Here is a 41,583-nt window from a genome sequence, read left to right on the forward strand (position 1 = left end):
ACAGGCCGGTTCCCAGAATGCCCCGCCGGAGGTGAGGCGGTCGCTCCGCGGGTACCGGATGTGGTCTGGGACTCCTGGACGGCGAGCAGACGGCGGCCGGGGACAGGGGGTTCTCTCGGCGGGGCAGGACACGGACTGGCACTCCGGCGCGCCTGGTAGGGCTCGAACCTACGACCAACCGCTTAGAAGGCGGGCGCTCTATCCACTGAGCTACAGGCGCAACGAGGGAAGGTTACAGCCTGAGAGTAAGGGGAAGAAACCGGTCTGGTCGGCTGATTGCTGAAGGGGCAAATCGCCGGATAGGTTCGGCCAGTGCAGGTGACCCACACCACATTTCTTCCCCTGATCCGGCCCCGGGACGGCGAGCCAGGGGACATCGTCACGGACGACTTCGCGGCAGGGCTGACCCTCGCGTACACCTTCGGGCCGCCATACGGGGAACGCCTGGTCACGACGGCGGACCTCTCCACGCTCGGCCTCGGCCGCTGCATGCTGCGCGAACAGGCCACCAGCAACCTGGCTGCCCAGCTGGGGCGGGTGCGGCTGCACGGCGGGCCGCACGCGTTCATGCTGTCCTTCGACGGGATGGAATCCAGCCTGCTGGCGGCCGGGGACGCGCTGTGGGAACAGCTGGGTGCGTCGGTTTCGGGTGAATTGATCGTGGGTGTACCCGCTAGGGATGTTGTTGTCGTGACGGGCAGCGCGTCGGCCGCAGGGCTGGACAAGGCGCGGCGGACCGTGGACCGGGTCTTCTTCGCCGGCGACGAGAACCTGCTGAGTGACGCGCTGCTGGTGTGGAGAGAAGGCTGCTGGCAGCAGTTCTGATTCGGCGTGCGGGCTTGTGTCGGTGCACGTTGGGTGTGTTTCCGCAGGTCCGTGAGTTGCGGGTTATCCACAGGTGTCGGGGTTTTCCACACACTCACTCACTACTAGATCTAGTGATGATCTAGAACATCCGCACTAGATGTAGTGTGAGGTGAGTGAGTGTCCAACTGAATAGTGAAGCGGGGGCCAGCATGGCGCGGGAGTACATCACCCGGAGGGCAGTGCCCATGATCTACTCCATCCCCCTCGCCGAGGCCATCACCGAGTACCAGGCTTCGAGCCTGTTCTCTCGGCTCGCCAAGTCGACGCAGCGCCAGCGCCGCACCACCCTCGCGCGGCTGCTGGCCGTCGCGGCGAACATCAGCTCGACCGACCTGTCGGTGAGGCACATTGACTTGTGCTTGCAGGATCTCGAACACGGCGACACGCACCTCGGCGGGCGGCGTAAGGGCAAGACGCAGCGCAGCCTGAACAACGACCGGGCGCACCTCGCCGGGTTCCTGGAGTGGATGCGGTCGTCTCGGTCGTACATCTCGCCGAGCTTCAACCCGGTCGCCGAACTCAAGTACTCCAAGAAGACGCCTAGCCGGAAGATGCTCCAGATTCCGGCGGTCCGCTTCGGCGAGATGCTCGACGCCGCCGGGGCGCGTCACCCGGTTGAGCGGATGGCTTGCGCGATCGGGGCTTACCTGGGGTGCCGCCCCGTTGAGGCCGCGATGCTCACGGTCGACAGCGTTGATTTCGCGCGGCTTGAGATCGACCTGCTTGTAGAGAAGACCCACCAGCGGCTCACGATGCCGATGTGCCTTGAGCTGCGTGACGAGCTGGTCGCCTACTTCCAGTGGTACAAGAAGGTGACGGGCCGGACGAAGCTGCTGCCGGGCTGGTACCTGCTCCCGGCGCGGCTGGTGATGGGATCGCCTGGGCTGCGCCGTGGGCTGCGCGCAGCGCCGGGGGCTATCCGGATGGTGCCTGACTGGCCGATCGACCCGGAGCAGCCGTTTGGGCGGGCGGGAATCGGTAAGGCGGTCAAGCACGCGGCGGAAGCTGTGGGCTACTCCGGTCCTGAGCTGGATTGGGTCGGCGGGCACACCATGCGCCGGTCGGCGGCCCGTGCGCTGTACGAGAAGCTGCGCGACAGCGGGCGCGACGATGCGCTCGTGATGGTTCAGCACCTGCTTGGGCACAAGCAGATCACTACGACGATGGCGTACATCGGGATCGACACCCACCGCGACAAGCTGCGGGGGCTGCTTGCCGGTCAGCGGATGTACGACGCGCCGGGCGTGGCGGGTCAGGGCGCCGATGTGGTCGAGCTGGACACCCGGCGGCCCGGGGCCGAGTCCCGGCGGCGCGCGGCGTAGTCAGTCCTGAATGGAGAAGGCCCCGGATGAGTCTCAGTCACCCGGGGCCGATTCATGTTAGGACACGTGGCACCACGTGGCCGAGGCGAGTTCTAACCGGGTCCGGAGTAGCAGGACGCGGCCCCCGCGGTCGCGCCTGCATTCCGTGGTGAGCTGTTCGAAGTGGCGCCGCTCGCGGGTGCCGAGCGTGTCCAGCCGTACGACGAGCATGTCGCGTTCAACGCCGAGCAGGAACGCCGCGCCCTCGACTCCGCCGTCAGCGGCGACCATCGCGGCGGCGAGATCCTCAAGGGCGATCAGCCGCGCCGAGGCGGCCCGCTCCGGGCACCGCGCCCCGAGGGCGCCCGCGCTGCCGGAGTGCTCGGCGCGTGCGTCCGCGATAGCCAGCGACGAGCGCAGCCCGGCCGTGTTCACGGTGTCGGGCACCAGGTAGCCGCCGTGCTGGGGGCTGTACCGGGCCGACCGCCATGACGGCATTCCGGGCACGAAGATGATGGGCCGCAGCCGGATCGCGTTAGCGGCTACTGGGTCGTAGGTGTTGGTGAACAGCTCCATTCCGGTTCTTCCTCCACTCCCGGGGCAGCGCGAGCACACACCGCCCCGGCCCCGTACTGCTCGAACAGGCGTTCGAGAGGAGCCCCGATCATACGAGACTCAAGCCCAGCCTCTCCGATCCCGCCGTGTGAGATAGACCCTGGAAACGTGACGAGTCAACTTGTGACCGAAGAGACGATGGCGGTACATGATCACACAGGGTGAACCCGGGCGCACTTGTTATTTCCGGCGTTTGCCCACTATGGAAATAATGTTGTCGGTTTGGGGTGGCGCCTCGGTGGCGTAGATGATCGCCAGTGCCGCGCGCACCGCTGAGTGGATCGCTTCTTTGCTGGGCTCGGGCAGCTCGTCAGCCTCGGGCGGTATCCGGTGGGCGAAGAAGGACAGCGCCGCCGCCCCGTCCATCCGGAACCCGAGCCCCGCCGCGGTGGCGAGCACGACTTCGCCGGGTGTGACGCCGAGGGCGCGGGCGAGACCGTGGATCGTGGCGACGCGCGGAAACTCTGAGTTTTCCCCCTTCGCCAGTCTTTGCACGGTGGTGGGTGACTTGACCCCCACGTCGCGCGCCAGCTCGGCGAGGGACCGCTCGCCCCGGTGCGCCCCGATCAGTCCCGCGAGGGTCGGGCCGGTCAGGGTGGCGGGGGCTGGCTGAGGGGGTACCTCGTAGCGCTGCACGCCGAGCGCCAGGTCGACGAGCCCCCATGTCAGATCGAGGATGGTGTCGAGCAGCGGGCCGGGTATCTCGTCGGTCTCCGGCGGGAGGTCGGCGGCGAATGTGCGCCGGGGCGTCTCGCTGAGGCCCATGTCGATGCCGAGGCCCTGCGCCGCAGCCTGGACCGCGCCGAGCTGGGTGACCCCGAGCGCGGCGGCGAGTTCGCGCAGTGTCGCCGGAAACGGAAACTCCGTGTTCACGCCGTCGCGGAGCTTGCGCAGCCCGCCCGCATCGAGCCCGACCGCCGCCGCTAGCGCCTCGTGTGTGATGCGCCCGTGCTGCTCCGTGATCAGCCCGGCCAGCGTTAGCACGTGTTTTCCCAGGTCAGCATTGCTGTTCAGTGTCCTTCCGTGACACACGGGTCGCTCTCCCGCGCACATGTCTTTCTACAGGGTTGTTGCATCAACACAGTGACCCGCATCTCGAACAGCCGCACTAAGCCTTTCAGTCTGAGTCCGGGCGGACTTGATCTTAAAGTGTTGACGCTGCCCCGGGTCGCACATAGGTTCGAGGTGTGCCGCAAGGGCGCTTGACCTTTGAGAACTCCATCAGTGCAAGCACTACCAGCCCGCCTCGCCAGCGGGCCGCCCCCGCCTGACTCCTGGTCGGCAGCCCGCTCACGCCGGGCCGGGGTGCGCGCAACGCGGCGGAACCCCGCCGCGCGCCCCGTGTAGTCACTTTGAGTACGCGATAACTGAATACTGAGATTGGAGGCACTGTGATCGAGGTGCTTACCGACACCCGCCGGGAGGTGCTCGCCAGCATCGCCGGGTACACCCGTGAGCACGGGTACCCGCCCAGCCTGCGAGAGATCGCCTCGGCGACCGGGCTGAGCGCGACGACCGCCGATTACCACCTCCGGCGCCTGGCGAACAGCGGCTACCTGCGCCGCGCCTACGGCCGGTCCCGGTCGCTGGTCCTCACCGACCTCGGAACGGCGGTGACCCTGTGACCACCGAACCGGTTGCCCTCGACGACCTCGCGGGCACGATCGACGCCTACCGGCGGTTCCGGGCCGAGGCCGATCGGTGGACGAGTGCTGCCGCTGAGCTGCGCCGCGTGATCGAGGCACGGCTCGCCGACGCCGATGTCGGGACTATCGCCGGGCGCCCGGTCGTGCGGCACACCAGCTACACCGAGCGCCGGGTCGACATGCAGAAGCTACGGCTTCTGAGCCCGGCGAATCTGGTCGAGCAGTGCACCGCGACGACCACCCGCCGCCGGTTCTCGCTCGTCGAGGGCGAGGCGATCGAGTGAGCTTGTTCTCTGCGCCCGCCGGGGCCGATCCGCTCGGCACGGCGATCAAGGGGGTTGTGCGTGCCGCCTCCGCCGGGGCACCCCGGTCGCGGCAGCGCACCATAGGGCCGAGCAGCGCGGGACACCCGTGCGCCCGGCGCGTCGGGTACGAGCTGGCGGGCACCGAGCACGTGAACGCCAGCTCGGACCCCTGGCCCGCGATCGTCGGCACGGCGGTACACGCCTGGCTCGCTGATGCTTTCGCCCAGCACAACCGGCGCGAGGGCCGCGACCGGTGGCTCGTCGAGCAGCGCGTCGCGGTCACGCCGACCATGAGCGGCACCGCCGACCTGTTCGACACCGCCTCGGGCACCGTGATTGATCACAAGGTGCTCGGCGCCGACAGCCTCAAGAGCATCAAGCGCGACGGGCCGGGGCAGCAGTACAGGACGCAGATCCACTTGTACGGCTACGGTCTCGCGCGCGCCGGGCACGACGTGCGCCGCGTGGCTCTGGCCTGCTACCCCCGGTCGGGGTTCCTCGACGGGCTGCACGTGTGGTCTGAGGACTACGACGACGCGCTCGCCGCCGACGCTCTCGCCCGCCTCGCCGGAGTCGCCGAGCTGTCCCGGCTGCTCGACCCGGCGGCGCTGCCCGCCGAGCCCGGCGCGGGCTGCACCTGGTGCCCGTTCTGGCGCCCTGGTGGTCCCGCCGATGCGGCCGGATGCCCCGGAGCGGCAACGGCATAGCCGGGTTCCGCAGCACGCACGACCGGCCACTGTGGCCGGACAACTCCACAACAACTGAACAGAGGAACCACTCATGACTTTCGCAGCACCCGCCGCCAGCGGCGGTGACAAGCTCGCCGAGCGCGATGTACTCGGCCACCTGCTGATCGTGCGTCCGAGCGAGTACGTCGAGCAGATCACCACCGCGTTCGGGGACAAGGACGCCGTAAGGGTCAGCGTGGTTGACCTCGACGCCGCCGACCCGAACACCGGGCAGCCGGGCAGCCAGTACGACGACGTGCTGTGGTTCGGCGGGCGCCTGGTTGGCAGCCTCAAGCGCCAGGTGGGCGAGACGATCCTCGCGCGCATGGCTCAGGGCAGCCTCAAGCCCGGCGCCACTGGCAAGCCCCCGTACGAGCTGCACGACGCCACGAGCGACCCGGCCGCGGTCGCTCGGGCCGAGGCGTGGATCGCCGCGCACCCGAGGTTCACCGCCCCGGCCGCGAGCGCCAGCCCGGCCCCGGTGGCGACGCCCGCCCCGGCACCGGCCGCCGTGCCTGCCGCGCTGCTCGACCAGCTCGGCCCGGAACAGCGGGCGCTGTACGAGAAGCTCGCCGCTCAGGGCTAGCCGTGGCGCTGCATCACGTGAGCCTGTTCGCGGGCGTCGGCGGGTTCGATCTCGCCGCCGCCCGCGCCGGGTGCGCCCCTGGCGCCGCCGTCGAGATCGACGAAGCCGCGCGGGGCGTGCTGTCTGACCGCTTCCCCGAGCTGCCTGTGCTCGGCGACATCCGCGAGGTAACTGCACATGATCTCCGGGCAGCTCTCCCTGCCGGGGCTGACGACCTGCTCGTCACCGCCGGTTGGCCCTGCCAAGACCTCTCCACCGCCGGTAACCGCGCCGGGCTCGACGGCGCCCGAAGCGGGTTGTTCTTCGAGTTCGCCCGGCTCGTCGACGAGCTGCGCCCCGCCTGGCTGCTCGCCGAGAACGTCGTCGGGCTGCTCACATCCGGCGGCGGGCGCGACATGGGCGCCGTCCTCGGGACGCTGGCCGACCTCGGGTATCGCGTGTGCTGGCGGGTACTCGACGCTCAGTTCTTCGGAGTACCCCAGCGACGCCGCCGCGTCTTCCTTCTCGGCCATCGCGGCGACGGAGATCCCGCCGCAGTACTACTTGAGCCCGAAAGCAGCTCAGGGCATCCTGCGCCGCATCGACCGCCGGGGCCGCCGACTGCCGCCGGACCTTCGCGCGGCGCTGGCCCTGCTCGCAGCGACCGAGAGCCCGTAGTCGTCGGCCCGCTCCAGACCAGCCGCAGCCCGCGCGGGCACGGCACGGCGGGCGTGAACGATCAATACGTCTTGGCTGGTCACATCCGCACCGCCGGTCCGTCCGCCGTCCGCCGCCTGGTCCCGCTGGAGTACGAGCGGCTACAGGGCTTCCCGGACGGCTGGACCTCCACATCGCACGGCCGTCCCCAGGGGGATGTGCCCCGGATCTCGCAGCTCGGTAACGCGGTCGCCGTGCCGGTCGCCGAGTGGATCACCCGCCGGGTGGTCACACACCACAACTCCATCAGTGAAAGGAGCACCCGCCTTGTTCGACCGCGAAGAGGTTGAGAACTGGCTCGCGCTGCTACATGGCGACTCACCGGGGCGGGTAGCGATCTCCGGCACCGACGCATGGGCCGGACGATCCTTCGCCGTCGACCAGCTCGACCAGGCCGCCGCCTACGCGCAACAGCTCGACGCCGAAGGCCGCGCCGGGGTGTACGTCCGGATGACCACCATCACCCGAGCCCCCGCCCGGGGCGAACGGGGAGGGGCGAACCTGTCCGCCGCGCTCCCGGCGCTGTGGGCAGACCTCGACATCGACGGCCCCGGCCACAAGATGCCGCCCGGCTCGCTGCCGCTCCCGCCGACCGAGGCCGCCGCCCGCTCGATCATCACCACGTCGGGACTCCCTGACCCTTCACTGTGGATTCACAGCGGGGGCGGGCTCTACCCGATCTGGTACCTCACTACCCCGCACGTCATCGACGGCGACCTCGACCAGCTCGCGGCGCTGTCGGCGAAGTGGCAACACATCATCGGGGCGAGCGCGACCCGGCTCGGCTGGCATTACGGCACCGGCGTCGGTGACCTGGCGAGGGTGCTGCGCTTGCCGGGCTCGGTCAACCGCAAGACGAGCGACCCCCGCCCGTGCCGGATCATCGAGGCGGAAGGCGCCTCGTTCACGCTCGGCGAGCTGCTCGACGCCGCCGCCGCGATCGAGCTGCCCACGGCAACGCCGCCTGTGGCCGCTCCGGCCGCACCCCGGTCGCGGGATGTCGCCTCCCGGTTCAAGTCGCCCGGAGGGTCCGGCCCGTTCGACGCGCTCGCCGAGCACGCCACGTGGGCCGACATTCTCGCCCCCGAGGGCTGGACCCTGGTAGCTCACGAGCGCACCGGGGCCGAGCTGTGGAAGCGGCCCGGCGACTCGTCCTCGGCGTACTCGGCGCGGGCAAACATCAACGGAGTACCCAGCCTGGTTGTGCACTCCGACGCCGCCGGGCTCCCCTCCGGCCCGGGGCAGCGCCTCACGATGGGCCGAGTCTGGGCTCACCTGCACCACCACGGCGACGAGCAGGCCGCAGCCCGCGACCTCGCCGCCGCCGCCGCTGGTACCGCCGGGGCATCCCGCGCCGCGCTCGCGCTGCCGGGCACGGTGCTCGCCGCGATCCGGGGCACCCGGGGTGTCCGTGTCCCGGCGCCCCGCGCCAGCCCCGAGAACCCGCCGCCGAGGGCGGCCCCCTCGACCGAAGCGGCGTCGGCCGCGCCGGTCGAGCGACGCCTCGCCCTGGTCGACGGCACCGCCGCCCGTGCTCTCCCCGATCCTGAGCCGGACCCCGGACCGGCGGCGGCGCTGCCCGTGTCCTACAGCGACGACGGTAACGCCGTGCTGCTGGTCGACGCGATCGGCGACCGGGTGCGCTACGTCCCCGAGCGCGGGCTCTGGCTCACGTGGGACGGGGCGCGCTGGGTATGGGACACCGCCGGGACGGTGATCGAGCACGCCCGGCGGATCGTGCGGGCTATGCCTGCCGACGACGATGCGGCCCGCAAGCACCGTTCCCGGTCGCTGGGCCGCTCGGCCCTTGAGGCGATGGTCGCCCTCGCCCGCACCGACCGCCGTGTCGTCGCCCCGGCCGCGCTGCTCGACGGTGACCCGTTCGCGCTGTGCACCCCGGGCGGCACGGTCGACCTTCGTACCGGAGCGCTCCGGCCGTCTGACCCGGGCGAGCTGCACACCCGGTCCGCGCTCGTCACCCCCGACCCCGGGCACCCAGTCGAGCGCTGGTCGCGGTTCCTCGCCGACACGTTCGGCGGCGACCCGGCGCTCGCCGGGTACGTGCAACGCCTGGTCGGGTACTCGGCGACGGGCCGCGTGACTCACCATGTGCTGCCGTTCCTGCACGGGTCCGGCGGCAACGGCAAGAGCGTGTTCATGGATGTCGTCAAGCGGCTACTTGGGACATACGCGGGTACCGCCCCCGCCGGGTTCCTCATGTCCGGGCGCGAGCAGCACGAGACCGAAGTCGCCCGCCTCGACGGCATGAGGTTCGTCATCTGTAGCGAGGTCAACCAGGCCGACCGGTTCGACGAGGCCAAGATCAAGCTTTTGACGGGTGGCGATGAGCTGACCGCGAGGTTCCTGCACAAGAACCACTTCGAGTTCGTGCCGTCCCACACGCTGTGGCTGATGGGCAATCACCAGCCCAGCGTCAAGGCGGGCGGGGTGTCGTTCTGGCGGCGTCTGCGCCTGGTGCCGTTCACCCGCACCGTGCCCGAAGAGCAGCGCGAGGAAGGTCTCGCCGACCGATTGGTCGAGCAGGAGGGGCCGGGCATCCTCGCGTGGATCATCGCGGGCGCTATCGACGCGCTCGCTCACGGGCTGCGTGACCCCGACAGCGTGCGTGCGGCGACCGCCGACTACGCCGCCGAAGAGGATCACCTCGCGAGGTTCGCAGACGACCGGCTGCACATCGGGGGCGGCGCGCTGGTGCGCGCCAGCGTCGGGGACGTGCGGGCCGCCTACGAATCCTGGTGTGCCGAGGAAGGCGAGCGCCCGATCTCGTCGCAGATGTTCGGGCGCGAGCTGCGCACCCGGTACGACGTTCAGCCGCACCGCAGCAACGGGCGCCGGTTCTACCTCGGCGTGACCCTGCTGGAAGCGGCACCCGAAAGCGGCACGGAAAGCGGCACTGCGTCCCGTCACTGGGCCGACCGCTAGCCCGGCAGTGCCGCTTACGGCCCTGTCAGTGCCGCTGAGGTGCCGCATTTCCTAACCGAAGCGGCACGGGTGTTTTCCCAGCTCAACCCTTCTCCGTGCCGGATAGTGCCGGAGATTCCTAGAGGTTGGTTCTCACACAGGAACAGAAGAGAAACAACCTCCGGAACGATCGGCACTGTCTGGCACGGCCCTCCCCGAGAGGCTCACCGTGTCCGATCACCTCATCACCACCCAGGTACTACCCGGCCCGTGCCCGCGCTGCCGCGAGCTGGTGCTCACCGGCATCGCCGAAGGCGTCCCCGTGCACGCGACCACGCAGCCCCTCGGCCGCGACGGGATACTCGCCGCCCTCGTCGCCGGGCGCTCGACGTACGTGCTCCAGCGCGGCGAGCTGGTGCGGCTCGACGCGACCCGAACCGCGCTCGGCGGCCCGGTCGTCGCCGATCACCGTTGCGGCGAGGCGCTTCCGGCCGCCCCGCCCGTGCCGCCACCCCGGGCAGCCCCGGCCGCGGTCCCGTACATCTCCCGGAACGCGAGCAGGGTCCGCGAGCATCTGCTCGCCCACGGCCCGGACCTCACCACCGGGGTAGCCGTGCGCCTCGGGCTGTCGATCGAGACGGCCGAAAACCTGCTCCGCCGCCTGGTCGCCGCCGGGCAGGCCGAGCGCATCGCGGGCGTGATCCCCGCCCCTTGGCGCGCTGTCGCCGCCGACCAGATCCCGCCCTACTGAACAGGAGGCAAACCCCTTGTCCGAACTCATTGCCTCGATTTACGCCTTCGGTGACCCGGCTCCACAAGGGAGCCTCAAGCACGTTGGGGGCGGCAGGCTCGTCGACTCGTCCCGGCGTCTCCGGCCGTGGCGGCAGCTCGTCACCGCCGCCGCCCGCGACGCCCTCGCCGAGCAGGGCCGCACCGAGCCGTTCCTCGGCCCCGTACAGGTCCTCGCCGTGCTCACGGTGCCGAAACCCAAGTCGGCCCCCAAGCGCATCCAGACGTGGCCGAGCAAGCGGCCCGATGTCGACAAGCTCGCCCGCGCGATTCTCGACGCCCTCACCGATGCCGGGGTGTGGCACGACGACGCGCAGGTCATCGAACTGACCGCGTGCAAGACGTACCCCGACGAACACCCTCTCGCGCTCCCGACCACCGGGGCGTACATCCAGATTTGGAGCGTGACCGAGTGAAGATCCCCACGATGGTGTACTGCGTCTCGCCGCGCTGCCAGCGCACCGACGACAAAGTCGACCTCAACCCGCGACCGGCCGCCCCGGGGTTCCTGCTGTGCTGGGTGTGCCGCGACCGGGCGGGAGAGTTCCTCACCAGCCTCGCCGCGCTGTATCTCGACTGCGAGGCCGCGCTCGCCCGCTCGACCGGGCTGCACGACAAGGTGAGCGGCACGTCGTCACCCAGCCTGCCTATCGCGCTCCCGGCTGTTGAGGCCCGTGCCGCGATCGTCGGGGTACTCGCGGAGTGGGCCGGGCTGTGCGTCGATGAGCGGGGGGTCGACGCACCGGAACGCGCCGCCGGGCCGCTGGTCGGCTTCCTGCTCGGACAGCTCAACTGGCTGGCGGCGCACGCGGCGGGCGGCGACTTCTGTGACGAGCTGGCCGACCTGGTGCACCAAGCCGACCGCGCCGCCTACCCGTGCCCGCCGCGCCGGACCCAGCTCGGAAGGGGATGCCCGCTCCCCGGGTGCTCAGGGCTGCTGGTCGGGGTGGTGCACGTCGACCGCCCGGAGCGATCCCGGATCGAGTGTGACCTCGACCCCGAGGCGCACAGGTGGGGCCGCGACCAGTGGTTCGCGGTCCGCCGCTCGGCCCCTCTCGTCTCCCCGGCGCGGGCGGCGGCGTGATGCCCCGGGTTGCGGCGCTCACCGCCGCCGACATCTCCGCCTTGACCGGCCGCCCGCTCGGCACGGTGCACCGTCTCGCGTCCGAGCAGCGCTGGCGCCGCTACCGCGAGGGGCGGGTCGTCTTCTACGCCCTGGAAGACGTAGAACACCTGCTCGCGACGCCTCTCACAGCCAAGATCCATTGACCTTCTGACCTGGACCGAAGAGGATAGATATCACGTTGGTGTACTGCACCCGAGAGAGCCCCGGACCCTTTGCGGCCCGGGGTTTTTTCGTGCCCTCGCCCCGCCCGGCCGCACCGGGCAACACACACAGCAACCGCTTTCGAGGCCGTCAGAGACGGCGGGAGGCGGGGCGAGTTGGCGATCATCCGCAGCATCAGCCGCACACCTACCGGCGAGCCCGCCCACCCAGTCAGCGTGGTCGCCGAGCTGGTCACCGCCGCCCCGGACCTCGCGGGCTACCTTCCCGATGGGGCGATCGTGCACCGCGCCCAGGTCGACGCAGACCCGGCGGGCCGCTGGTCCCTCGACCTCGCCCCGAATGCTTCCCTGATCCCGGCGGGCACGCACTACCTGATCACGGAGTTCACCACACACGGCACCTACCGGCACACGGTGGTGTTGCCCGCTGGTGGCCCGTTCGAGCTGCGTGACGTGCTCGCCGTGCCCCCGCCCCCGCCAGCGGCCCTCGTGCCCATCGGCGGGGGCGGGGCAGTGTCCAGCGTGGACAACCGAACCGGTGCCGTGTCGCTGGCCGACCGGTACGCGCCGCTCGCGCACACGCACCCATACGCCCCGGCGGATCACGCCCACGATGACCGGTACTCGCCGCTCGGGCACGCCCATCCCGGCTACGCCGATGCGGCGCACACCCACGATGGCCGCTACGCGCTCACCGAGCACACCCACCCCGGGTACGCCGCGACCGGGCACGATCACGACACCCGGTATGACACGCGGTACGCGCCGATCGCCCACACCCACACCGGGTTCGCCGCCGCCGGGCACACGCACGACGAGCGGTATGCGCTGCTCGACCACACGCACCCGCCCGGCGCGCACACCCACGACGCCGCCGCCCTGGTGTCCGGCGTGCTCGACCCGGCGCGAGTGCCGCTGGTCAGCCTCGCTCAGCGCCCGATCCCGGGCCGCTGGTCGATCGTCCCGCCGGTCGGGCCCGTGCTGTCCTCCGTCACGGTCACGCTCGGCGAGCTGCTGCTCGTGCCGTTCCTGGTGCACCCCGGCAGCGTCGCCGACGCCTTCTCGGTGGACGTGAGCCCCTCAGCCGTGGGCGCCTCGCTCCGCTTCCTGATCTACGGCGCCACCCCTTCCGGGCAGCCCGCCGCCCAGCTCGCCGACCTCGGGCTACAGGACGCCAGCAGCACCGGGGCGAAGCTGTGGACCCCCACGGGCGGGCTGTTCACGTTCACCAGCCCCGTCTACTGGTTCGGGCTACTCGCCCAGGGCGCCGCCCCGGGTGTGCGTGCCGCGAACACCTGGCATCCGCTGGTGGCGACCGACGTGCCGCCATCCGGTACCGGCACCGCGAGCGGCTATGGACAGACCGGAGTCGGCACCTCGCCCCCGGCCAACTTCACGGGCACCGCCCCGCGGTCGGCCCCGCGCGTCGCCGTCAGGTGGGCGCCGTGAGCGGCGGATGGGCTGGCTCGGCCCGCGCCCAGCAGCTACCCCCCGACTGGCCGCGCCGCCGCGCCCGGGTCCTCGCCCGCGACGGGTACCGATGCCGCGCGATCACCGAGTACGACGAGCGCTGTACCGAGCCCGCCGACGAGGTTGACCACATCCGGCGCGGCGGCGACCACCGGCTCAGCAACCTGCAAAGCCTGTGCGCCTGGCACCACGGCAAGAAGTCAGCCCGCGAGGGTGCGCACGCCGCCCGCCTCGCTCGCCCATCCCGCTACCGGCCACGAGAGCCGCACCCCGGAGAGATCACCCCATCATGAGCGAGACCGTCACCGTCAAGATCCTTCGCGATATCGCCCAGCACAAGCGCGGCGCCCTGGTCGACTACGACCGCCCGTCCGCCGAGTTCCTTGTCGAGCGCGATGTCGCCGAGCTGGTCGACGAGCAGCCCGCCCGCGCCAAGCGCCAGCCCAGCCGGGCACTCGGCGCGAGCACCCCGTCGACCGTCACGGACAGCGACGACCCTGGGGAGTGACCCCCTCACCCGGGAAAAGCCCTATCGGACAGTCATAGCTTTCCTGGGGCTGTACGGGTTTCAGGGTCGTGAACCCGCACCGAAAGTGACCGCACGCCGTCACGGGGAGGTGCGCCCGTGGCCGGAATCCGAGCCGTCGCCTACGGCGGCGGCGTGCAGTCAACCGCCCTGCTCGTCCTAGCCGCTACCGCTCGCATCGACTTCCCCGCCTTCCTGTTCGCCAACGTCGGCGACGACAGCGAGGAACCGGCGAGCCTGACCTACGTCCGTGACGTGGCGGCCCCCTACGCCGCCGCGCACGGCATCGCGCTACACCAGCTCGACCGGGTGCGCCGCGACGGCCAGGTCGAGACGCTGCTCGGCAGGCTCACCCGGCCCGGGTCGCGGTCCCTGCCGATCCCGGTGAGGATGAGCAACGGCTCGCCCGGCACGCGCTCGTGCACCGCCGATTTCAAGATCAAGACCATCGGGCGGTGGCTGCGCGCGAATGGGGCCAGCGCCGAGAATCCGGCGACGGTCGCTGTGGGCATCTCCCTCGACGAGATGCACCGCGCGCACAACCGCCGGGCCAACCCGTACGAGCGCGTCGCGTATCCGCTGCTTGACCTGCGCCTGAACCGGGCCGACTGCATGAACGTGATCCGCTCCGCCGGGCTGCCCGTGCCGGGCAAGTCCTCGTGCTGGTTCTGCCCGCTGCACACCCGCGCGCACTGGTCGACGATGCGCCGCGACCGGCCCGCCCAGTTCGCCGCGACCTGCGACCTTGAGTCGCTGCTCAACTCCCGCCGCGCCGAGCTGGGCCGCGACCGCGTGTTCTTCCTCCGCAGCGCGCGACCCCTCGCCGAGGACATCGCCCCGGCGCAAGACGAGATTCCCGGGCTCGACCCCGAAGACGACGCCGCTTGCGACAACGGGGCGTGCTGGACCTGAGCGGGGGTGAGCATGGCCGCGACCCGAGGCCCCATCCCGAAGCGCAGCGACCAGCGGCGCCGCCGCAACCAAGACGAGCCGATCACCACCATCACCCCGGGCGACGGGCCGGTCGACGCCCCGCCGCTGGGGTTCCCGGCGCACGCGCTCGCCGCCGACTGGTACGCCGCGCTCGCCGAGTCCGGCCAGGCGCTCTACTTCGAGCCCAGCGATTGGGCCGCCGCGCGCATCCTCGCCTACGACCTGACCCGGCACCTCAACTCCGGTCGGGTGTCCGCGCAGATGCTCGCCGCCGTCTGGTCCGGCATGGCCGACTTGCTGACCACTGAGGCCGCCCGCCGCCGGGTGCGCATGGAAATCGAGCGCGCCGCAGACGACGGCCCTGATGCCGGGGTGGTGGCTCTTGACGACTATCGCCGTGCCCTCGGGGCCGGGTGAGCTGACGCTCGCCCCGGTGCGGATTGGCCCGCTCGGGCTGCCCGCGCACTCGCTCGGCTGGGATCTGCTCGCGTGGACGGCCCGCTACCTGGTGCAGCCGGACGGCCCGGACGCTGGGGCGCCGTGGCGGTTCACGGCCGAGCAAGCGCGGTTCGTCGTGTGGTTCTACGCCATCGACGAGCGCGGCCGGTTCGTCTACCGGTACGCGGTGCTGCGCCGCATGAAGGGCTGGGGCAAAGACCCTGTTGCCTCGGCGCTCGCCGCCGCCGAGTTCGTCGGCCCGTGCCGCTTCGGCGGGTGGCGGGCAGACGGCACCCCGATCGTGATCTCGCATCCGGCCGCGTGGGTGCAGTGCGCCGCCGTCAACTTGTCGCAGACCAAGAACACCATGTCGCTGTTCCCGAACCTCTTCTCGGCGCGGGCGATCGACGAGTACGGCATCGACCTCGGCAAGGAGATCATTCACTCGCGCCGGGGCGGGCGCATCGAGGCTGTCACCAGCTCGCCCCGGGCGCTGGAAGGTAACCGCGCCTCCCTGGTGATCAAGAACGAGAATCACCACTGGATCGCCAGCAACAACGGCGACGAGATGAGCGAGGTCATCGCCCGTAACCTCGCCAAGTCGCGCGACGGCGCGCGGGCGCTGGCGATCACCAACGCACACCAGCCAGGCGAGGACAGCGACGCCGAACGTGACTGGGACGCCTGGCTACAGATCGCCGCCGGGAACTCCCGCGCTACCGGCATCCTGTACGACTCGGTTGAGGCACCGCCCGATGTGGACCTCGCCGACCCTGAGTCGCTGCGTGCCGGGATCATCGCCGCCCGGGGTGACGCCGACTGGCTCGACGTTGACCGGCTGATCGCCGAGATCTACGACCCGCGTACCCCGCCGAGCATGGCCCGCCGGTTCTACCTCAACCAGGTGACCACGGCCGCCGATGGCTGGGCGAGCGCCCAGGAGTGGGACACCGCCGCCGACCACGAGCACCAGGTCGAGCCCGACGAGACCATCGTCATGTTCTTCGACGGCTCGAAATCCGGGGACGCCTCCGGGCTGGTGGGCTGCGAGGTCTCCACCGGTCACGTGTTCGTCATCGACTGCTGGGAGAAACCCGCCGGACCGGCGGGCGACGGCTGGGAAGTCAACCGCGACGCGGTAAACCTCGCCGTCCGCCGAGCGTTCGACACGTACGACGTGGCGGCTTTCTGGGCCGACGTAAGGGAGTTCGAGCAGTCCGTCGACCTGTGGGGCGACACCTACGGCGACCGGCTGCTCATCCCCGCGACCACCGGCCGCGCCCCGCACCCGGTCGCGTGGGACATGCGTACCAAGACCAAGGAGTTCACGGCCGGGGCCGAGCGGTTCCTCATCGACCTCGCCGACGCCGCACTCACCCACGACGGCGACCCGAGGCTACGGCGCCACGTCCTCAATGCCCGCCGCCGCACGAACCGGTGGGGCGTCTCGCTGGGCAAAGAGAACCGGTCGAGCGACCGGCGCGTCGATCTGGCTGTCTGCGCTGTCGGCGCCCGCCTGTGCCGCCGCGAGCTGCTCGCCTCCGGCGCCCTCGACAAGCGCAAAAGCAACCGCACCGGCCGTGTCTGGGCCTTCTGACCAGCGAAAGGGGGTGGCGGTTGCTCACCCCTGCCGCCGCGGTTTCTGCCGCCGCCGACATCCTGCCCGCCTACCGGGCCGAGTCCGATCGCCTCGACCGCATTGACCGGTACATGAAGGGCGATCACCCCGGCCCGTACACCCCGCGTAGCGCGTCGCGTGAGTACAAGCTGCTCGCCGAGCGTTCGATCACGAACCTGCTGCCGTTGGTCGTGTCCGGGGTGGCACAGGCGTTGTACGTCACCTCGTACACGCTGCGCGATGGCAAGCCGGGCCGGGGCTGGCAGCACTGGCAGTCCAACCGCATGGACGCCCGCCAGACCGCGATTCACCGCGCCGCGCTGACCTACGGCACGGCGTACGTAACGGTGCTCCCCGGTATCGACCCGCTCACCAAGACGCCGATGCCCGTCATCCGGGGCGTGTCCCCGCGCCGCATGATCGCCGCGTGGGACGACCCGGCGGGCGACGACTGGCCCGCGATGGCGCTGCGCGTCGACCCGATACGCGACGGCCGCTGGAACTTGAGGCTGTACGACGCGACGCACATCTACTACCTGACGTGCGCCAAGGGCGGCGACGGCATCACCTACGTCCGCAGCGACGAGCACGGCGCCGGGGTGTGCCCGGTCGTGGCGTTCCGCGCGCTGCCGGACCTTGAGGGCCGGGTGACCGGTGAGGTTGAGCCGCTGATCCCCGCACAGGACCGGCTGAGCCAAACCATTTTCGACCTGCTCGTCGCCCAAAGCTTCGGCAGCTTCAACGTGCGTTTTGCTACCGGCATGGCGCCGGAGCTGGACGCCAACGGCCAGCCGGTACCCCTCGCCGTGGACGCGCGCCGGTTCCTGATGGCCGAGGACCCCGACACCCGGTTCGGTCAGCTCGACGGCACCCCGCTCGGGCCGCTGCTCGACTCCGCCGACGCCTCGATGCGGCACATGGCCGTCATGTCCCAGACCCCCGCGAGCGACCTGCTCGGCCAGCTCGCCAACCTCAGCGCCGAGGCCCTCGCGGCAGCACGCGACGGGCAGACCCGCCGCCGGGTCGAGTACGAGGTCGGGTTCGGCGAGAACTGGGAACAGGTCTTGCAGCTCTCCGCCGCGCTCGCCGGGGACGCCGAAGGGGCCGCCGAAACGGCCGCCGAGGTCCGCTGGCGGGACATGGAAGCCCGCAGCCTCAGCCAGATCGTTGACGCGCTCGGCAAGGCGGCGACCATGCTCGGTATCCCGCCGGAGGCCCTCTGGTCGCGCATCCCTGGTGTCACACAGACCGAAGTGGACGAGTGGAAGCAGCTCCGCCGCGACTCTGACCCGCTCGCGTCCCTCGCCGACCAGTTCGACCGGCAGGCCCGGCCGACCGTACCGGCGGGGGTAACCGATGGCAGCGAGCCAGGCTGAGCGAACCCGGCTGATCGAGGCGCACCGCCGCGCCCAGCTCGGCGTACGCGCCCGGTTCGCCGCCGGGTTCCTCGACACCTGGCGCGTGCTCGACCCGTTCCGGATCGCCGACACCGCGCCCCGCTGGCTTCGGGCGGCGGTTCCGCTCGTGCAAACCCACCGCGCCGAGTCCGCGCGCCTGTCCGCCCGCTACTTCGGCGAGTACCGGCGACTTTCCGTTCCTCCGAACTCCGGTTCGGCCCCGGTTCCGGCCCCGGTTCCGGCCGATCCGGAAGCGGTCCGGACCTCGCTGCTCGTCACCGGCCCGGCCACCATCCGCCGCCTGTCCCGCGACGGCCGCCCCGTCGCCGAGGCAGCCCGCGCCGCATCCGTCCGGGCGCTGGGCGCGGCCTCCCGGCACGTCCTCGACGGCGGGCGCGACCTGGTGCACAACGCCGTCAAACGCGACCGTCTCGCGCTGGGCTGGGCACGGGTCTCTGACGGCTCACCCTGCGCTTTCTGCGCGATGCTGCTGAGCAGGGGACCGGTTTACAAGACGGAGTACGCCGCCAAGTACGGCGACGACGGCGAGGACTATCACGACGGATGCGCCTGCCAGCCCGTCGCCGTCTACAGCCGTAGCGACCCTTGGCCGGGAAACGGGCGCCTGTACGAGCAGATTTGGAAGGACCACGCCCACGGCGACCGCGACCCGCTGAACGCTTTCCGCCGGGCACTGAACGCGCAGCGCCAGACCCCGAACAGCACCGAACCGGCACCCGAACCAGCAGCCCAGGCACCCGAACCGGCCGAGCAGCTGCTCGACGGAACCGACCCGGAACCCGACCAGACGCCGGGCGAACCCGACGCGGACGACCCGGGTACCGCCCAGCTCGACGACGACGCCCTCGCCGCACTGTCCGATGAGGATCTCGCCGACGAGTTCGGCCGGTGGAGCGCCACGCCCGACCCGGATGAGGCGTACCTCGAACGGCTGCTCGGCGAGATGGACCGCCGCGAAGCAGACCCCGAACCCGAGCCCGGCCCGCTCGACGGCATCGCGCTCGACCGGCTGCTCGACTCCGAGTTGTTCGACCTGTACGGCGAGCACTCCGGCAACCCGGGCGCCGTCGAGCGCATCGGCGCCGAGCTTGCCCGCCGCGACGCCGACCGTGAAGCGGCAAACCCGTGGGAGGACTACGACACGGGCGACCCCGAGCAGGTGCTCGACGCGCTGCTCGCCCGGGGCTGGGACTACCGCGAGGCGTACGCCGAGGCGTACCAGCTCGACCCGGCCGACCTCGACCGGCAGGAACGTAACGCCGCTGTGGATGCCCAGCGCATCGCGGGCGAGACGCGCGAGCAGACCGTCAGGCGCCTGTACGACGAGTGGGTCGCGTTGCAGTACGTCGAGGCCGAGAACTTCACCCGGGGGCACCTGCTGTCCCGGGCGGGTGAGGCCGCGAACGTCGACCCGCTGAGCCTGTTCTCAGGCACGACAGCGCGAGCCCGCAAGTACGCTTCGGAAGACCTGTTGAGGTTCTGGGCCGAGGTGTCGCAGCGCCAGACCTACACCGAGTTCAAGGCGGCATTGTTGAACCGCGACGCCGATGTCGCCGCCGCCCGCGTGACCCGGGGACAGTCAAACGGAAGGGACTTCCTGTGAGCCCTGATCCGGTACCGACCGGGCCGAGCCGCTTCGAGCTGCTCGCAGCGATGCGGGCCGCGCGGTTCGCCGCCCGGCGCGGGCTGCCCCTGACCGTGTGCCCGTACGACCCGGCAGGCAGCCCCCGTGACCGGGTGCTCGCCCGCCGCTGGGTCGCCGCCTACCTGGCTGAGCAGCCCCACACCCCGGGCAGCGTCGACTACACAGCCTGACCCTTCCCGTTCATCTCTCGCCCCGGTGCCAGTGGCCCGGGGCTTTCCCCTGTCCGCACACGCCCCAGGAGGGCACCCCTTGTCTGATGACCCGACCACCCCCGAGCCGACCACCCCGGCCGACCCGGTACCCGCGACCGGTACCCCGCCGTGGGAACGCGACGGCACCACCTTCGACCCGGCCCGAGCCTGGTCGCTGATCGAGGGACTCCGCGCCGACCTCGCCAAGGCCAAGACACCCCCCGCACCAGCCGCCCCCGCTCCGGCCCCGGCTGCTGCGCCGATCGGTTCGGCTGAGGTGGCCGAGCTGCGCGCCGAGCTGGCGCGCGAGCGCGTCGCCCGCCGGTACCAGCTCGACGACGACCTCGCCGCGCTGCTCGGCTCGGGCAGCGCCGACGAGATCGAGGCACGGGCAAAGCTGCTCTCTGAGCGTCTCGGAGCGGCGGCCCCCTCCGCTCCGCCGGTTGCCCGCCGCCCGGTCGAGCAGGTCCGCGCCGGTTCGGACCCGACCAGTCCGCCGGACGAGACGGACCCGGCGAAGCTCGCCGCGATGGTCCAGGCGCGGATGCCGTTCTAGCTGCACCACCACAACTGAAAACACAACTGAATAGGAACCGCCGTGGCTCATACCTTCATCAAGCCGACCGTGATCGCTGCGGCGGCGCTCGGCCTGCTCCAGCGAGAGATCGTCCTGCCGAACCTCGTGTGGCGTGATGCCGCCTCGGATTTCGCGGGCGCCATGAACGACACTGTGGACATTCACGTACCGGCCCGCGCGAAGGCCCGGCGCATGGCGCTCCGCGACCGTAGTGCGCAGATCGTGACTGACGACCTGACCGAGACGAAGGTCAGCGTGTCGCTGCGCACGCACGTGTACCACGCGACCAGCGTGACCGACGAAGAGCTGACGCTTGACATTTCCGATTTCGGGGCTCAGATCCTCGCGCCGCAGATCAGGGCGATTGCCGAGGATGTCGAGGATCAGGTCGCTACCGAGATGGTCGGCGCCGCGTACCCGACCACGATTACCGTTCCGGCGACCGACCCCGAGGACGCGCTCACCGACGCCGCGACCGCCCTCGACAAGGCGAACGTTGACCTGACGCAGCGGTACGCGGTGCTCGGCGCCGACGTGTACAACAAGCTGCTCAAGTCCAAGGTTCTCAAGCAGGTCGACACGTCCGGCTCTGACGGGGTTCTGCGCCGCGCCCAGGTCGGCAACCTGGCTGGGTTCGAGATCTACAAGACCAACGCCATCCCCGCCAACGTGGGATTTTGCTTCCACCGAACCGCCTACACTCTGGCGCTGCGTGCCCCGGCCGTCCCGGATGGCGCCACCTTCGGCCAGTCCGAGTCGTACGCCGGGCTCGCCGTGCGCTGGCTGCGCGACTACGACGCCGCGTTCCTGCGCGACCGTAGCGTCGTGTCGATCTTCACCGGTACGGGCATCGTCGCCGACGGGCCGGACGGCGCCGACGCGGGCACCGCGCCCGACTTCGTGCGCGCCGTCAAGCTCACCCTGTAGGGGCCGCTGATGCTGCCCCCGCTGGCCGAGCTGCCCGCCGTCGAGGCCCGCCTCGCCCGCACCCTGGCCGGGCCGCAGCGCGCCCGCGCCCTGGCGCTGCTCGACGACGTGTCCACCGAGGTACGCCACACCACCGGGCGGGCGTGGGTCGGCCCCGACGGGCAGCTCGACCCCGGCCGTCCCGAGGTGCTCGCCGTCGTCACCGCCGCCGCGACCGTCCGCGCGCTGCGGAACCCGCAAGGCTTGTCGGCCGAGACGGTCGGGGACTACACCCGCCGTTGGGGCCGCGACGAGCAGGGCGGCGGCGTGTACCTCACCGAGCCTGAGCGCCGGATGCTGCGTGCCGCCGTCACCCCGACCGGCGGCATTGTCTCCGTGCCTGTGGTTCGCGACGACGTGCTCACCGACACGACCCGTTGGAAGGGCGACGGGTACGGCGGCGACCTGCTGCCGTGGGAGAGCTGGGCCGACTGGTGATCCTCCCGCACACCCTCACCCTGTTCTACTCCGTCCAAGCCGACGACCCGGACGGCAACCCGGTACGCCGACCCGGCGAGCACGGCGTCGAGGTGGCCGGGTTCGTGCAGCCCTTCCGCGCCCGCGAGACCGGCGACGGTACCGATGAGCTGTTCGCCGTCTACTTCGACGGTGAGGCCGCCCCGCCGGACGCGTGGTCGGCCGCGGTTTATGGCGGCACCCGCTTCGAGGTGTCCGGGCCGCCGCAGCGCTACGCCGACCCTGAGCAGACCGTCGCCTACTGGCGGGTGCTCCTGCGCCGGGCGAGGTGAGGGAGATGCCCAAGCCCAAGCGCGGGATAGAACGGCGCCTCGCCCGCCTGCCCGCCGTCAAAGCCGAGGTCCGCGCCGTCGCCGAGCAGGTACTCGACGCCGCTAGGACCCGCGCCCAGGCGCACAGCGACGACGGCACGTTCGCCGCCTCGCTGTACATCGGCAAAGGCAAGACCGACTTGCGCGTCGAGAGCGACGACCCGGGCGCCCAGGCGAAAGAGTTCGGGCACCTCGATCGCAAGTCGCGCCGCCCGGTACCCGGGATGCACGCCCTCGGTGGTGCTGCCGCAGACGTGGCCGGGGGTGCCTGATGCTCCCCGACGCCGAACGGCTCACCCTCGCCTACCTGCGCGCCCGCCCCGCCCTGACCGGCATCCGGTTCGGCACCGAGCGCCCGGCAGACCTATCCGGCCGCGTGCCCCTGGTCGTCATCGAGCGCATCGGCGGCACCGCCAGCGCGCCGAGCTGGCGCGGCGGGCTGCTCGTCGACCGGCCCGCGATGCACCTACAGGCATGGCACGGACCCAGCCGGGCCGACGCCCGGACCCTGCTGCTCCGGGCGCTGCATGAGCTGGCCCTCGCCCGCGCGGTCGTGCTCCCCGAGGGCGTGATCGTCCGTGCCGTAGTACTCGCCGGGCCGACCAGCGTGCCCGACCCGGGCGCACCCGAGCACCTGCACCGGCACACCGCAACCGTGCAGCTCACCACCCGATGACTTGACCCGTTCCCGCGCCGCCTGGCGCTCCCCTTCCCGAGGAGGTGAGCGCCCCCGATGGCGCTTTCTGACGACACCCTGATCATTCCCGGCGTCGGGTTCATCTACGACGCGCCGACCGGGACCGCCAAGCCCGCCAACCCGACTAGCCCCGCGAGCCCGTGGAACGACAACGGCCACACCTCCACCGATGGCCTGTCGATCACCTTCGAGATCAGCAAGACCGTCCGCCGCACGTGGCGGGCGCGTGCTGGTGTCCGGGTCTCCGTCGACGAGATCTCGCTCAAGCTGGGTTGGACGGCGCTCCAGTTCGACAACTCCAACCTTGCCCACTACTTCGGGGGCGGCGACATCAGCTCGCCAGGGACGTTCGGCGTGGTCAAGAACCCCGCGCCCGTTGAGCGAGCCCTATGGATTCGGCTAGTCGACGGGAGCAAGGAGATCGACTTTCACGTCGCCAAAGCGGCGATCGGCCCAGCGGGCGAGATGGGCGCCAACCCCGAGGACTTCGCCGCGATGCCCCTTGAGGCCGAGGTACTCGACCACGCCGCCGCCGCTCACCTCATGTCCCTGCTCGCCCCGAACCTCGGCACCCCCGCCGGGGGCTAGCCGCTGAATCACCCCGGGACGGGCGCACGCAGACCCGCCCGCCCCGGGGCTCTCCCTGGTCTGCCCACAACTTCATAGAGGACAGGTCTGCCATGACTGATCAGCTCGACGCCCTCGCCGCTGAGGCGAACCGCAAGCCCGGCGACCCGGTGCTCATCCACAAGGCGCACGGCCGCACGTGGGTGTTCGGCGAGATCGACGCCCGCCCCTCGCGGCTGCGCCGGTACGCCGCCCTCGCCGACCGCATGACCGGGCGCGGCGACCTCGACGCCGCCGAGGCAATCGAGGTCAGCGCGGTCGCCGAGGACATGCTCAGGTCCGCGCTCCCCGCCGCCGACCGCGACCGGTTCGACGACGCCCCGTTCAGCGGCTCAGACATCGCCCGCCTGATTGCCGACTACTTCGGTGCGCTGGGGGTGGGGCCGGGGGAATCTGTGGCCTCGCGCGGCTCGTCGCGGAACACCCGGGGCCGATCGAGGCAGACCTCGCGCCGCACACGCGGCTAGGCGACCTGTTCACCGGCCGCCTGTCGTGGCGGCGCCTGCTCGCCCTGGTGCGCGAGCTGCCTCCGACCTCCCGCCTCGCCGTCGCCCTGCGAGGCCCCGAGCACGACGGGTGGGGGGTGCCCGAGCACCTGCTCGCCGCGCTCATCGACGCCGTGCAAGCCAACACCCACGCCGTCGTACAGGTCAACAGCCGCAAGCGCGTCCGGCCGCCGAAACCCTTGCCGCGCCCCGGATCGAGCCCAGCGCGCCGCGTGGTGCGGGTGGCCGATCTCCCCGGAGCGCGCACCATCTGACCCGGCCCCGTGGCCCTGAACCCGGAAAGGGGGAGGGGTGGCGGACAAGAAGGCCCCCGGTGGTGTCGAAGCCAGCCGGGTCTACGTGCGGGTGCTCCCCAACGTCAGCGACTTCGCCAAGGCCCTCGACCGGTACCTCAAGCGCATCGAGGCCCGCACCGTTCTCAAGATCGGCACGGCCGTCGACCCGGTGCAGCTCGCCCGCGAGGTAGACCGCGCGGTGAAGCTGGCGAGCACCGGCCCCCGGGTCAACATCCGCACCACGTTCGACGTGGACGCCGGGCCGGTCGCCGCCGAGGCCAAGGCCGCCGCGACGGTCGCCGAGAAGGCGGGCCGGATCAAGCTTCCGGTCAGCCTCGACACGGCCAAGCTCAAGGCCGCCGTGACCAAGGCCGCCGCCCTGTTCGCCTCGGCAGCAAAGGCGGGCATTGCCGTGTCGGCGCTGGCCGGGATGGTGTCGCACGCCGCCGCCCTCGGCCCGGCCCTGGCTCCGGCGCTGGGCGCCCTGGCCGCACTGCCCGCCCTGGCCGCCGTCGCGGTCGCCGCTATCGCCCCCCTCAAGATCGCTTTCTCGGGTGTGGGGGACGCGCTCAAGGGCGACCCCGAGGCGTTGTCGAAACTCGCCCCGCCCGCCCGCGCGTTCGTCGGCGAGCTGCTCAAGGCCCGACCCGCCCTCGACGCCATCAAAGCGCGCGTCCAAAGTGGAGTGTTCGGGCCGATCTCTGAGGAAGTGCAGGGGCTCGTCAAGACCTGGCTTCCCCTGCTGTCGCGGTACCTGGCCGGGCTGGGCGACGAGTGGGGCATCGTCCTCGGCAACGCCGCGATCGGCGCGCAGTCGAGCGAGTTCATCGCCGGGATCACGGCCGCGCTGGAGGCCGCCCGCGAGTCGGTGCACGCCTGGGGCGCCGCCGCTATCCCGATCTTCAAGGCCGCCGGGCAGGTCATCGGTGCTTTCGCGCCCGCGATCGGCGGCGCCGGAATCGGGCTCGCTGATGCCGCCCGCCGGTTCGCCGAGTTCGTCAACGCCGCCGCCGAGAGCGGCAAGCTCGTCGAGTTCGTCTCGCGGGTCGGCGATACGCTGCGCTCGATCGGCGGCATCCTGCTCCAGCTCGGCGGGATCGTCGGCGCTGTCTTCTCCGCCGCCCAGTCCTCCGGCGGCGGGCTGCTCGGCACCCTGCAAACCGTCCTCACTGCCGTCAACGCGTTCTTGTCGGCGGGCGAGGGCAAGCAAGCCCTTCAAGACTTTTTCGCCTCCACGTCGGCGGTAGCGTCCGCGCTGCTGCCGGTGGTGCAGACCCTCGCCGCCGGGGTCGGCTCGGTGCTCGCGCCAGCCCTCGCCAGCGTGGCCCGGCTGCTCGGCCCGGGGCTGCAAGCCGCCGCGACAGCGATCGTCGGCATCGTCAAGTCCATTGTGGACTCCGGGGCGCTCGACGCCCTCGCGACCGGGCTGACCCAGGGGCTACAGGCCCTCGGCCCGAGCCTCCCGCCGATCGCCGCCGCCCTCGGCAAGATCGTCGTTGCCGCCGCGCCCCTGCTGCCCCTGATCGGCAAACTCGGAGCGGTGCTGGCCGGGGTGCTCTCGACGGCCCTCGTCGCCCTCGAACCTCTGCTCACCGCCCTCGTCGGGGCGATCACTTCATCGGGGCTCATCGATGTCATCTCGGAGATCGGCGCCGAGCTGGGGCCGGTCGTCTCCGAACTGGTCGCGGCGGTCATGCCGACCGTGCGGGCGCTGCTCCCGCTGCTCGGCCCGCTGGTCGCCGCCCTCGGCAAGATCCTCGTTATGGTGCTGGCGTTCCTGAAGCCAGTGCTACAGCTCGTCGGAATCTGGAACACCTTCGCCGCCGCCAAGATCCTTACCCCGATCGTCGAGGCCCTCGCGAAGGCGCTGGGCTGGATCGCGGAGAAGGCGGACGGGGCGGCGAAGGGCTTCCGGCTGCTCGGCCAGTGGATCGCCTCCCTCAACTTCGCCGCCGCCGCCGAGAAGTTCGACCAGCTCATCGGCAAGGTTCTGTCCTGGCTGGGCGGGCTGCCCGAGCGGGCGGTCGCGGCCATGTCGGGGCTCAATGCCCGGGTGCAAGCGTGGCTGCTCGGCGTGTTCGTCTCTTTCGGACAGTGGGTCTCAGACGGCGTGACCGGAGTCCTTTCGTGGTTCTGGTCGCTGCCGGGCCGCGCTATCGCCGCGCTGCTGTCGCTGCAAGAGCGCGGGCGGCAGTTCTTCGCTGAGACCTGGCTCAAGATCAACACGGCGGTTGCCGCTGGGGTCGAGCAGGCCGTCGCGTGGGTCCGGTCGCTGCCGGGCCGCGCCGTCGATGCACTGTCGTCGCTGGGCGAGAAGGTGCTCGGCGTGTTCCGGGGTGCTGGCTCCTGGCTGGTCAACGCCGGGCGCGACATCATCCAAGGCTTGATCAACGGCATTCAGCAGCAGGTCAGCAAGCTCAAGGCGAAGCTTGGCGAGATCACCGATCTGTTGCCGAGCTGGAAGGGGCCGCCCGCCGTAGACGCGCGCATCCTGGCGCCGTCCGGGCGGCTGATCATGCGTGGCCTGATCGACGGCATCACGGGCCAGGTGCCCGCGCTGCGCGCCGAGCTGCAAGGCGTCACGCGCGGGATCGAGCGCGAGTTCGCCCTCGGCGTGTCCCGCGCCGCCCCGGCCGCCGTCCCCCCGGTCACTCCGGGTGCGTACGGGCTGGGTGCTGCTGGGCCGGTTGAGCCGCTCGCCCCGGTCGTCAACCTCACGGCCGAGGTGCGCATCGGCGACGGGCCGGTCATCGACGCCGTAGAAACCGCCATCCGCCGCGACCCGGCGCGCGTGGCTCGTCACGTCCGCGCGGGTGAGCGCGACTTGAGCCGGAGGGGGTGAGCCCGTGCCGTTGTATGTGGGCCGCTGGGGCGGCGAGCTGATCGCCATGCCCGACCCGCTGCCCGGGGTGTCGGCGACGATGGAACGCCGTCACGGCGAGCACCAGCTCTTAGGCGGCGGGCGGGTGGTCGAGTTCGCCGGGGCCGGGCGCCGGTCGTACACGTTCCGGTGGGAGCGCCTCACCGATGACGAGTACGCCGCGCTGGAGCACTTCCACGCGGGCACGCACGGCCCCGGCCCCCTCGCCCTGGTCTCCACCGACACGGGCTGGAACTACCTCCCGGCGAACGTCGCGTCGGGCACGGACGCGCGCGGCGACACGACCGGGTGGTTCCCCCTGGGCGCGGGCGAAACTGTCGCGTCTGACCCGGCGCCGGACACGATCGCGGGCCGCCGGGTGCTCGCCTGGTCGCTGCCCGCCAACCCCGCCGGGCCGGACGCCGCGACGCTGGCGACCGCCGCCTCGGCGATCCCCGGCGGCACCCGGTACACGCTGACCGCGCACGCCCGCGCGTCGCGCCCGGTGACCCTCAGCCTCGGCGGTGACTGGGTGGGGAACATGGGGGCGGTGCTCGGCTCGTTCGCCGCCCCCGCGGTCGCCATCGGCGCCGCTGGCTGGACTCAGCTCACCGTCACCGCGACCGCCCCGGCGGGCACGCTCATCCGCGCTATGCCTCTCCTGCGCGCCACCCCCTCGACGGTTACCGCGCCGACGACGGTGTACCTCGACGCGCTGTCGGCGACGTACGACGGGCGCCCGGCTCCGGCGCTGTGGCGCCCCGGGCGCGGCGTGCCAATGGTCTCGCTCACCGAACTCACCGACGACTACCCCTGGTCAGACGTGCACGACTGCACAGCGACGTTCGTGGAGGTGGGCTGATGCTTCCCGCGAGCTATGAGCTTGCTTCCGCGATCGAGGCGCCGGAGCGGCAGCCCGTCGCCCGGGTCTCGATCGACTGGGACGGCGACGGGCACGACCAGGGCGACGACGTGTCGGCGCTGTGCGAGTCGATCAGCATCGAGCGTGTGCTCGCCGGGGAGCTGCCCGACGAGGTGCGGATCGTGGAGGGAACCGCCGCCGCGAGCCTGACCGTCGACCTCGGCGGCGGCGACCCGCTCGACGAGACCAAGCACGCCGCGTGGCTTTTCTCGTCCGCCTCGCCTGAGTCCCCGCTCGCAGGGCGTGAGCGCCTCGCCCGCCCGCTCGTCGCCGACATCGGCATGATGACCAGCACCGGCCCCGAAATGATCCGCCGGTTCACCGGCCTCACCCGTTCCCTGTCCGTTGACTCCGGCCGCCGGGCCGCCAGCGTGAGCGGGCTCGATTACCGCGAGCTGTTCAGGTTCAGCACGGCGCCGCTGGTGGTGTCCGAGCGCGCCGGGCCGAACGGGACGTGGATCATCGGCCGCACCGCTTATGAGGCGCGCACGGTGCGGGGCGGCAAGACGTACACGTTCGACGCCTCGCCTCGCCCCGTCGCGCCGGACGTGTTCATTCCTTGTTGGGGCTCGCTGGAACCGTTCACTCGCTCTGCCTTCGCGCTGTTGGTGTCAGCGCAACTGTCCGCCCCGGGGGCTCCGCAGCTTCCGGCCGCGACCTTCGTGCCGGGCCGCTACGTCCTGGCCGCCGACGCCCGCCCGGGGCCGGACTTCCGCGCGGTCGGCTGGACGCTGGGCATCGACGAGGGCGGCGGCCCTCGGGGCACGGTCACCTGGACCGGAGTCACGATCGGATTCTGGGCACGCCGTGTGCCGGGCGACCCGCCTTCGGCCATGACCGCCCGTGCCGGACATCAAAGCTTCGTGACCAACGGCGTCGACACTATGCCCCGGGGCACGGTGACACTTGGCGTCGGCCTCGACCACCGGCTCATGTTCAGCTACGCCTACAACCCGAACGGGTTCCCCGGCGACCCCGGCACCGTCACCACAGAGCGATTCGGGCCGACCCTGCCGGACGACGGAGCCTGGCACTACGTCGGGGTGCGCCTCGACAAGACGGCCGGAACAGTCGGCTTCAACCTCGACGGCGCGACCAGCTCGGCGACCTTCACGCCGGACGGACGGCCGATGCGCGCGGCCTCGGCGCTCATGTCGTACATGCCGATCAGCGACATCGCGCTGTGGCACCGAGGCGACGCACCCTGGCACCACGACCCGGCATTCACGCCGACCGCCCGCATCGACCCGTCCACATTGGATCTGGTGGGCATCCTCGACGGCACCCCGCGCGAGGCGTGGAAGCTGATACAGGAGATCGCTGCCGCCGAGCAAGCCTCGGCCTACTTCGACGAAGACGGCAAGTTCGTCTACCGCACCCGCCCCACCAGTGCCACGACGAGCACAGCCCGGACGCTGACCGCCGCCGACTCGCTGCTATCGCTCGCGGAGTCCGCCGACATCGACCGGGTACGCAACATCATCACCACCCGCTACCGCCCGGTGCGCCGCGACCCGGCTGAGGTGTACATCCTGCAAGCCCGCGACGTGATCACCGTCCCGGCGAACAGCTCTGTAGACGTGTGGTTCGCCTTCGACAAGCCCGTCTACACCACATTCAGCACGATCAACATGCGCACCCCGCCGCAGCCCGGCGACATCTGGTCCTACATCACGTGGAACACCGCCGCCAACGGCACCGGCACAGCGATCGACGACGACGCGCTACGCGCTCAAGTCCAGTGGGAGCCGACACGCTGCCGTATCCGGTTCATCAACGGCACCGCGACGACGCTGTACACGGCGAACAACACCAACGGCCCGACCATCGTGGTAGAGGGCAAGGTACTCGCGATCGGCCCCGAGGTCGAGGTCACCGTCAGCGACCCGGCATCCATCGCCGTGTACGGGCCGCAGCCCCTCACGATCGAGGCGACCCCGTGGACGCAGAGCGAGACCGTCGCCGCCCGCCTCGCTGCCGCTGTCCTCGGGGACCTGGCGTACCCGTCTCCAGTCCTCGCCGATTTCGAGATCGTCGGCGACCCGAGGCTCGCCCTCGGCGACCGGGTGCGCATCCAAGACCGCGACGGGCTCGCGCTGGACGGCTGGTACTGGATCGTCGGCATCCGCGACCGGTTCACCGCAACCGCCTACTCGCAGACCATCACCGCCCGCCAGGACGCCCCCGCCTTGTCGTGGGATGTCGCCGGGTGGGACAGCACAGCATGGGGGGACTGACCATCGCCACCTTCGAGCAACAGCAGCCCAGCGGCAGGGCACGCGCGAGTTTCATCAACGCCGTCACCGCCGAGGTAACCCGCCTCGGCAACGTCCACGAGGCGCCGTGGACGGCGTTCACGCCGGTACTGGTCGCTGCCCCCACCGCGCCGACCCTCGGCACTGGGGCGACCGTCACCGGCCGCTACCGCCAGGCCGGGAGCATCCTGCACGCCGAGATTCACATCGTGTTCGGCAGCTCTGGCGTCAACGCCGGATCGGGCTCGTACGTCCTGCTGCTGCCCCGGCCCGTCGCCGCCGGGGTGCGCGCGGTCGGAAGCCTCTTCCTGTCCCGTTCCGGCGGCGGCACCGTGCAGGCCGGAGTGTGCCGCGTGTCCGCCGGGCAGCTCGAACTGATCGCCGCGACGGCCAGGGTCACCCATGCCGTGCCGTGGGCGTGGGCAGCGGGCGACACGATCGCCGCGACCATCGCCTACCAGCCCGCTTAGCCCGGCAAAGAAAAGGTCCGGCACCCACGGGGGAAGGCGCCGGACACCTCCCGACCGTACCGCGCCCCGGCCATCCCGTCGCGTGCGCTTGCTCACCCCGTACGACAACTGAATACACAACTGAATAGGAGCATCACCCTTGGCTACCGTTGCCACTCCAGCCATGCTCGCGTTCGCCCGGAACTGGGAGAACGCCATCGCCTCGGCCGAGTTCTCCGGCATCGTCGGCGACCGCGCTCACGCCCGCACGGGCGGCTACCACATCTCCCGGGAAGACCAGCCGGGATGGAACTACAGCGTGCAGCTTCCCGAGGACAAGCGCGGCGCCTCGAACTGGGCGAGCGCCGTGGACATGTCGATGAACGCCGCCGACATGCGGCTCGTCACGTCCCGCCTGCTCGCCTCGGCGAAGGACCCGCACGACCCGCGCCTCGACCCGGTGCGCGAGTTCTTCGGCACGCTCGACGGCCGCACCGTCACCGGCTGGGACTGCTACCACGGCCGACCGTCCAGCTCGGACACCTCGCACCTGTGGCACGTCCACGTGAGTTTCCTGCGCCAGCACGCCGACAACGCCGCAGCGCTCGCCGCCGTCCTCGACGTGATCCTCGGCAAGCCCGCCACCGGCGCCCCGCCGACCCCGACGCCGCAGCCTCAGCCGAGCTACCCGGCGTGGCCGGGGCGGCACCTGTCCTACACCCCGGGCCGCGCCACGATGAACGGCCAGGATGTCCGCACCTGGCAGCAGCGCATGAGTGCCCGGGGCTGGTCGATCGGCGTAGACGGCTGGTATGGGCCGCAGTCGGCGAGCGTGTGCCGGGCGTTCCAGAGCGAGAAGTCGCTCGGCGTTGACGGCATCGTTGGCCCGATCACATGGGCAGCCGCGTGGACTGCCCCGGTGACCTGAGCACGCTAGCCCGGCGGGGGACACTGCTTGCCACCCTCGCCGGGGCTCTGGCCTCAGCCGCCCTGATCGCGGTCACCGTGACCCTTCCGGCACCGGCCGAACCGCCGGTCGCCTCGCTGCTGCTGTACCCGCCCACGGCGACCCCCTCGACCACGCCGCCCCCGTCGCCGCCCTGCATCGCCGAGGGCTGGGGGTGTGAGTGGTCGCCGCGGTTTCGTGCCGTCGCCGAGCTGGCCGCCCGCAGCCCCGGCACTCTCGGCCTGGTGCTCGTCGACCGGGTGACGGGGGCGACCTGGCAGACAGGGGCAACGGGCGAGCAGGTCTGGACCGGCAGCACGATCAAGCTCGCGCTCGTCGTGTACGCGCTCGGCGAGCACCGTGCCGGACGCCAGCAGCTCACCCCCGAGGCACGCGCCGACCTCGCCGCGATGCTCCACACCTCAGACGACGCCGCCGCCTCCCGCACCTGGCGCCGCTACGGCACAACCGCGATGCTGCCGACCTTCCGCAGCGCGTACGGGATGGCCGGGCTCACCATGTCCGGCAGTAACGGCGACTGGGGCGCACTCACCACGCGCACGACGGATCTCGCCGCGCTCATGGCCTACACCCTCGACCGCACGCACCCCGGCGACCGTGACTGGATCGCCGGGCAGATGCGCGCGGCCGGGGATGTGCAGCACTGGGGCGCGTGGTCTGCCGGGCCGGGCGCGGGAGTCAAAAACGGGTGGCTGGAAAACCGGTACGGCGGCACGTCGCACTGGTGTGTGTCCACTGTGGGGTTCTTCGGGGATGGCGCGCGGTACGTGATCGCGGCCATGTACCAGATGCCCGCCCCGGGCAGCCTCGACCACGGTGCCCGCGTGCTGTCGGACCTCGCCGCGCTGCTCGCCGGGCAGCCGACCCCGGCACCTGTCACCCCTCGACCCACCTAGGAGGAACCCGCACGTGCGCGCCGTCGACCTGGTGCTCACCCTGCTCGGCACCGGCACCGTCTCGACCCTGCTCGGCGCGCTCATCGGCCGCCGCGCCCGCTCCGCCGAGGTGACCCGGCTACTCGCCGAGGTCTCCCGCCTCTACGCCGAGCGCGACGCGCTGCGAGCCCAGGCAGCACAAGCCATCGCATCCGCCGCCGCCGTCGTCGCCGACGAGCTGCGAACCGAGCTGGCCCGCCTCAGTGACGAACTCGCCGACGCCCGAGCAGAGATCGCCCGGCTCCGGGCCGAAATCCACACCCTCACCAGCAAGGAGAACCGACCCTCATGAACCCGACCACCAACCCCGCCGGGCTCGGCGCCGCCGTGTCCCTCACCGTCAAGGCCGTCTTGATCGCGCTCGCCGCGCTCGGCGCCGTCCCGCTGTCCGAGGCGCAGGTCGCCGCCGTCGTGCTCGCCGTCGCGGCGGTTGCCGATCTCGCGGTGTACCTCGGCCTGATCCGGCCGCGCGTCACCCCGGTCGCTGACCCGAAGGACCGCGACGGCACGCCGCTTGTCCGGGCCGAGTGACGCACATCATCCACAAAGGACGCCCCGTCTCGCTGACCTGTATCAGGGTCGGCGGGGCGGGGCGCTTTTTCGTGCCTGGGGAACGGGTCGCGGGGCGGGAATCCACGCCGCCCCTTCCATTCACTTTGAGTCTGGTCTAGCCTGCACTCAGAAAGAACGGCCCCGGGTGGTGCGCTAACACCAGCCCGGAGCCTGACACCCGGAACCTCTGGAGTCCCGCATGTCTGCCGAGAAGGCTACCCCCCTCGCCGCGGTTTCTGTCCTGCGCTGGGTCTCGATGCTGGCGACCGCCGCGCTCGCCGCGAAAGGCGAGTTTGACCTCGCGCTCGTGATCGGGCTGCCCGTCGTCGCCGCCGTGCTGTTCCCGCTGGGCCTTGACGCCTACATGTGGGCCGCGATCATGCGGGGCCGCTCCCGCGACGTGGCCTGGGCGCTCGGGCTGGCGATCGTCGCCCAGGTCGCCGCCCACCTGGTGCACGCCGACTGGTCGCGGCCCGGCATGGTCGCGCTCACTGTTGTCGTGTCCGCCGTGCCGCCGCTGGTGTGCTGGCGCGTTCACCAGCTCGCCGAGCCCGAGCCGCAGCCCGAACCGGAACCCGAGCCCGTGCGCGAGCCGACGTTCGAGGAAGCCGTCGCCGAGCTGCTCGCCGAGCTGCCCCCGAAGGGCAAGCGAACCGCCGGGCAGACCTCGCGGTTCATGGCGAAGGTCGAGGCTCTCGCTCCCGGCATCAGTAACGCCCGGCTCGGCGAGCTGCTCGGAGTCAGCGCCGAGTACGTCGGCCGCATCGCCCGCACCGCCTAACCTCAGCCACCTCAGCCCGAAGGATCAACCATGAACGCCAAGCACACCGCCGCCGCCCCCGGCCGCATCCGGGTCAAGGTCTCCTACACGATCGAGGTCGACGCCGCAGACTGGGCGAAGACGTTCGGGCAGTACACCGACACCGGCCGCCCCGACCGCGCCGCGATCCGCGCCGACGTGCGCGAGTACTTCACCAACCTCGGGCGCGGCGCCGCGATCCACGACGAGGTGTCGGGCGAGATGATCGGCTGACCGGACGCAGAGACGCAGAAGGGCGGCCCCGCTACCGGGAGCCGCCCCGCGTTGTGGGTTGGGCGTTTCCGCCTACAGGGTGTCGAACTCGCCATCCTGTACGCCGAGCTTGAACGCGCTCCACTCGGCGGGGGTGTACCACTTCGGCTCACCCGCCGAGCCTTCCTTGGAGTCGCGCATTCCGATCATGCCGGTTTCAGGGTCGCGGGTGATGCATACGCAGTCCCCGCCGTTGTCGGCGCTGCGGCGAGGCTTGTGCCAGACCCGCCCGTCACCGAACTCTACGATGGTGTTGCTCATCTGACGTCCCTTGCTCGCTGGTTGATCATGTCGAGGGATTGCTCGTCCGACAGGGCGACCTTGATCAAGTGTCGGTACGCACGGTGATACGGGTCAACCTCTGTAGGGACATCCAAGTAGAGACTACCGTTCAGATAGTCCATGTACACCACGGAGAACGCCGGGGCGATCTCGAACGACAGGATGCTAAACGCCGTGTTCATCGACACGTGAGCGCCCGCCGCATCCGGCAAGATCTGGATGGTGACGTTCGGCCGCTGGGCAAGCTCCGCGATGTGTTCGAGCTGCTCGCGCATCACGTCCGTGCCGCCGACCATCACGCGGAGTGCCGATTCGCAGAGCACGAGCCAGTAGTCGACCGGCCGCTCGGCGCTCAGCAGGTCCGCGCGAGACATCCTGGCGGCGACCTGGCCGTCGAGGTCAGCCCGGTTCAACCCAGCGCTGAGGACAGCGCGGGCGTAGCGCTCCGTCTGTAGGTAGCCGGGTATGACACGTTGGGCGACCTGCTGGATCGTTGAGGCATCGCGCTCAAGAGCGACAAGATCCTCGAACCAGTTCGGGATGATCCCCCGAAACCCTGACTTGCTGGGCCGTCGCCGGGAGGCACGCACCAGTTCGAGGAGTTGGCCGCGCCGGGGCTCACTGACCTTGTACACGGCGAACAGGCTTCCGGCGACCGGTACCTGCATCGCGTTGGTGCCGTTCTCGTACCGGGTGAGTGAGGTCTCGGGCAGCCCGGCAGCTTCCTCGGCCTCAACCTGCGTGAGGCCAGCCTCGCCGCGCAGGCGGCGCAGCTCGCTCGCAAGGATGCGCCGGTACACGTTTGGGCTACCGAGAGCGGTCATGTGACCAGTGTCAGGTATGGGGAGGCAGCCGCCAAACGACATTGACAAACTTTATCTCTCAACTTGAGTTTTTAAGTTTGAGCGCTAGTCTGGGTGTGTGGCTCCCGTCACACCTTGTGATCTTGATTTGCGCACGAACGCCCAAAAAGGGCAGCTCAACGGCAAGCACCCGGGGCGGGTGAACGGTTGGCGCCAGTGCCCCGCCCCGGGCCGAACCGAAAGGCGATCTGATGGATCGAAGCCCAATCGACTCGCGCCCAGTGTTCCACGCTCCGCCGCCCTCGGCTACGGCCGCGGTCGCCAAGGGGCGCGTGTACTCCGTCCCTGCTCAGCGTCGCGCCACGCTGCGCGAGCACATCAAGAACTTCAGCGGCGCTTGCATCATCTGCAACGTTCCCGGCCCGTGCCCGGCGGCGATCGAGGCCACTGAGTACTTGGACGGTGCCGGGCTTCCGCGCGTGGAGCCCCCGCCGGTCGCCCCGCCACTGCTGACCCGCGCGGCGGCGTGGCTGCCCGGGTGGGGGCAGCACCGCGCGCCGGAGCCTCCCGCGTTCAACTCGCGCGGCTGGGTGTCGGCATGAAGCCGCCCGCACTGAGCCCCCCGGTTCCGAGACCGAAGCCGGGCGACGTGCTGCGCCTTACCCGCGCGTCGAGCCCTCAGTTTGCGAAGGGGCTGCTTCTGCGCGTTACCAAGCTCAGCGACCGCCGGTCGAGCGTTTCGGGCTGGGCGTGGGTCGAGGGATACCAGCTCAACAGCGCGGGTGACGCCGTGCTCAAACGCGAGGTGTTCATCAACCTTGCGTCGCTGCCCTAACCGGACCGTTACGGGAAGTGCAGGGGCTCGCCCAGCTCAACCAGGGGCGAGCCCTCAGGCCACCCGCAGAGGGAGGAAACTTGATCAAGGCTGTTGGCCTTTCGGACTGGCACCGTGGCCGCACCGACTACCCGGCATCGTTCGCTGACCTCATCCGCCGAGGCGAGGACAACGGAGCAGATCTCTGGGTACTGCCCGGCGACCTGTCGCAGGGGGGCACGCCTAAGCAGATGCGCCAGGTTGCCGCTGACCTGTCGGTGACCTCGTTGCCGAAGCTCGCAGTGTGGGGGAACCACGACACGTACCAGCGGACGCGCGCTGAGATCGCCGAGAACGCCGCGATCCTGGCTGATGCTGGCGTGACGCTGCTTGACTACTCCGGCGCTGTGGTCACGGTCCGGGGCATTACCGTCGCTGTTGCGGGCGGGATCGGTTTCGGGGGCGGCTGGTCGTCGACAGTCGATGCCGAGAACGCTGCCGGTGCGATGCGGGTCGCCGCGTGGCTAGCCGGGTGCGGCGCGCAAGTGAAGCTGCTCATGTGGCACTACGCTCCCGCGATCGGCATCACGATCGGTGAGAAGGCCGCGCCGTGGAAGCTCGGTAGCTGGCTGCTGGGTGAGGTCGCCGACATCGCCGGGGCCGACCATGTGTTCTGTGGTCACGTCCACTGGGGATCGCCGCGCGCTGCCACGCCGGGCGGTATCACCGTCGATAACTGTGCCTGGGCGCTGCGCCAGGACTACACAGATGTGCAGGTGCCCGTACGCGCGCTCGCCGCCGCGTAGGTGCCTGCCTGTAAGGAAACCGAGGATCTCGAAGGAGGAAGAGACATGCACCCCCTGCACTCCCGTGACACCCGGATTGACCCCCTGGTTCCCGGCGGGTCGCTGCTGCCGCTCAGCGAGCGCGGCGGCGTGACCTACCCGATTGCCCACACGCCCGGGACGCTGCGCCCGTTCGCCGCGACCCTGGCGCTCCCGATGCCGCCCGCGAGCAAGAAGCACGACACCGCGACCACGAGCGGCACCCGCAAGGACCCGACCACGACGTCTGACGACGGCAACGTTAAGAGCGACACGATCACCGTCACCACGACCGACTCCTAGGAACCGGGTGCCTCGATGATCGCGAATACGATTCTTGTGCTGACCGCCGATGATGACTCGACGGCCGACGCTGTGGTCTATGCGCTGCGTAAGCGTGACGCGCGTGTCGTGCGCATGGACACCGGGGACTTCCCCCGGCACCTGCACCTTGCGGCGTCCACGGGCGAGGGTGGCTGGCAGGGTGTGCTGCACGGTGACGGCTTTTCCGTGAACCTCGGCGAGGTCGGGAGCGTGTACTACCGGCGGCCGACCCGGTTCGTTCTCCCCGAGGGGTTGTCGGACGGCGACACGGTGTTCGCGACCGTCGAGGCCCGTCTCGGGTTCGGGGGCGTGCTCGCGTCCCTCGATGCTCTGTGGGTCAACCATCCGCACCGGGTCGCCGCCGCCGAGTACAAGCCTCTCGGGCTGCGCGCGGCGATCCGGTGCGGGCTCGACGTTCCCCGGACCCTGATCACCAACAACCACGCCCAGCTCACCGAATGGGCGGCAGCACTCGGCAGCCCCATCGTGTGCAAGACCCTCTCATCGACCGTGCTGACCGAGGGCGCTGAGCCCCTCATGACCTACACGACCAAAGTCGACCCTGCCGCCATCAACCCCGAACAGCTCGCCGTCACCGCCCATCAGTTCCAAGCCTGGGTACCGAAAAGCTACGAGGTCCGGGTCACGATGGTCGGCGCGACTGCGCTGTCTGTCGCGATCTACGCCGACAGCGACCGGGCTCACGTGGACTGGCGCTCGGACTTCGGCGCGCTGCGCTACGCACCCATTGACACGCCGCGACAGATCGTCAGCCAGCTCACCGCCTACATGGGCACCTTCGGCCTGACCTACTGCGCGTTTGACTTCGTGGTCAGCCCTGACGGCACATGGTGGTTCCTTGAGGGCAACCCGATGGGCCAATGGGGCTGGCTGGAAGACGAAACGGGGGCGCCGATCGCGGCGACCCTCGCCGCACTACTGAACGGGGAAAACGTATGACCACCTGGCAGGACCGCGCCCGGACCCTCACTGACCAGCTCGCCGCCGAGGGGGTACTCGCGCCCGGCTGGCGAGAGGCTTTCGAGAGCACGCCACGCCATGTGTTCGTTCCCGAGTTCTACCGGCGCGACGACGGTGCCCTCATCTCCGGGGCCGATCGCGCCCAGCGCGACGAGTGGCTCGCCGCCGTGTACTCCGACGACTCGCTCACCACCCAGCGCGCGACGGTCCCCGGCATCGACATCGCCTGGCCGACCAGCTCGTCAACCATGCCAAGCCTCATGGCCCGGATGCTCACCCTGCTCGACGTGCAGGACGGGCAGCGCGTCATGGAGATCGGAACCGGCACCGGCTATAACGCCGCCCTGTTGTGCTACCGGCTCGGCGCGGCGAACGTCACGAGCATCGATATCGACCCGGCGCTCGTTGACGCCGCCCGCGACCGGCTCGCCGAGCTGGGCTACCGGCCACACCTGACAGCGGGCGACGGTGCGCTCGGCATTCCGGCTCTCGCCCCGTACGACAGGATCATCGCCACCTGTGCCGTGCCCGAGGTCCCGCCCGCGTGGATCACGCAACTCCGGATCGGGGGCAGCATCGTCGCCGACGTGCGCGGCGAACTGGCGAGCAGCCTCGTCGTGCTGCACAAGGCAAACGCCGATACCGCAGTCGGCGCGTTCCTCGACGTGCCGGGCCACTTCATGTGGCTACGCGCCGAGGCAGGCAGCCCGTTCCGGACGCCTGGCACGTTCGGCGCACAGCTCGACCACTCCAGCACGTCAACCCGTACAACCACGCTTGACCCCGCCATCCTCGACGATCCCGGGTTCCGGTTCGTGCTCCAGCTCGACGAGCCAGGCATCAAGCTTCCCGGCACCATCAGCTACGACAACGGCCCCGATCGGCTGCTCGTTCAGGCCGAGGACGGCTCATGGGTCGAGATCGACGGCAACACCGTGGTCGAGGGCGGCCCCCGCCGTCTCTGGGCTGTCATTGAGGGCGCGGTCGCCACATGGGATAAGCACGGCAGGCCCGCCCGCGACCGGTTCGGCATCACCGCGAGCATCAACCAGCCAGCCCGCTACTGGGTCGACAGCCCCGACAACGACTGGCGCTAGCTAGCGTCGCGCGGCCCCGCTGGCCTTCCCGCCCGGCGGGGCCGCCTCTTGGAAGGTGATCAGATGGCGGCCCGCCGCCCCATAGACGTACTGCGCGATGAGTCGAGCACCGACGAGGAGTTCGGCGAGGCGTTCCGCGCCATCTGGTGCCCCGTCACCCCCGAGTACCCGGCCGAGCTTGACCGGCGGATTCTCGCCATGATCGACCGGATCACCCGCGAGCGCATCCCCGTCCGGCGCAAGCACCGAGGTCGCCGCCGTCGCCGCTAGCCTCACTGTTCATTTTGAGTTAGGGCTGCTAAGGTCTCAAACTGAACGGCAGTTATCCACAGGCTGTTCATAACGTCACCCAATCCCGAGCCAAGGCCCACGTTTTCCCTGTTCAGCCGGACGTGTTGAGTGTCCACAGGGTCGCTGTAGTGGGGTGCGTGGGGTTGCAGGCTCTTCCTTGAACCGAGAGGAAGGGAAAGCTTGATGTTTGAGACCAACGTGACGATCGTCGGGAATGTGCTGAATCCACCGGAGACCAGGCGGACCAGCCTGAGCCAGCAGATGGTCACCAGCTTCCGGATCGCGTCCACCACCCGCCGATACGACAAGACCACCGAGTCCTGGGTGGACGGAGACTCCCTCCGCGTCCGCGTGACCTGCTGGCGGCGCCTCGCCGAACACGTCCAGCTGTCCGTACGCCAAGGCGACCCGCTCGTCGTCACCGGACGGCTGTTCACCAGGGAATTCACCACCGACAGCGGCGAACGGCGAACCATGTACGAACTGGAGGCCGCAGCCGTCGGGCACGACCTCGCCCGGGGAACCAGCCGCTTCGCCCGCTGGCGGCCGACAGCCACCGACATGATCGACGACGGGACCGACGAGGTGTACGCGGGCGGGGAAGCCACCGAGGCCGTGGCGGGTGACCTTGAGGAGGAGGGTGAGGTGGGCGAAGGGGATGTCGTGAAGGAGTTCCCGGTGCTCGCCTACGCGGGGGCCTAGAAGACGGCGGGGTACCCGGAGGCGGGAGCGTGCGGGCAGGCGCGGACCCTAGGCTGGTCACATGCGCCTCTCCACAGCCGCCGCGAACGCTGGCGGGCTCGCCGCCGGGTACCTCCTCGACCGGCTCCTCGGCGACCCACGCCGATTCCACCCCGTAGCCGGATACGGCCAGGCCGCCGCAGCACTGGAACGGAAGACCTACGCGCCCAGCCGGGCAGCGGGGGCGAAACACGTGGCGGTCGCTGTGGCGGTACCCGTGGCGGTGGCGGCCGTGGCGCAGTACGCGACCCGGAACAAGCCGGTGGCGCGGGCGGCCGTCATGGCGATCGCGACCTGGACGGTGCTCGGCGGTACGAGCCTGCGGCGCGAAGCGACCCGGCTGGCCGACGCGCTCGCCGTCGGAGACCTGGACGAGGCGCGCGCGAAACTTCCCAGCCTGTGCGGGCGCAAGCCCGACGAACTCGGGCCAGCGGAACTCGCCAGAGCCACCGTCGAGTCGGTGGCCGAGAACACCTCGGATGCTGTTGTCGCGCCGTTGTGCTGGGGAGCGGTGGCCGGGATACCCGGGCTCGTCGGATACCGGGCAGTGAACACATTGGACGCGATGATCGGGCACCGGTCGGCGCGGTACGAGAAGTTCGGCTGGGCCGCGGCCAGGCTCGACGACCTGGCGAACCTGGTGCCGGCCCGGCTCGGCGCCGTGCTGACCGTGCTCGTGGCCGGCAAGGGCCGGCGAGGAGCTGCCCTGCGGACCTGGCTCCGGGACGGCAGCGAACACCCGAGCCCCAACTCGGGACAGGTCGAAGCGGCCGCGGCCGGAGCGCTCGGCCTGCGCCTGGGCGGGCGCAACGACTACGGCAGCCGCGTCGAGGTCCGGCCACACCTTGGCGACGGCGCACCACCAGCAGGACGCGACATCTACCGGGCCGCGCGGCTGTCGGCGGCGGTGGGGGTCGCGGCGCTGGTGGCGACGGCAGGGCACGCGCTGGCTGCGCCGGTGCGGCGTGCTGCGGTGGCTTGGATGTGGCGGCGGGGG

At 70.8% G+C, this 41,583-nt stretch carries 53 protein-coding genes and 1 tRNA gene; 49 read left to right on the top strand and 5 right to left on the bottom strand.

All coding sequences use genetic code 11. The features are described 5' to 3' along the window. Nucleotides 1–147: 147 nt before the first annotated feature. Nucleotides 148–220: transfer RNA gene (locus A3G1_RS0104120), tRNA-Arg, on the bottom strand. Nucleotides 221–312: 92 nt separating this feature from the next. On the opposite strand from A3G1_RS0104120, the gene A3G1_RS0104125 reads away from it, so the two are divergent. Further along, nucleotides 313–825 carry a DUF1444 domain-containing protein gene (locus A3G1_RS0104125; protein ID WP_018348197.1) on the top strand — a complete coding sequence of 171 codons (513 nt, stop codon included), beginning with the start codon at nt 313–315 and terminating at the stop codon, nt 823–825. A gap of 227 nt (nt 826–1,052) precedes the next feature. Continuing rightward, a complete protein-coding gene (locus A3G1_RS0104130; protein WP_245563434.1) occupies nt 1,053–2,189 on the top strand; it encodes a tyrosine-type recombinase/integrase in 1,137 nt (378 codons plus the stop codon). 57 nt (nt 2,190–2,246) lie between these two features. Here the strand turns inward: A3G1_RS0104130 and A3G1_RS0104135 are convergent, their stop codons facing one another. Next, nucleotides 2,247–2,744, bottom strand: coding sequence for a hypothetical protein (locus tag A3G1_RS0104135; RefSeq protein WP_018348199.1), 498 nt, complete (start codon nt 2,742–2,744; stop codon nt 2,247–2,249). Nucleotides 2,745–2,963: 219 nt separating this feature from the next. Beyond that, nucleotides 2,964–3,767, bottom strand: a complete 804-nt coding sequence (locus tag A3G1_RS0104140; protein WP_018348200.1) for a helix-turn-helix domain-containing protein — start codon at nt 3,765–3,767, stop codon at nt 2,964–2,966. Between the two features lie 407 nt (nt 3,768–4,174). Between A3G1_RS0104140 and A3G1_RS0104145 the strand changes: the two genes are divergently transcribed. The 38 genes from A3G1_RS0104145 to A3G1_RS0104330 all read left to right on the top strand — a co-directional run bounded on the left by A3G1_RS0104145 (nt 4,175) and on the right by A3G1_RS0104330 (nt 34,390). Next, entirely contained in the window at nt 4,175–4,408 is a 234-nt protein-coding gene (locus A3G1_RS0104145) for a LexA family protein (RefSeq protein ID WP_018348201.1), read from the top strand. Further along, complete coding sequence (locus A3G1_RS0104150; RefSeq protein ID WP_018348202.1) at nt 4,405–4,713, top strand: hypothetical protein; 309 nt, start codon at nt 4,405–4,407, stop codon at nt 4,711–4,713. Before A3G1_RS0104145 ends, A3G1_RS0104150 begins: the two co-directional genes overlap by 4 nt. Further along, nucleotides 4,710–5,441 carry a PD-(D/E)XK nuclease family protein gene (locus A3G1_RS33045; RefSeq protein ID WP_018348203.1) on the top strand — a complete coding sequence of 244 codons (732 nt, stop codon included), beginning with the start codon at nt 4,710–4,712 and terminating at the stop codon, nt 5,439–5,441. The genes A3G1_RS0104150 and A3G1_RS33045 overlap by 4 nt, the downstream gene beginning before the upstream one ends. A 73-nt stretch (nt 5,442–5,514) precedes the next feature. Beyond that, nucleotides 5,515–6,048: a hypothetical protein gene (locus tag A3G1_RS0104160; RefSeq protein WP_018348204.1), complete on the top strand. Its 534-nt coding sequence runs from the start codon at nt 5,515–5,517 to the stop codon at nt 6,046–6,048. 17 nt (nt 6,049–6,065) lie between these two features. Beyond that, the gene (locus tag A3G1_RS42270; RefSeq protein WP_169437520.1) at nt 6,066–7,034 is read left to right on the top strand and encodes a DNA cytosine methyltransferase; all 969 of its coding nucleotides are present in this window, start codon (nt 6,066–6,068) and stop codon (nt 7,032–7,034) included. Further along, on the top strand, nt 7,012–9,687 hold the full coding sequence (locus A3G1_RS33055) for a phage/plasmid primase, P4 family (protein ID WP_018348206.1): 2,676 nt from the start codon (nt 7,012–7,014) through the stop codon (nt 9,685–9,687). The genes A3G1_RS42270 and A3G1_RS33055 overlap by 23 nt, the downstream gene beginning before the upstream one ends. Before the next feature lie 208 nt (nt 9,688–9,895). Next, nucleotides 9,896–10,417, top strand: a complete 522-nt coding sequence (locus tag A3G1_RS38115) for a hypothetical protein (RefSeq protein ID WP_018348207.1) — start codon at nt 9,896–9,898, stop codon at nt 10,415–10,417. Nucleotides 10,418–10,433: 16 nt separating this feature from the next. Continuing rightward, nucleotides 10,434–10,871 (top strand): RusA family crossover junction endodeoxyribonuclease, encoded by a 438-nt coding sequence (locus A3G1_RS33065; RefSeq protein WP_018348208.1) that lies wholly within the window; start codon nt 10,434–10,436, stop codon nt 10,869–10,871. Next, entirely contained in the window at nt 10,868–11,539 is a 672-nt protein-coding gene (locus A3G1_RS38120) for a hypothetical protein (RefSeq protein ID WP_018348209.1), read from the top strand. Before A3G1_RS33065 ends, A3G1_RS38120 begins: the two co-directional genes overlap by 4 nt. Beyond that, on the top strand, nt 11,539–11,724 hold the full coding sequence (locus A3G1_RS0104190; protein ID WP_157640907.1) for a hypothetical protein: 186 nt from the start codon (nt 11,539–11,541) through the stop codon (nt 11,722–11,724). Before A3G1_RS38120 ends, A3G1_RS0104190 begins: the two co-directional genes overlap by 1 nt. Before the next feature lie 174 nt (nt 11,725–11,898). Continuing rightward, on the top strand, nt 11,899–13,191 hold the full coding sequence (locus A3G1_RS0104195; RefSeq protein ID WP_018348211.1) for a hypothetical protein: 1,293 nt from the start codon (nt 11,899–11,901) through the stop codon (nt 13,189–13,191). Beyond that, complete coding sequence (locus A3G1_RS39415) at nt 13,188–13,505, top strand: HNH endonuclease (protein WP_026211795.1); 318 nt, start codon at nt 13,188–13,190, stop codon at nt 13,503–13,505. Before A3G1_RS0104195 ends, A3G1_RS39415 begins: the two co-directional genes overlap by 4 nt. Next, on the top strand, nt 13,502–13,720 hold the full coding sequence (locus A3G1_RS0104205) for a hypothetical protein (protein ID WP_018348213.1): 219 nt from the start codon (nt 13,502–13,504) through the stop codon (nt 13,718–13,720). The genes A3G1_RS39415 and A3G1_RS0104205 overlap by 4 nt, the downstream gene beginning before the upstream one ends. A gap of 117 nt (nt 13,721–13,837) precedes the next feature. Beyond that, nucleotides 13,838–14,650 (top strand): adenine nucleotide alpha hydrolase family protein, encoded by an 813-nt coding sequence (locus A3G1_RS0104210; RefSeq protein ID WP_018348214.1) that lies wholly within the window; start codon nt 13,838–13,840, stop codon nt 14,648–14,650. A 12-nt stretch (nt 14,651–14,662) separates the two neighbouring features. Beyond that, on the top strand, nt 14,663–15,088 hold the full coding sequence (locus A3G1_RS0104215) for a phage terminase small subunit (protein WP_040477621.1): 426 nt from the start codon (nt 14,663–14,665) through the stop codon (nt 15,086–15,088). Further along, the gene (locus tag A3G1_RS0104220) at nt 15,054–16,706 is read left to right on the top strand and encodes a terminase (RefSeq protein ID WP_211216205.1); all 1,653 of its coding nucleotides are present in this window, start codon (nt 15,054–15,056) and stop codon (nt 16,704–16,706) included. The genes A3G1_RS0104215 and A3G1_RS0104220 overlap by 35 nt, the downstream gene beginning before the upstream one ends. Nucleotides 16,707–16,726: 20 nt before the next feature. Continuing rightward, nucleotides 16,727–18,103 carry a phage portal protein gene (locus A3G1_RS33075; protein WP_018348217.1) on the top strand — a complete coding sequence of 459 codons (1,377 nt, stop codon included), beginning with the start codon at nt 16,727–16,729 and terminating at the stop codon, nt 18,101–18,103. After that, nucleotides 18,084–19,748: a VG15 protein gene (locus A3G1_RS38125; RefSeq protein ID WP_018348218.1), complete on the top strand. Its 1,665-nt coding sequence runs from the start codon at nt 18,084–18,086 to the stop codon at nt 19,746–19,748. The genes A3G1_RS33075 and A3G1_RS38125 overlap by 20 nt, the downstream gene beginning before the upstream one ends. After that, nucleotides 19,745–19,960, top strand: a complete 216-nt coding sequence (locus A3G1_RS0104235; RefSeq protein WP_018348219.1) for a hypothetical protein — start codon at nt 19,745–19,747, stop codon at nt 19,958–19,960. The genes A3G1_RS38125 and A3G1_RS0104235 overlap by 4 nt, the downstream gene beginning before the upstream one ends. 79 nt (nt 19,961–20,039) lie before the next feature. Further along, entirely contained in the window at nt 20,040–20,537 is a 498-nt protein-coding gene (locus A3G1_RS38130; RefSeq protein WP_018348220.1) for a hypothetical protein, read from the top strand. A gap of 42 nt (nt 20,538–20,579) precedes the next feature. Continuing rightward, nucleotides 20,580–21,485, top strand: coding sequence for a major capsid protein (locus tag A3G1_RS0104245; RefSeq protein ID WP_018348221.1), 906 nt, complete (start codon nt 20,580–20,582; stop codon nt 21,483–21,485). A gap of 9 nt (nt 21,486–21,494) precedes the next feature. Continuing rightward, nucleotides 21,495–21,962, top strand: a complete 468-nt coding sequence (locus A3G1_RS0104250; protein ID WP_018348222.1) for a Gp19/Gp15/Gp42 family protein — start codon at nt 21,495–21,497, stop codon at nt 21,960–21,962. Next, nucleotides 21,959–22,273 (top strand): hypothetical protein, encoded by a 315-nt coding sequence (locus A3G1_RS0104255; protein ID WP_018348223.1) that lies wholly within the window; start codon nt 21,959–21,961, stop codon nt 22,271–22,273. The genes A3G1_RS0104250 and A3G1_RS0104255 overlap by 4 nt, the downstream gene beginning before the upstream one ends. A 5-nt stretch (nt 22,274–22,278) precedes the next feature. Continuing rightward, nucleotides 22,279–22,584, top strand: coding sequence for a DUF5403 family protein (locus A3G1_RS0104260; protein WP_018348224.1), 306 nt, complete (start codon nt 22,279–22,281; stop codon nt 22,582–22,584). Beyond that, nucleotides 22,584–22,988: a hypothetical protein gene (locus A3G1_RS0104265; RefSeq protein WP_018348225.1), complete on the top strand. Its 405-nt coding sequence runs from the start codon at nt 22,584–22,586 to the stop codon at nt 22,986–22,988. Before A3G1_RS0104260 ends, A3G1_RS0104265 begins: the two co-directional genes overlap by 1 nt. Nucleotides 22,989–23,045: 57 nt before the next feature. Then, a complete protein-coding gene (locus A3G1_RS0104270; protein ID WP_018348226.1) occupies nt 23,046–23,597 on the top strand; it encodes a phage tail tube protein in 552 nt (183 codons plus the stop codon). A gap of 92 nt (nt 23,598–23,689) precedes the next feature. Further along, nucleotides 23,690–24,103 carry a hypothetical protein gene (locus A3G1_RS33090; RefSeq protein ID WP_018348227.1) on the top strand — a complete coding sequence of 138 codons (414 nt, stop codon included), beginning with the start codon at nt 23,690–23,692 and terminating at the stop codon, nt 24,101–24,103. Between the two features lie 116 nt (nt 24,104–24,219). After that, the gene (locus tag A3G1_RS0104280) at nt 24,220–24,396 is read left to right on the top strand and encodes a hypothetical protein (protein ID WP_211216206.1); all 177 of its coding nucleotides are present in this window, start codon (nt 24,220–24,222) and stop codon (nt 24,394–24,396) included. Nucleotides 24,397–24,433: 37 nt separating this feature from the next. Next, nucleotides 24,434–27,259, top strand: a complete 2,826-nt coding sequence (locus tag A3G1_RS0104285; protein ID WP_018348229.1) for a phage tail protein — start codon at nt 24,434–24,436, stop codon at nt 27,257–27,259. A 4-nt stretch (nt 27,260–27,263) separates the two neighbouring features. After that, a complete protein-coding gene (locus A3G1_RS0104290) occupies nt 27,264–28,139 on the top strand; it encodes a hypothetical protein (RefSeq protein WP_157640886.1) in 876 nt (291 codons plus the stop codon). Further along, nucleotides 28,139–30,436, top strand: a complete 2,298-nt coding sequence (locus A3G1_RS0104295) for a hypothetical protein (protein WP_018348231.1) — start codon at nt 28,139–28,141, stop codon at nt 30,434–30,436. The genes A3G1_RS0104290 and A3G1_RS0104295 overlap by 1 nt, the downstream gene beginning before the upstream one ends. Then, a complete protein-coding gene (locus A3G1_RS33095) occupies nt 30,424–30,924 on the top strand; it encodes a hypothetical protein (RefSeq protein ID WP_018348232.1) in 501 nt (166 codons plus the stop codon). Before A3G1_RS0104295 ends, A3G1_RS33095 begins: the two co-directional genes overlap by 13 nt. A gap of 163 nt (nt 30,925–31,087) precedes the next feature. Continuing rightward, nucleotides 31,088–31,831: a peptidoglycan-binding domain-containing protein gene (locus tag A3G1_RS41630; RefSeq protein ID WP_051110402.1), complete on the top strand. Its 744-nt coding sequence runs from the start codon at nt 31,088–31,090 to the stop codon at nt 31,829–31,831. After that, nucleotides 31,798–32,766, top strand: coding sequence for a serine hydrolase (locus tag A3G1_RS33110; protein WP_157640887.1), 969 nt, complete (start codon nt 31,798–31,800; stop codon nt 32,764–32,766). The genes A3G1_RS41630 and A3G1_RS33110 overlap by 34 nt, the downstream gene beginning before the upstream one ends. A gap of 13 nt (nt 32,767–32,779) precedes the next feature. Next, nucleotides 32,780–33,097, top strand: coding sequence for a hypothetical protein (locus A3G1_RS0104315; protein WP_018348234.1), 318 nt, complete (start codon nt 32,780–32,782; stop codon nt 33,095–33,097). Then, nucleotides 33,094–33,336 (top strand): hypothetical protein, encoded by a 243-nt coding sequence (locus tag A3G1_RS0104320; protein ID WP_018348235.1) that lies wholly within the window; start codon nt 33,094–33,096, stop codon nt 33,334–33,336. Before A3G1_RS0104315 ends, A3G1_RS0104320 begins: the two co-directional genes overlap by 4 nt. Nucleotides 33,337–33,556: 220 nt before the next feature. Next, complete coding sequence (locus A3G1_RS38140) at nt 33,557–34,138, top strand: hypothetical protein (protein WP_018348236.1); 582 nt, start codon at nt 33,557–33,559, stop codon at nt 34,136–34,138. A 30-nt stretch (nt 34,139–34,168) separates the two neighbouring features. Then, nucleotides 34,169–34,390 carry a hypothetical protein gene (locus A3G1_RS0104330; RefSeq protein ID WP_018348237.1) on the top strand — a complete coding sequence of 74 codons (222 nt, stop codon included), beginning with the start codon at nt 34,169–34,171 and terminating at the stop codon, nt 34,388–34,390. A gap of 72 nt (nt 34,391–34,462) precedes the next feature. Here A3G1_RS0104330 and A3G1_RS0104335 read toward each other — a convergent pair whose 3' ends face one another. Both A3G1_RS0104335 and A3G1_RS0104340 read right to left on the bottom strand, forming a co-directional pair. Then, nucleotides 34,463–34,690, bottom strand: coding sequence for a DUF397 domain-containing protein (locus A3G1_RS0104335; RefSeq protein ID WP_018348238.1), 228 nt, complete (start codon nt 34,688–34,690; stop codon nt 34,463–34,465). Continuing rightward, entirely contained in the window at nt 34,687–35,535 is an 849-nt protein-coding gene (locus A3G1_RS0104340) for a helix-turn-helix domain-containing protein (protein WP_026211799.1), read from the bottom strand. The genes A3G1_RS0104335 and A3G1_RS0104340 overlap by 4 nt, the downstream gene beginning before the upstream one ends. 230 nt (nt 35,536–35,765) lie before the next feature. Between A3G1_RS0104340 and A3G1_RS0104345 the strand changes: the two genes are divergently transcribed. The 9 genes from A3G1_RS0104345 to A3G1_RS0104385 form a co-directional block, all read left to right on the top strand. Further along, nucleotides 35,766–36,116, top strand: a complete 351-nt coding sequence (locus A3G1_RS0104345; protein WP_157640888.1) for a hypothetical protein — start codon at nt 35,766–35,768, stop codon at nt 36,114–36,116. Next, nucleotides 36,113–36,349 carry a hypothetical protein gene (locus tag A3G1_RS33120; RefSeq protein ID WP_083936731.1) on the top strand — a complete coding sequence of 79 codons (237 nt, stop codon included), beginning with the start codon at nt 36,113–36,115 and terminating at the stop codon, nt 36,347–36,349. Before A3G1_RS0104345 ends, A3G1_RS33120 begins: the two co-directional genes overlap by 4 nt. Nucleotides 36,350–36,429: 80 nt before the next feature. Continuing rightward, a complete protein-coding gene (locus tag A3G1_RS0104355) occupies nt 36,430–37,134 on the top strand; it encodes a metallophosphoesterase family protein (protein ID WP_018348242.1) in 705 nt (234 codons plus the stop codon). Between the two features lie 45 nt (nt 37,135–37,179). After that, nucleotides 37,180–37,455: a hypothetical protein gene (locus A3G1_RS0104360; RefSeq protein WP_018348243.1), complete on the top strand. Its 276-nt coding sequence runs from the start codon at nt 37,180–37,182 to the stop codon at nt 37,453–37,455. Between the two features lie 15 nt (nt 37,456–37,470). Continuing rightward, nucleotides 37,471–38,436, top strand: a complete 966-nt coding sequence (gene tgmB / locus A3G1_RS0104365) for an ATP-grasp ribosomal peptide maturase (RefSeq protein ID WP_026211800.1) — start codon at nt 37,471–37,473, stop codon at nt 38,434–38,436. Further along, nucleotides 38,433–39,554: a methyltransferase domain-containing protein gene (locus A3G1_RS0104370; RefSeq protein WP_018348245.1), complete on the top strand. Its 1,122-nt coding sequence runs from the start codon at nt 38,433–38,435 to the stop codon at nt 39,552–39,554. The genes tgmB and A3G1_RS0104370 overlap by 4 nt, the downstream gene beginning before the upstream one ends. 48 nt (nt 39,555–39,602) lie before the next feature. Then, complete coding sequence (locus A3G1_RS0104375; RefSeq protein ID WP_157640889.1) at nt 39,603–39,824, top strand: hypothetical protein; 222 nt, start codon at nt 39,603–39,605, stop codon at nt 39,822–39,824. A gap of 204 nt (nt 39,825–40,028) precedes the next feature. Beyond that, nucleotides 40,029–40,547: a single-stranded DNA-binding protein gene (locus A3G1_RS33125; protein ID WP_018348247.1), complete on the top strand. Its 519-nt coding sequence runs from the start codon at nt 40,029–40,031 to the stop codon at nt 40,545–40,547. Nucleotides 40,548–40,608: 61 nt separating this feature from the next. Next, on the top strand, nt 40,609–41,583 hold a 975-nt coding region (locus tag A3G1_RS0104385; RefSeq protein ID WP_018348248.1), incomplete at its 3' end, for a cobalamin biosynthesis protein.

Source organism: Longispora albida DSM 44784, assembly GCF_000379825.1.
GTDB lineage: Bacteria > Actinomycetota > Actinomycetes > Mycobacteriales > Micromonosporaceae > Longispora > Longispora albida.

Excerpts from the sequence above, each read along its gene's own strand:
- A3G1_RS0104130 (WP_245563434.1), top strand. The coding sequence starts at position 1,053 with ATGATCTACTCCATCCCCCTCGCCGAGGCCATCACCGAGTACCAGGCT.
- A3G1_RS0104135 (WP_018348199.1), bottom strand. The coding sequence starts at position 2,744 with ATGGAGCTGTTCACCAACACCTACGACCCAGTAGCCGCTAACGCGATC.
- A3G1_RS0104160 (WP_018348204.1), top strand. The coding sequence starts at position 5,515 with ATGACTTTCGCAGCACCCGCCGCCAGCGGCGGTGACAAGCTCGCCGAG.
- A3G1_RS0104190 (WP_157640907.1), top strand. The coding sequence starts at position 11,539 with ATGCCCCGGGTTGCGGCGCTCACCGCCGCCGACATCTCCGCCTTGACC.
- A3G1_RS0104205 (WP_018348213.1), top strand. The coding sequence starts at position 13,502 with ATGAGCGAGACCGTCACCGTCAAGATCCTTCGCGATATCGCCCAGCAC.
- A3G1_RS0104215 (WP_040477621.1), top strand. The coding sequence starts at position 14,663 with ATGGCCGCGACCCGAGGCCCCATCCCGAAGCGCAGCGACCAGCGGCGC.
- A3G1_RS38125 (WP_018348218.1), top strand. The coding sequence starts at position 18,084 with ATGGCAGCGAGCCAGGCTGAGCGAACCCGGCTGATCGAGGCGCACCGC.
- A3G1_RS0104250 (WP_018348222.1), top strand. The coding sequence starts at position 21,495 with ATGCTGCCCCCGCTGGCCGAGCTGCCCGCCGTCGAGGCCCGCCTCGCC.
- A3G1_RS0104260 (WP_018348224.1), top strand. The coding sequence starts at position 22,279 with ATGCCCAAGCCCAAGCGCGGGATAGAACGGCGCCTCGCCCGCCTGCCC.
- A3G1_RS0104265 (WP_018348225.1), top strand. The coding sequence starts at position 22,584 with ATGCTCCCCGACGCCGAACGGCTCACCCTCGCCTACCTGCGCGCCCGC.
- A3G1_RS0104270 (WP_018348226.1), top strand. The coding sequence starts at position 23,046 with ATGGCGCTTTCTGACGACACCCTGATCATTCCCGGCGTCGGGTTCATC.
- A3G1_RS33090 (WP_018348227.1), top strand. The coding sequence starts at position 23,690 with ATGACTGATCAGCTCGACGCCCTCGCCGCTGAGGCGAACCGCAAGCCC.
- A3G1_RS0104295 (WP_018348231.1), top strand. The coding sequence starts at position 28,139 with ATGCTTCCCGCGAGCTATGAGCTTGCTTCCGCGATCGAGGCGCCGGAG.
- A3G1_RS33095 (WP_018348232.1), top strand. The coding sequence starts at position 30,424 with ATGGGGGGACTGACCATCGCCACCTTCGAGCAACAGCAGCCCAGCGGC.
- A3G1_RS41630 (WP_051110402.1), top strand. The coding sequence starts at position 31,088 with ATGCTCGCGTTCGCCCGGAACTGGGAGAACGCCATCGCCTCGGCCGAG.
- A3G1_RS33110 (WP_157640887.1), top strand. The coding sequence starts at position 31,798 with ATGGGCAGCCGCGTGGACTGCCCCGGTGACCTGAGCACGCTAGCCCGG.
- A3G1_RS0104320 (WP_018348235.1), top strand. The coding sequence starts at position 33,094 with ATGAACCCGACCACCAACCCCGCCGGGCTCGGCGCCGCCGTGTCCCTC.
- A3G1_RS38140 (WP_018348236.1), top strand. The coding sequence starts at position 33,557 with ATGTCTGCCGAGAAGGCTACCCCCCTCGCCGCGGTTTCTGTCCTGCGC.
- A3G1_RS0104330 (WP_018348237.1), top strand. The coding sequence starts at position 34,169 with ATGAACGCCAAGCACACCGCCGCCGCCCCCGGCCGCATCCGGGTCAAG.
- A3G1_RS0104335 (WP_018348238.1), bottom strand. The coding sequence starts at position 34,690 with ATGAGCAACACCATCGTAGAGTTCGGTGACGGGCGGGTCTGGCACAAG.
- A3G1_RS0104340 (WP_026211799.1), bottom strand. The coding sequence starts at position 35,535 with ATGACCGCTCTCGGTAGCCCAAACGTGTACCGGCGCATCCTTGCGAGC.
- A3G1_RS0104345 (WP_157640888.1), top strand. The coding sequence starts at position 35,766 with ATGGATCGAAGCCCAATCGACTCGCGCCCAGTGTTCCACGCTCCGCCG.
- A3G1_RS33120 (WP_083936731.1), top strand. The coding sequence starts at position 36,113 with ATGAAGCCGCCCGCACTGAGCCCCCCGGTTCCGAGACCGAAGCCGGGC.
- A3G1_RS0104360 (WP_018348243.1), top strand. The coding sequence starts at position 37,180 with ATGCACCCCCTGCACTCCCGTGACACCCGGATTGACCCCCTGGTTCCC.
- tgmB (WP_026211800.1), top strand. The coding sequence starts at position 37,471 with ATGATCGCGAATACGATTCTTGTGCTGACCGCCGATGATGACTCGACG.
- A3G1_RS0104370 (WP_018348245.1), top strand. The coding sequence starts at position 38,433 with ATGACCACCTGGCAGGACCGCGCCCGGACCCTCACTGACCAGCTCGCC.
- A3G1_RS33125 (WP_018348247.1), top strand. The coding sequence starts at position 40,029 with ATGTTTGAGACCAACGTGACGATCGTCGGGAATGTGCTGAATCCACCG.